The organism is Streptomyces sp. NPDC040610, assembly GCF_055594065.1.
Genome location: NZ_JBVIXA010000005.1, coordinates 1 through 55,705 on the forward strand (window position 1 = coordinate 1; position 55,705 = coordinate 55,705).

Annotated in this window: 50 protein-coding genes and 1 tRNA gene (1 of these 51 cut by a window edge); 26 read left to right on the top strand and 25 right to left on the bottom strand. The window is 71.8% G+C overall.

Annotation, left to right across the window (positions count from 1 at the left end; all coding sequences use genetic code 11):
* Positions 1-183: 183 nt before the first annotated feature.
* The gene (locus ACZ6AA_RS18750) at positions 184-732 is read right to left on the bottom strand and encodes a DUF1062 domain-containing protein (protein WP_471458988.1); all 549 of its coding nucleotides are present in this window, start codon (positions 730-732) and stop codon (positions 184-186) included.
* A 307-nt stretch (positions 733-1,039) separates the two neighbouring features.
* Between ACZ6AA_RS18750 and ACZ6AA_RS18755 the strand changes: the two genes are divergently transcribed.
* The 3 genes from ACZ6AA_RS18755 (at position 1,040) to ACZ6AA_RS18765 (ending at position 2,752) form a co-directional block, all read left to right on the top strand.
* Positions 1,040-1,624 carry a helix-turn-helix domain-containing protein gene (locus tag ACZ6AA_RS18755; RefSeq protein ID WP_468457509.1) on the top strand — a complete coding sequence of 195 codons (585 nt, stop codon included), beginning with the start codon at positions 1,040-1,042 and terminating at the stop codon, positions 1,622-1,624.
* 37 nt (positions 1,625-1,661) lie between these two features.
* Positions 1,662-2,270, top strand: coding sequence for a hypothetical protein (locus ACZ6AA_RS18760; protein ID WP_471458990.1), 609 nt, complete (start codon positions 1,662-1,664; stop codon positions 2,268-2,270).
* Between the two features lie 149 nt (positions 2,271-2,419).
* The gene (locus ACZ6AA_RS18765) at positions 2,420-2,752 is read left to right on the top strand and encodes a DUF2516 family protein (RefSeq protein ID WP_164328415.1); all 333 of its coding nucleotides are present in this window, start codon (positions 2,420-2,422) and stop codon (positions 2,750-2,752) included.
* 87 nt (positions 2,753-2,839) lie between these two features.
* Here the strand turns inward: ACZ6AA_RS18765 and ACZ6AA_RS18770 are convergent, their stop codons facing one another.
* The 3 genes from ACZ6AA_RS18770 to ACZ6AA_RS18780 all read right to left on the bottom strand — a co-directional run bounded on the left by ACZ6AA_RS18770 (position 2,840) and on the right by ACZ6AA_RS18780 (position 6,862).
* On the bottom strand, positions 2,840-4,222 hold the full coding sequence (locus ACZ6AA_RS18770) for a PP2C family protein-serine/threonine phosphatase (RefSeq protein ID WP_471459434.1): 1,383 nt from the start codon (positions 4,220-4,222) through the stop codon (positions 2,840-2,842).
* A 546-nt stretch (positions 4,223-4,768) separates the two neighbouring features.
* Positions 4,769-5,830 (bottom strand): C40 family peptidase, encoded by a 1,062-nt coding sequence (locus ACZ6AA_RS18775; RefSeq protein WP_468457505.1) that lies wholly within the window; start codon positions 5,828-5,830, stop codon positions 4,769-4,771.
* A gap of 225 nt (positions 5,831-6,055) precedes the next feature.
* Positions 6,056-6,862 carry a class I SAM-dependent methyltransferase gene (locus ACZ6AA_RS18780; protein ID WP_471458992.1) on the bottom strand — a complete coding sequence of 269 codons (807 nt, stop codon included), beginning with the start codon at positions 6,860-6,862 and terminating at the stop codon, positions 6,056-6,058.
* A gap of 174 nt (positions 6,863-7,036) precedes the next feature.
* Between ACZ6AA_RS18780 and mshA the strand changes: the two genes are divergently transcribed.
* The 3 genes from mshA (at position 7,037) to ACZ6AA_RS18795 (ending at position 11,013) form a co-directional block, all read left to right on the top strand.
* Positions 7,037-8,386 (top strand): D-inositol-3-phosphate glycosyltransferase, encoded by a 1,350-nt coding sequence (gene mshA / locus ACZ6AA_RS18785; protein WP_471459436.1) that lies wholly within the window; start codon positions 7,037-7,039, stop codon positions 8,384-8,386.
* A complete protein-coding gene (locus ACZ6AA_RS18790) occupies positions 8,379-8,879 on the top strand; it encodes a type III secretion system chaperone family protein (protein ID WP_471458994.1) in 501 nt (166 codons plus the stop codon). Before mshA ends, ACZ6AA_RS18790 begins: the two co-directional genes overlap by 8 nt.
* A gap of 442 nt (positions 8,880-9,321) precedes the next feature.
* On the top strand, positions 9,322-11,013 hold the full coding sequence (locus ACZ6AA_RS18795; RefSeq protein WP_471458996.1) for a glycosyl hydrolase family 28-related protein: 1,692 nt from the start codon (positions 9,322-9,324) through the stop codon (positions 11,011-11,013).
* Between the two features lie 8 nt (positions 11,014-11,021).
* On the opposite strand, the gene ACZ6AA_RS18800 is transcribed toward ACZ6AA_RS18795, so the two are convergent.
* The 3 genes from ACZ6AA_RS18800 to ACZ6AA_RS18810 form a co-directional block, all read right to left on the bottom strand.
* Positions 11,022-11,222 carry a hypothetical protein gene (locus ACZ6AA_RS18800; protein ID WP_385715145.1) on the bottom strand — a complete coding sequence of 67 codons (201 nt, stop codon included), beginning with the start codon at positions 11,220-11,222 and terminating at the stop codon, positions 11,022-11,024.
* A gap of 65 nt (positions 11,223-11,287) precedes the next feature.
* The gene (locus tag ACZ6AA_RS18805) at positions 11,288-11,536 is read right to left on the bottom strand and encodes a hypothetical protein (protein WP_016645027.1); all 249 of its coding nucleotides are present in this window, start codon (positions 11,534-11,536) and stop codon (positions 11,288-11,290) included.
* A 7-nt stretch (positions 11,537-11,543) separates the two neighbouring features.
* Positions 11,544-12,917 (bottom strand): MDR family MFS transporter, encoded by a 1,374-nt coding sequence (locus ACZ6AA_RS18810; RefSeq protein WP_468457497.1) that lies wholly within the window; start codon positions 12,915-12,917, stop codon positions 11,544-11,546.
* Positions 12,918-13,070: 153 nt separating this feature from the next.
* Between ACZ6AA_RS18810 and ACZ6AA_RS18815 the strand changes: the two genes are divergently transcribed.
* Positions 13,071-13,832, top strand: coding sequence for a phosphoglyceromutase (locus ACZ6AA_RS18815; protein ID WP_030362183.1), 762 nt, complete (start codon positions 13,071-13,073; stop codon positions 13,830-13,832).
* A 292-nt stretch (positions 13,833-14,124) separates the two neighbouring features.
* Entirely contained in the window at positions 14,125-15,249 is a 1,125-nt protein-coding gene (locus ACZ6AA_RS18820) for a PLL family lectin (RefSeq protein ID WP_471458999.1), read from the top strand.
* A 398-nt stretch (positions 15,250-15,647) separates the two neighbouring features.
* Here ACZ6AA_RS18820 and phoU read toward each other — a convergent pair whose 3' ends face one another.
* Complete coding sequence (gene phoU / locus ACZ6AA_RS18825) at positions 15,648-16,328, bottom strand: phosphate signaling complex protein PhoU (protein WP_468457493.1); 681 nt, start codon at positions 16,326-16,328, stop codon at positions 15,648-15,650.
* A gap of 349 nt (positions 16,329-16,677) precedes the next feature.
* Here phoU and phoR point away from each other — a divergent pair, with 349 nt between their 5' ends.
* Positions 16,678-17,991 carry a two-component system sensor histidine kinase PhoR gene (phoR, locus tag ACZ6AA_RS18830; RefSeq protein WP_468457491.1) on the top strand — a complete coding sequence of 438 codons (1,314 nt, stop codon included), beginning with the start codon at positions 16,678-16,680 and terminating at the stop codon, positions 17,989-17,991.
* Positions 17,988-18,668: a two-component system response regulator PhoP gene (gene phoP / locus ACZ6AA_RS18835; protein WP_030362171.1), complete on the top strand. Its 681-nt coding sequence runs from the start codon at positions 17,988-17,990 to the stop codon at positions 18,666-18,668. The genes phoR and phoP overlap by 4 nt, the downstream gene beginning before the upstream one ends.
* 168 nt (positions 18,669-18,836) lie before the next feature.
* Here phoP and ACZ6AA_RS18840 read toward each other — a convergent pair whose 3' ends face one another.
* Positions 18,837-19,583 carry a copper chaperone PCu(A)C domain-containing protein gene (locus tag ACZ6AA_RS18840; RefSeq protein WP_471459002.1) on the bottom strand — a complete coding sequence of 249 codons (747 nt, stop codon included), beginning with the start codon at positions 19,581-19,583 and terminating at the stop codon, positions 18,837-18,839.
* 799 nt (positions 19,584-20,382) lie between these two features.
* On the opposite strand from ACZ6AA_RS18840, the gene ACZ6AA_RS18845 reads away from it, so the two are divergent.
* The 7 genes from ACZ6AA_RS18845 to ACZ6AA_RS18875 all read left to right on the top strand — a co-directional run bounded on the left by ACZ6AA_RS18845 (position 20,383) and on the right by ACZ6AA_RS18875 (position 27,417).
* Positions 20,383-20,865 carry a CarD family transcriptional regulator gene (locus ACZ6AA_RS18845; RefSeq protein ID WP_003953493.1) on the top strand — a complete coding sequence of 161 codons (483 nt, stop codon included), beginning with the start codon at positions 20,383-20,385 and terminating at the stop codon, positions 20,863-20,865.
* 370 nt (positions 20,866-21,235) lie between these two features.
* Positions 21,236-21,985 carry a 2-C-methyl-D-erythritol 4-phosphate cytidylyltransferase gene (ispD, locus tag ACZ6AA_RS18850; RefSeq protein ID WP_471459004.1) on the top strand — a complete coding sequence of 250 codons (750 nt, stop codon included), beginning with the start codon at positions 21,236-21,238 and terminating at the stop codon, positions 21,983-21,985.
* Positions 21,975-22,496 carry a 2-C-methyl-D-erythritol 2,4-cyclodiphosphate synthase gene (ispF, locus tag ACZ6AA_RS18855; protein ID WP_468457485.1) on the top strand — a complete coding sequence of 174 codons (522 nt, stop codon included), beginning with the start codon at positions 21,975-21,977 and terminating at the stop codon, positions 22,494-22,496. Before ispD ends, ispF begins: the two co-directional genes overlap by 11 nt.
* Positions 22,497-22,592: 96 nt before the next feature.
* Positions 22,593-22,997 carry a PPOX class F420-dependent oxidoreductase gene (locus tag ACZ6AA_RS18860; protein ID WP_468457483.1) on the top strand — a complete coding sequence of 135 codons (405 nt, stop codon included), beginning with the start codon at positions 22,593-22,595 and terminating at the stop codon, positions 22,995-22,997.
* 78 nt (positions 22,998-23,075) lie between these two features.
* A complete protein-coding gene (gene cysS, locus ACZ6AA_RS18865; protein ID WP_468481242.1) occupies positions 23,076-24,494 on the top strand; it encodes a cysteine--tRNA ligase in 1,419 nt (472 codons plus the stop codon).
* A 125-nt stretch (positions 24,495-24,619) separates the two neighbouring features.
* Complete coding sequence (gene rlmB / locus ACZ6AA_RS18870; protein WP_468457480.1) at positions 24,620-25,561, top strand: 23S rRNA (guanosine(2251)-2'-O)-methyltransferase RlmB; 942 nt, start codon at positions 24,620-24,622, stop codon at positions 25,559-25,561.
* A 119-nt stretch (positions 25,562-25,680) separates the two neighbouring features.
* Positions 25,681-27,417: a DoxX family protein gene (locus ACZ6AA_RS18875; protein WP_468481243.1), complete on the top strand. Its 1,737-nt coding sequence runs from the start codon at positions 25,681-25,683 to the stop codon at positions 27,415-27,417.
* A gap of 122 nt (positions 27,418-27,539) precedes the next feature.
* Here the strand turns inward: ACZ6AA_RS18875 and ACZ6AA_RS18880 are convergent, their stop codons facing one another.
* From ACZ6AA_RS18880 to ACZ6AA_RS18890, 3 genes are all read right to left on the bottom strand, one after another.
* The gene (locus ACZ6AA_RS18880) at positions 27,540-28,274 is read right to left on the bottom strand and encodes a nucleotidyltransferase family protein (protein ID WP_468457476.1); all 735 of its coding nucleotides are present in this window, start codon (positions 28,272-28,274) and stop codon (positions 27,540-27,542) included.
* Positions 28,275-28,379: 105 nt separating this feature from the next.
* Positions 28,380-28,838, bottom strand: coding sequence for a hypothetical protein (locus tag ACZ6AA_RS18885; protein WP_468457474.1), 459 nt, complete (start codon positions 28,836-28,838; stop codon positions 28,380-28,382).
* A 279-nt stretch (positions 28,839-29,117) separates the two neighbouring features.
* Positions 29,118-30,254, bottom strand: coding sequence for an ABC transporter ATP-binding protein (locus ACZ6AA_RS18890; protein WP_468457472.1), 1,137 nt, complete (start codon positions 30,252-30,254; stop codon positions 29,118-29,120).
* A 208-nt stretch (positions 30,255-30,462) separates the two neighbouring features.
* Here ACZ6AA_RS18890 and ACZ6AA_RS18895 point away from each other — a divergent pair.
* Positions 30,463-30,536 (top strand) — tRNA-Thr (locus ACZ6AA_RS18895).
* 73 nt (positions 30,537-30,609) lie between these two features.
* Here ACZ6AA_RS18895 and ACZ6AA_RS18900 read toward each other — a convergent pair.
* The gene (locus ACZ6AA_RS18900) at positions 30,610-33,873 is read right to left on the bottom strand and encodes a Tat pathway signal protein (protein ID WP_471459009.1); all 3,264 of its coding nucleotides are present in this window, start codon (positions 33,871-33,873) and stop codon (positions 30,610-30,612) included.
* A 100-nt stretch (positions 33,874-33,973) separates the two neighbouring features.
* A complete protein-coding gene (locus ACZ6AA_RS18905; RefSeq protein ID WP_468457469.1) occupies positions 33,974-35,374 on the bottom strand; it encodes an NAD(P)/FAD-dependent oxidoreductase in 1,401 nt (466 codons plus the stop codon).
* A gap of 90 nt (positions 35,375-35,464) precedes the next feature.
* On the opposite strand from ACZ6AA_RS18905, the gene ACZ6AA_RS18910 reads away from it, so the two are divergent.
* From ACZ6AA_RS18910 to ACZ6AA_RS18920, 3 genes are all read left to right on the top strand, one after another.
* Positions 35,465-36,310: a DsbA family protein gene (locus ACZ6AA_RS18910; protein WP_471459011.1), complete on the top strand. Its 846-nt coding sequence runs from the start codon at positions 35,465-35,467 to the stop codon at positions 36,308-36,310.
* Positions 36,311-36,421: 111 nt separating this feature from the next.
* Positions 36,422-37,324: an aminoglycoside phosphotransferase family protein gene (locus ACZ6AA_RS18915; protein WP_468457465.1), complete on the top strand. Its 903-nt coding sequence runs from the start codon at positions 36,422-36,424 to the stop codon at positions 37,322-37,324.
* A 142-nt stretch (positions 37,325-37,466) separates the two neighbouring features.
* Entirely contained in the window at positions 37,467-37,940 is a 474-nt protein-coding gene (locus ACZ6AA_RS18920) for a GNAT family N-acetyltransferase (RefSeq protein ID WP_468457463.1), read from the top strand.
* A 59-nt stretch (positions 37,941-37,999) separates the two neighbouring features.
* Here ACZ6AA_RS18920 and ACZ6AA_RS18925 read toward each other — a convergent pair whose 3' ends face one another.
* The 6 genes from ACZ6AA_RS18925 to ACZ6AA_RS18950 all read right to left on the bottom strand — a co-directional run bounded on the left by ACZ6AA_RS18925 (position 38,000) and on the right by ACZ6AA_RS18950 (position 45,231).
* Positions 38,000-39,433, bottom strand: a complete 1,434-nt coding sequence (locus tag ACZ6AA_RS18925; RefSeq protein WP_468457461.1) for a GNAT family N-acetyltransferase — start codon at positions 39,431-39,433, stop codon at positions 38,000-38,002.
* Positions 39,434-39,547: 114 nt separating this feature from the next.
* The gene (locus tag ACZ6AA_RS18930; protein WP_471459014.1) at positions 39,548-40,600 is read right to left on the bottom strand and encodes a zinc-binding dehydrogenase; all 1,053 of its coding nucleotides are present in this window, start codon (positions 40,598-40,600) and stop codon (positions 39,548-39,550) included.
* 159 nt (positions 40,601-40,759) lie between these two features.
* Positions 40,760-42,013: an NAD(P)-binding protein gene (locus ACZ6AA_RS18935; protein WP_468457457.1), complete on the bottom strand. Its 1,254-nt coding sequence runs from the start codon at positions 42,011-42,013 to the stop codon at positions 40,760-40,762.
* A 247-nt stretch (positions 42,014-42,260) separates the two neighbouring features.
* Positions 42,261-42,761 carry a hypothetical protein gene (locus ACZ6AA_RS18940; protein ID WP_471459016.1) on the bottom strand — a complete coding sequence of 167 codons (501 nt, stop codon included), beginning with the start codon at positions 42,759-42,761 and terminating at the stop codon, positions 42,261-42,263.
* Positions 42,762-42,926: 165 nt separating this feature from the next.
* Positions 42,927-43,652 carry a response regulator gene (locus ACZ6AA_RS18945; protein ID WP_471459018.1) on the bottom strand — a complete coding sequence of 242 codons (726 nt, stop codon included), beginning with the start codon at positions 43,650-43,652 and terminating at the stop codon, positions 42,927-42,929.
* Positions 43,642-45,231 carry a sensor histidine kinase gene (locus ACZ6AA_RS18950; protein WP_471459438.1) on the bottom strand — a complete coding sequence of 530 codons (1,590 nt, stop codon included), beginning with the start codon at positions 45,229-45,231 and terminating at the stop codon, positions 43,642-43,644. The genes ACZ6AA_RS18945 and ACZ6AA_RS18950 overlap by 11 nt, the downstream gene beginning before the upstream one ends.
* A gap of 562 nt (positions 45,232-45,793) precedes the next feature.
* On the opposite strand from ACZ6AA_RS18950, the gene ACZ6AA_RS18955 reads away from it, so the two are divergent.
* Both ACZ6AA_RS18955 and ACZ6AA_RS18960 read left to right on the top strand, forming a co-directional pair.
* Entirely contained in the window at positions 45,794-46,351 is a 558-nt protein-coding gene (locus tag ACZ6AA_RS18955; protein WP_468457548.1) for a GlcG/HbpS family heme-binding protein, read from the top strand.
* Between the two features lie 81 nt (positions 46,352-46,432).
* Positions 46,433-47,896, top strand: coding sequence for a M1 family metallopeptidase (locus ACZ6AA_RS18960; RefSeq protein ID WP_468481250.1), 1,464 nt, complete (start codon positions 46,433-46,435; stop codon positions 47,894-47,896).
* Between the two features lie 88 nt (positions 47,897-47,984).
* Here the strand turns inward: ACZ6AA_RS18960 and ACZ6AA_RS18965 are convergent, their stop codons facing one another.
* From ACZ6AA_RS18965 to ACZ6AA_RS18980, 4 genes are all read right to left on the bottom strand, one after another.
* The gene (locus ACZ6AA_RS18965; protein ID WP_471459020.1) at positions 47,985-48,509 is read right to left on the bottom strand and encodes a GNAT family N-acetyltransferase; all 525 of its coding nucleotides are present in this window, start codon (positions 48,507-48,509) and stop codon (positions 47,985-47,987) included.
* 175 nt (positions 48,510-48,684) lie between these two features.
* Positions 48,685-49,770 carry a hypothetical protein gene (locus tag ACZ6AA_RS18970; RefSeq protein ID WP_471459021.1) on the bottom strand — a complete coding sequence of 362 codons (1,086 nt, stop codon included), beginning with the start codon at positions 49,768-49,770 and terminating at the stop codon, positions 48,685-48,687.
* Positions 49,767-50,402 (bottom strand): PadR family transcriptional regulator, encoded by a 636-nt coding sequence (locus ACZ6AA_RS18975; protein ID WP_471459023.1) that lies wholly within the window; start codon positions 50,400-50,402, stop codon positions 49,767-49,769. Before ACZ6AA_RS18975 ends, ACZ6AA_RS18970 begins: the two co-directional genes overlap by 4 nt.
* A 188-nt stretch (positions 50,403-50,590) precedes the next feature.
* On the bottom strand, positions 50,591-51,166 hold the full coding sequence (locus ACZ6AA_RS18980) for a TerD family protein (protein ID WP_030363500.1): 576 nt from the start codon (positions 51,164-51,166) through the stop codon (positions 50,591-50,593).
* Positions 51,167-51,418: 252 nt separating this feature from the next.
* On the opposite strand from ACZ6AA_RS18980, the gene arfB reads away from it, so the two are divergent.
* Positions 51,419-51,862, top strand: coding sequence for an alternative ribosome rescue aminoacyl-tRNA hydrolase ArfB (arfB, locus tag ACZ6AA_RS18985; RefSeq protein WP_468457546.1), 444 nt, complete (start codon positions 51,419-51,421; stop codon positions 51,860-51,862).
* A 98-nt stretch (positions 51,863-51,960) separates the two neighbouring features.
* On the opposite strand, the gene ACZ6AA_RS18990 is transcribed toward arfB, so the two are convergent.
* Complete coding sequence (locus tag ACZ6AA_RS18990; RefSeq protein WP_030363498.1) at positions 51,961-52,479, bottom strand: flavin reductase family protein; 519 nt, start codon at positions 52,477-52,479, stop codon at positions 51,961-51,963.
* 579 nt (positions 52,480-53,058) lie between these two features.
* Between ACZ6AA_RS18990 and cdgB the strand changes: the two genes are divergently transcribed.
* Both cdgB and ACZ6AA_RS19000 read left to right on the top strand, forming a co-directional pair.
* A complete protein-coding gene (gene cdgB, locus ACZ6AA_RS18995) occupies positions 53,059-54,735 on the top strand; it encodes a diguanylate cyclase CdgB (protein WP_468457443.1) in 1,677 nt (558 codons plus the stop codon).
* 238 nt (positions 54,736-54,973) lie between these two features.
* Positions 54,974-55,705 carry the 5' portion of a carbohydrate-binding protein gene (locus ACZ6AA_RS19000; protein ID WP_468457441.1) on the top strand. It continues 306 nt past the right edge of the window, so only the first 732 of its 1,038 coding nucleotides appear in the window; its start codon is at positions 54,974-54,976; the stop codon falls past the right edge of the window.

Below are 55,705 nucleotides of genomic sequence, written 5' to 3' on the forward strand. Positions count from 1 at the left end.
TTTGGGAGAGAAGAACGACCAGGGGATGTTTCTGCCGCGTGCCCGGGGTTCCAACCCCATCACCGACCCCGCCGCAAACGGAAAATACCATCTCCCCCCCCCCCCCCCCCCCCCCCCCTTTCTCCCCCCCCCCCCCCCCCCCCCCCCCCCCCCCCCCCCCCCCCCCCCGGCCCCGAGGCGAACTCAGCGCTTGAGCGTGAACGTGAAGTCGTCGGAGACCCTGCCGCCCAGCTGGACGGCCGACACGGCCTTCCCCTCCTCGACCAGCCTCTCGACCTCGGCCCGGGCGAGACCGCACCCTTCAGCGATCAGCCGCACCGGCCGCACGGGTATCCGCGCAGCGAACCGGACCGAGACGTCGACGACCTCCCGGTCCAGGTGGTCCGATCCACCGGTGTCGAGGCGCCAGGCGCCGTCCCAGTCGAGGGCGACGCGATTGCGGCGCCGCAGCACCGGATCCTGGAGCAGTTCGGCCGCGAGGCCGGGGTCGTTGCCGTGCATCCGGTCGAGCAGCTCGGGCCGCACGGAGCGCACCCGCACCCGCTCAAGGACCGTGAGCTTCGCGGTCTCCCCGCAGCCTGCGCAGAGCACGAGCAGCCAGGCGTCGATGAGCTTGTGGTGCGCGTTGACGCGGAACTTCCCGTCGGCCCGGAAGCGCCCGGACGCGCACGTGTGGCAACGGCGGAGGACAAGTGGCAGGCAGGTGGGCATGACCACCCAGCGATTGAGCACAGAAGTACACCGATCTCAGTGAGAAATCCGCAGCAAAAAGGAGCGCGGCGCACAGACGCGACGCGCGACAGATCAGCTCTCGGGAGGTCTCACACGGTGTACAACGGCACGTCCTGACTCAGGCGACTTGGTCGGGCAGCACGGTAGGGGCGCACGGCCGCGCAGTTCCAGTGGTTTTCCCGACCGGACGGGCATCCGCGCCGCACGGTCGGCCGTACGTACTCCCGGCGGCCCGGTCGCGTGACGTGGCGCACTTTTGCAAGCGGTGTGCTTGCAATAGTTAGCGGGGTGGGTGCAGTATCGGAGCATGGCATCGCTCAACGTCGGCAATCTCGGGGAGTATCTGCGCGAACAGCGGCGCACCGCGCAGCTGTCGCTCAGGCAGCTCGCCGATGCCGCCGGGGTGTCCAATCCGTATCTGAGCCAGATCGAGCGCGGGCTGCGCAAGCCGAGCGCCGAGGTTCTGCAGCAGGTCGCCAAGGCGCTCAGGATCTCCGCCGAGACGTTGTACGTCCGGGCCGGGATCCTCGACGAGAAGGAGCGGGACGAGCTGGAGACGCGCGCCGTCATCCTCGCCGACCCGTCCATCAACGAGCGGCAGAAGCAGGTGCTGCTGCAGATCTACGAGTCGTTCCGCAAGGAGAACGGCTTCGCGACCTCCGCGTACGCGGACGGCAGCGCCGAGGAGGCGTCGTACGACGACGTCCGCGGCGCGAGCCCGGACACCGACGCTGACGGCTCCCGCACGGCCGACGGCAGTGATGCAGCACCCGCAGGCAAGCAACCCTCGGGGAAGCGGTCTTCGAGGAGCAAGAAGGCTTCCAGCAGTGACGAGTCCCCGGACAGCAGTGAGAAGTCCGCGGACGGTCGTGGGAAGCCCTCGGACCAGTAGTTCCCGAGCTGAAGCGAATCCGGGAGGACCATTCGCCATGCCCATCACCGACGACGTGCGCAAGACCATCACCGACCCCAAGCCCCTCTACTTCGTGGCCGGCAGCGCCGAACTGGCGTACCAGCAGGCCAAGAAGGTGCCCGGCCTGATCGAGCAGCTCGCCGCCGAGGCCCCGGCGCGGATCGACGCCGTCCGCAGGACCGACCCCAAGGAAGTCCAGGACAAGGCCGCCGCCCGCGCCAAGGAGGCGCGTGAGGTCATCCAGACCCGGGTCGGCGGGCTCATCAGCAACCTCGACACCGACCTGAAGAAGATCGGCGAGGGCGCCCAGGACCTCGCGCTGCGCGGCGTCGGCGTCGCCTTCGAGTACGTCGTCCAGGCGCGCGAGAAGTACGACCAGGTCGCCGAGCACGGCGAGCAGACCGTGCGCGCCTGGCGCGGCGAGGCCGCCGAGGAGCTCACCGAGCTGGCCGACGCCGTCGAGCCGGACCCCGAGGAGGCCGAGCAGTCGGCGCAGGCCGAGAGCGCGAGCGAGAACGGGGCCCAGGGCTCCGCCCGCAAGAGCACCGCGGCCAAGAAGACCGCCGCGGACAAGCCCGCCGCCAAGAAGACGACGGCGAAGAAGACCACGCCGCCCGCCAAGTAGGACGTCCGTCGACTGACGGGGCGTCGACTCGTCGGCGCCGCACCGGGCCGGGCACTCTCGGAGTGTCCGGCCCGTTGTTCGGGTAGCGGGTACGGTGACTGCGTACTTCGGGTAGGGACTCGCCGAGACTGGTGGTGGACGTTGTGCTGATGCAGGGGTTCTCGAACCTCATGTGGCTGCTGTCGCTGGCCCTGATCGCGTTCAGCGGTTTCGCGCTGCTCGACGCGGCGATCCGACGTGAGGACGCCTATCGCGCGGCGGACAAGAAGACCAAGCCCTTCTGGCTGATCATCCTCGGGCTCGCCTTCGTGGTGAACCTGATCTTCAACATCCTGTCGTTCCTGCCCATCATCGGCCTCATCGCGACCATCGTGTACATGGTCGACGTGCGGCCCGCGCTGCGGCAGATCACCGGCGGGGGCGGCGGCCGCCGAGGCTCCAGCAGCGACGGTCCGTACGGTCCGTACAACGGCGGACGCTGAGGGCCGCCTCGCGCCCCGAAGGGGCGCGGGGAACTGCGCGAACAGCCCCCACCGGCCCGCAGGATCGGAGCGCGCATCCCCAAGCGTTCAGCGAGCCCGGTCCAGGAGCAGTACCGCCACGTCATCCGTCAGGTCGCCACCATTGAGGTCCCTGACCTCGTTCACGGCAGCCTCCAGAAGCGCGTCGCCACGCAGGCCCGCGGCCATCTTGCGGCGCACCATCTCCACCATGCCGTCCTGCCCGAGCCGCTGGTTGCCCTCGCCGATCCGGCCCTCGATCAGGCCGTCCGTGTACAGCATCAGGCTCCAGCTGCCGCCGAGCTCCACCTGGCGGCGCGGCCAGCGGGCGCGCGGCAGCAGGCCGAGCGCGGGGCCCCCGTTGTCGTACGGAAGCAGCTCCGCGGGGCGCCCCGGGCGCGCTATCAGCGGTGACGGGTGCCCGGCCAGGCACAGTCCGGCCCGGCGGCCGTCCGGCGCGATGTCCACCGTGCACAGCGTCGCGAAGATCTCCTCGTCGGCCCGCTCGTGCTCCAGGACCCGCTGGAGCGTGGACAGCAGCTCGTCGCCGCACAGGCCCGCGAAGGTCAGCGCCCGCCAGGCGATGCGCAGCTCCACGCCGAGCGCCGCCTCGTCGGGGCCGTGGCCGCAGACGTCGCCGATCATCACGTGCACCGAGCCGTCGGGCATCCGCACCGTGTCGTAGAAGTCGCCGCCGAGCAGCGCGCGGGAGCGGCCCGGGCGGTAGTGGGCGGCGAAGCGCAGCGGGGAGCCGTCGAGGAGCGGGGTCGGCAGCAGGCCGCGCTCCAGGCGGGCGTTCTCCTGCGCGCGCAGCCGGGACTCGGTGAGCTGGCGCTGGGCCGCGTCGGCGCGCTTGCGCTCCACCGCGTACCGGATGGCGCGGCTGAGCAGGCGGCCGTCCAGCTCCTCGCGCAGCAGATAGTCCTGCGCGCCGACGCCCACGGCCTGCGCGCCGATCTCGGCGTCGCCGGACGCGGTGAGCGCGAGGACGGCGTGGCGCGGGGCGAGGCGCAGGACGTGCTTGAGCACGGCCAGCTCGTCGGGGGCGCCGTCGGTGTCGGCTGCGGTGTCGCGGTCCTTGCCGTTGGGGGGCTCGGGGCTGGGGGAGGTGCTGTGGTTGCCGGGGCTGTTGAGGCTGCTGGGGCTGCCGGAGCCGCCAGGGCTGCTGGAGCCGCGAGGACCACTGGGGCCACCGGAGCCGCCGGTGCCGGAGACACCAGAGCTGCCGGAGCCGCCCGCGGTGGCGCGGCCGGGCAGGGCCAGGTCCAGCAGGATGCAGTGCACGTCGTCCGTGAGCAGCCGCTCGGCCTCGGTGAGGTTGCGGGCGGTGCGGATGCGGATCGGTTTGCCCGCGGCGTCCAGGAGCTCGGGCACGCTCAGGGAGCCTGCCGGGTCCTCCTCGATCACCAGCAGGGTGAGCCCGGTGCCGTTGCCCACGGGGTCGCTGACCATGGGGTCGCTCCCTATGGGGTCGTCGTGCGCGAGGCCGTCGCGTACGGATGTGTCGCGTACGGGGGCGTCGCGAACCGGGTCGGTGCCCGTCTGGTGGGCGGTGGGGCCGGTGCCGTCGGTCGTCGGCGCCGCGTGTGCCTGACCGCCTTCCGCGGCCGGGATCGTCCTCTGCCGCGGTATGGGTACGGGCATCGTCTACATCCTTCCCTCCCCCCGAGGGCATGGCGGGGCGACGGTCGCACGCCCCACCAGACGGGGACCATAGCGTCACCCGGGGCGTGTGTGGAATGCCGTGCGGCACGCGGCCGAAGGCATATGCCGCATCCCGGACCGCATTTGGGCACGAACCCGGTCCGCCTGGGATGACGAACGTCACGCCGGGAGGGTTGAGCGGGGCGCGGGGCCGTGCGGTGGGTCACAGTGCGCGGCCCGCCCGGCTCACCCCCGCCGGTCCTGGCGGCTCACCCCGCCGGTCTCAGCGGTTCGCCCCGCCGCTCCCGGCGGCCCGCACGGACCACCCGGCCCACCCGGCCCGCCGCACCCGTCCTACTTGTCCGGCCGCACGACCCCGAGTATCTCCATCGACCCCGCCCCCGCGAGCGTCACGCTGCGCCCGGGCCGGGGCGCGTGCACGATCGCGCCGTCGCCCACGTACAGCCCGACGTGGCTCGCGTCCTTGTGGTAGATGATCAGGTCGCCGGGCCGCATGTTCTTCACGTCCACGCGCGGCAGCCGCTTCCACTGCTCCTGCGAGGTGCGCGGGATGCCCTTGCCCGCGGCCGCCCAGGCCTGGGACGTGAGTCCCGAGCAGTCGAAGGACTTCGGGCCCTCCGCGCCCCATACGTAGGGCTTGCCGATCTGCGCCGTGGCGAACGCGATCGCCTTCTTGCCGGGGGAGGTCGCCTTGCCGTTGGCGTCCTTGAGTATGCCGGTGTCCACCCAGGCCGACTGCTGTCTCAGCGCGGCCTCCTCCTCCAGCTTCCGCAGCCGCTCGCGCTCCTTCTTCTCCAGGCGCGACTCCAGCTTCTCGGCGGTGGCGATCTTCTTCTTGATCTTCTTCTTCGCCTCCGCCTTGGCCTTGCGGCCCGCCTCAAGCTTCTTCCACTGCGCGGAGGCGTCCTTGGCGTACGTCTTCAAGTCCGCCTGGGTGCGGCTCATTTCCGTGAGCATGGCCTTCGTCGCGTGCTGGCCCCGGCGCAGCCGTCCGGCGCCGTCCAGGAAGCGGCTCGGGTTGTCGCTGAGCATCAGCCGGGCCTCGTCCGGGACGCCGCCGCCCCGGTACTGCGCGCGGGCCGCGGCGCCCGCGCGGGCCTTCAGCCTGTCCAGCTTCGCCTGGCCCTTGTCGATGGATCTGGCCAGGCGGACGATCTCCTCCGACTGCTTCTCGGCCTTCTCCTCCGCGGCGTTGTACGCGTCCGTGGCCGTGCCCGCCTCGCGGTAGAGCCGCTCGATCTCCTTGCGGACCTTCTCCAGGGAGCCGTTCGACGGGGGAGTGGGCTCCGCCGGGCTCGCGAACGCCGTGCCGGGCGCGGCGAGGACCGCGGCCGCGCACGCGCAGACCAGTGCCACGGCTGTCGTCGAGTGCCTCTTGCCGGTCACGCCCGCCACCCCCAAAGCTGATTTACCGTCAGTAACTTCCCGGTGTTCCCGGGATGGTGCCACGCCGGTGCCGAATGCGACAGAGTCGCGCGACAACTCCGAACTCCCACCCGTCACATGTGACGAACCGCACGCGAAGATCGTTCCCCGCAGGTCAGGGGGTATGCGTGGCGCAATTCCGGCACGTGGGCCCGGGGGTGGCGCCCGCGCCGGGCCCGCCGCCGACCGCCGGGTTCAGCCCCGTCCCGGCGCCAACGCCCCCCACGCCACCGTCACTTCCCCCTGCCGCCACCGCGAACTCCGGTCGAGGACCGGCCAGTCCGCCGTCAGGTCCCGCACCGCCCGCAGCCACCGCTGTCGCGCCCCGTACGCCGCGTACGGCGCGGCCGCGGCCCACGCCCGGTCGAAGTCGCGCAGGAACGCGTGCACCGGCTCCCCCGGCACATTGCGGTGGATCAGCGCCTTCGGCAGCCGCTCGGCGAGGTCGGACGGGCGGTCGAGGGAGGCGAGCCGGGCCGCGAAGGTCACCGTGCGCGGGCCCTCGGGGCCGAGCGCGACCCACACGTGCCGCCGCCCGATCTCGTCGCAGGTGCCCTCGACGAGGAGGCCGTCCGGGGCGAGCCGCGCGCACAGGCGCTCCCACACGGCGGCGACCGCGTCCTCGTCGTACTGGCGCAGCACGTTGGCCGCGCGGATCAGCAGCGGCCGTGCGGGCAGCGGCACCTCGAAGCCGCCGTGCCGGAAGGTGAGGCCCTCGCGCGCGTAGGGGCGGGCTGCCGCCACCCGCTCCGGGTCGATCTCGATGCCGACCACGCGCGCGTGCGGGGCGGCGGTGCGCAGCCGCAGCAGCAGCTCGACGGCGGTCCAGGGTGCGGCGCCGTAGCCGAGGTCGACGGCGACCGGGTCGTCCGCGCGGCGCAGTGCGGCGCCGTGGGTGGCGGCGATCCAGCGTTCCATGCGGCGCAGCCGGTTGGGGTTGGTGGTCCCGCGCGTCACGGTTCCCACAGGTCGGGAGGGCGGACGGGGGGTGCGGGGGGCCATGAGGGCAAGCGTAAGCAAGGGGCGCGGGGAGAGGGGCAAGGTAATGCTTTGGCAAAGAGGAAATGGAGTTGGGGCTTCCGGTGTTGCTCCTCCAGGAGGCCCGCACCCGGCCTCCGCCTCGTCGTGCCCGCCGTCAAGGCACTGCCCGCCGTCAAGGCCAAGGAGGACCGCCACGTGAGCCACTACGTGACCAGGCTCGGGCGTCGCTCCCCAACCCCGTCCTACGCCAGGATCCGGCTGCCGGGCTCGTCCCGCCGCCCCCGCCGGGTGGCCATGCTCAGCGTGCACACCTCGCCGCTGCACCAGCCAGGCACCGGCGACGCGGGCGGCATGAACGTCTACATCGTGGAGCTGGCCAAGCGCCTGGCCGCGATCAACATCGAGGTCGAGATCTTCACCCGCGCCACCACCGGCGCCCTGCCGCCCACCGTCGAACTGGCGCCCGGCGTGCTCGTGCGCCACGTCGACGCGGGCCCCTACGAAGGCCTCGCCAAGGAGGAGCTGCCCGCCCAGCTGTGCGCCTTCACGCACGGCGTGATGCAGGCCTGGGCGGGCCACCGGCCCGGCCACTACGACCTGGTCCACTCCCACTACTGGCTCAGCGGCCACGTCGGCTGGCTGGCCGCCGAGCGCTGGGGCACCCCCCTGGTGCACGCCATGCACACCATGGCCAAGGTCAAGAACGCCGCGCTCGCCGAGGGCGACACCCCGGAGCCCACCGCCCGCGTCATCGGCGAGACCCAGATCGTGCGCGCCGCCGACCGGCTCATCGCCAACACCTCCGAAGAGGCCGACGAGCTCGTACGCCACTACGAAGCCGACCCCGGCAAGGTCGCCGTCGTCCACCCCGGCGTGAACCTGGACCGCTTCCGCCCCGCCGACGGACGCGCCGCCGCCCGCCACCGCCTCGGCCTCCCGCAGGACGCCCTGATCCCCCTCTTCGCGGGCCGCATCCAGCCCCTGAAGGCCCCCGACGTGCTGCTGCGCGCCGTCGGCGTCCTCCTGGAGGAGCGGCCCGAGCTGCGCTCGCGGATCGTCGTGCCCGTCGTCGGCGGGCCCAGCGGGAGCGGTCTGGCCAAGCCGGAGGGCCTGCAGAAGCTGGCCGCCCGGCTCGGGATCGCGGATGTCGTACGGTTCCAGCCGCCCGTCGGGCAGGAGCAGCTCGCGGACTGGTTCCGGGCCGCGTCCGTGCTCGTGATGCCCTCCTACAGCGAGTCCTTCGGGCTCGTGGCCATCGAGGCGCAGGCCGCGGGGACGCCGGTGCTCGCTGCCGCGGTGGGCGGGCTGCCCGTCGCCGTGCGCGAGGGCGTCACCGGGTTCCTCGTGTCCGGGCACGAACCCGCCCACTACGCGCGCGTGCTGCGCGAGTTCGCCGACTCTCCACAGCTTGTGGACCGCATGGGCGCGGCGGCCGCGCGGCACGCCGAGTCCTTCGGGTGGGGGACCGCCGCGTCCGCCACGGCCGACGTCTACACCGCCGCCGTGCACGATCATCGGCGTCACGTACGCTCGCACCATGGGTGACGTTGCCGGCGAGGCGCCTGACACGGTGGTCGAGCGGGTCCTCGACGAGGCCGAGCTGGAGTGGGAATCCCCCGAGCCGGGGGCGTACGTGGTCAAGCTGCCCGGCACGCGCAAGCTCTCCACGACCCTCTCGCTGCGCGTGGGCAAGCACTCGCTGTCCCTCAACGCCTTCGTGATCCGTCGTCCCGACGAGAACCACGAAGGCGTGCACCGGTGGCTCCTTGAGCGCAACCTCCGCCTGTACGGCGTCAGTTACGCCATCGACTCCCTGGGGGACGTCTACGTCGCCGGCAAGCTGCCGCTCGCCGCCGTCACCCCCGACGAGCTCGACCGTCTCCTCGGCTCCGTCCTCGAAGCGGCCGACGGCTCTTTCAACACCCTCCTGGAGCTGGGGTTCGCGACGGCGATCCGCAAGGAGTACGAGTGGCGCGTCGCGCGCGGGGAATCCACGCGTAATCTGGACGCGTTCACCCACTTGACCCGGCCGCGGTAGCCCGCGGGGGCTCGCCGTCGGCGTCTGCGGGCGCGTGGTCCCCGCCGCTCCGCGGCGGATCTCTCCCACCCGCCCGCCCGTTTCTGCCTCACAGCAGGGTGGACGCCGCCCGTGGGGGCCGTTCGCCGTTGGCGGCTGCGGGCTGCGGGCTGCGGGCTGCGGGCTGCGGGCTGCGGGCTCTGTCCACGCTGTGCCTGCAGGGCAATGGGGGGCACCTTCCCGTCCGGCCTCAACCGCTGTGGGCAATCGTCCCGCAGGGCGATAGGGGTCTCCCCTGCGCGAGCGAAGTCGAGAGCTTGGGGAAGGGCGGGCACAGCCCCGGCCGATGGTGCCCATAACGTCGGCAGCGCGAAGTCTTCCCCGGCGGGCAACCGCATGGCATGCTCCCGCCCAACGTAAACGTGAACTTCGTTCACGTACATATACGGGAGGCGGGCCGGACATGGGAGACCTCAGCAGACGCGGCATCCTCGGCGGAGCCGTCGCCGTCGCGGCCGCCGCGGCCACGGGCGGCGCAGCCACGGCGGTCACGGGAGCCCCGGCCGTCCCGGTGGCCCCGGCCGCCCCGGCGGGCGGAACCGCCGCCCTCTGGCGGGAGTTCAGTCAGGCCCCCTACACCCACCCCCAGATCCCCTACGTGGGACGAGCCGGAGCCCGCCGGGGCGCGCGGCGTCTGCGGCGGCCCGAGCGCGTGTTCCACGCTCACCGATACGGCGCCAGGCCCGACGCCCAGTCGAACGCGGCGCCCGCCATCAACCGTGCCCTCGCCGCCGCCGGAAGGGCCGGCGGGGGCACGGTCCAGCTCGCCCCGGGCACGTACCGGATCGACGACATCATCCGCATCGGGGACGACGACGTCGTCCTGCGGGGCGCGGGCAGCGGCCGCACGAAGCTGGTCGCCACCAAGAACCTGACCGACCTCGTCGGCCCCTACGGCAGCCGCTACGGCGGCGACAAGTCCAGCTGGTCCTGGGCCGGAGGCCTGATCTGGCTGTGCCCGCGCGACCGCCTGGAGAGCCTCACGACGGCCATCGGGGCCAAGGACTGGCCGTTCGAGGGCTGGACCGGCAACAAGCGCGACGAGTGGCGCACCCTCACCACGCTCGCCCCCGCCGCCCGCGGCTCCTGGTCCGTCCGCGTCGCCGACACCTCCCGGCTGCGCCGCGGCAGCCTCGTCCTGCTGCGCCTCGCCGACGACGCGGAGCACACGCTCCTGGAGCACATGGCGGGCGGCGGCCCGGGCCCGCGGGCGTACACCTGGGACGACAAGACGAAGCTGACGTCGTACGTGCCCTACGAGTGGCCCGTCAGGATCGCCCAGGTCAAGGGGCACACCGTCACCTTCGAGCGGCCCCTGCCGCTGGACGTCCGACCGGAATGGGACCCCCGCCTCACCACGCATGTCCCCGCGCTCACCGGCTCCGGAGTCGAGGGCCTCACCCTGGAGGCGGTGCCGACCCCGCAGTCCCCGCACCTGCTCGACAAGGGCCACAACGGCGTCACCTTCCAGTGCGCGTACGACTGTTGGGCCGACGACGTCCACGTGCGCCACGTGGACAACGGGTTCGGCCTGGTCGCCGCCTCCGCCTGCACGCTGCGCCGCACCTCCGTGGGCGGCCGCGGCGCGCACCACCCGTACTTCTGCCGCGAGGGCTCGCACGACAACCTGATCGAGGAGTTCCGGATCGAGCGGCGCACCGTGCCCGCGCCCGCCGGGACCCAGCTGCACGGCATCAACGTGGAGGGGCTCTCCTCGTACAACGTCTGGTCCCGGGGCGTCATGGAGATGGGGACCTTCGACACGCATCGGGGCATGCCGTTCGCCAACGTGCGCACCGAGATCACCGTCGAGAACGACGGGCGGCACGGCGGCGACGCCAGCGCGGGGCCCCTCTACGGAGCGCGGTTCGCCCACTGGAACGTCACCGTCACCAACCAGCGCGCCGGACTGGTCAAAATTGACGGCATCGCTCCGTACAGTGCCACGGTCGGCATCTCCCTGGTCCGCGAGTTCGACCAGATCGACGTACCGGACTTCTCCGGAGACCTCAATTCCCGTATCGAGGCGTACGGCTCACCGGGTTCCGTCCGGCCGCGCAACCTGTACGAGGCCCAGCGCACCCTGGGGGAGTGAGGCCGGGCTCAGCCGAAGGGGACCAGGCGGACCACGGTGACCGTGAGGACCGAACCCGACACGTAGTAGAGGACGATCGCGCCGCCGACCGTCGCCTCACGGCGGTCGCGCTCGGCGGCGTCCGTGGAGACGGCCGTCGAACCGTGCCCGTAGGGGTCGCGGCCGAGCGTGCGCTCCATCGCCGTCCGGAAGGCGTCCGCGTCGTTCATCTTGGCGAGGGTGTCGTCGGCGGGCGGCGCGTAGGTGATGCGGTACCTGCGGCTCCGGTGACGGCTCACGCGATGCTCCGCCTCTCTGCCTCGTCGGCGGCGAGCCGGTCGAGCAGGGCCTCGGCCTCGGGGTCGGGAACGGCCTGGAGCATCCAGTGCCGCATCACGGAGTGGATCTCGTCGACCCCGGCCTCGTTGATGGCCCGGTCGAACTCCGCGCGCCGGTCCTCGGGCAGGGCGGCGCGGATGTCCGGGATGGTGTTGGGGACGTCGACCTCCTCGCCGCCGATGAAGGTCTTCAGTGGTTCGGCCATGGTCGGGTCACTCTCCCTGGGGTCCCTGGGTGGGCCCTGCGCTGATCTCACGGTAGCGGCGGTCGGCGGCACCTTCGGGCGCCGGGACCAGGGGCGCGGCGGCCTCGGGCGCCGCGCCCTGTGCGCCCTGCGCGGGCGTGGGCGCCGGAACGTCGTGCCCCGCCACCCCGTCCTCCGGTCCCGCGGGAAGCCCCCGCATCAGACCCCAGTACCCGAGCGCCGCCGCCGTACCCACGAGCGCACAGCCGCCCCACAGCCACTCCGCCCCCAGCCGGTCGATCAGGAAGCCGGACATCAGCGGCGCCACGAGCCCCGCCACGGCCCACGACATCGTGTACATGCCCTGGTAGCGGCCGCGCCCGTGCGTCGGCGAGAGCCGCACGACCAGGCCCGTCTGGGTGGGCGCGTTGATGATCTCGGCGAGCGTCCACACCATCACCGTCAGCGCGAACACCCCGACCGAACCGGCGAACGCGGTGAGCCCGAAGCCGTACCCCGCCACGAGCGAGGACAGTACGAGGAGGCGCTGCGGGTCGCGGTGCTCGATGAACCGCGTCACCGGGATCTGCAGCACGACGATCATGACGCCGTTCACGGCTATGGCCAGGCCGTAGTCGCTCGGCGAGAAGCCCGCCTCGCCCATCGCCACCGGCAGGCCAAGGGCCCCCTGCTGGAAGATCAGCGCGACCAGGAAGGACAGGCCGACCACACCCATGAACCGCCCGTCCCGCAGGACCGTGCCGAGCCCGACCTCGCCCTCGGCCGCCGTGGTCGCCGCGCTGCGCTCCGGCCGGGACTCCGGCAGCTTCACGAACACCAGGACCGCGCACACCAGCGTCATCGCGCCCTCGACGAGGAAGCCCGCGCGGTAGCTGTACGAGGCGATGAAGCCCGCGCCCGCCGTGGAGACCGCGAACCCCAGGTTGATCGCCCAGTAGTTGAGCGAGAAGGCCCGCACCCGGTCCTCGGGCCGCACGATGTCGGCCAGCATCGCCTGCACGGCCGGACGCGAGGCGTTGCTCGCCATGCCGACCAGGAACGCGACGCCCGCGATCGCCACCGGGTGCGTCATGAACCCGAGCAGCGCCACCGACGCGGCCGTCGACACCTGCGCGATCAGCAGCGTGGGCCGCCGCCCGAGCCGGTCGGTCATGACGCCCGCGCCGAGCGAGGAGATGACACCGCCGAGCCCGTGCAGGGCGGCGACGAGGCCCGCGTACGTGGCCGAGTAGCCTTGCTCCACGGTCAGATACAGCGCCATGAAGGTGGCCACGAAGCCGCCCAGGCGGTTCACCAGGGTGCTGGTCCACAGCCACCAGAAGGCGGGTGGAAGTCCGGAGACGGACTCCTTGACGGCACGTCTCATGGCGACGAATGGCATGGATCCCCCGGGGTGGCACTGACGCTGCGTGTAAGTGGCGAAAACGGCAAGCACAACTTACGACCCACGGGAACCTCCCCGCCACTCGTTTGACGGCAACCGTCAATCGCTCCCGGGGGCGACCCCTCCGGCGGTTCGATTACGCTCAGAGGCATGGCCGACGCACCGTACAAGCTGATCCTCCTCCGCCACGGCGAGAGCGAATGGAACGCGAAGAACCTGTTCACCGGCTGGGTGGACGTCAACCTGAACGAGAAGGGCGAGAAGGAGGCGGTCCGCGGCGGTGAGCTGCTCAAGGACGCCGGCCTGCTCCCCGACGTGGTCCACACGTCGCTCCAGAAGCGCGCGATCCGCACCGCGCAGCTCTCCCTGGAGGCCGCCGACCGCCACTGGATCCCCGTCCACCGCAGCTGGCGCCTGAACGAGCGCCACTACGGCGCCCTCCAGGGCAAGGACAAGGCGCAGACCCTCGCCGAGTTCGGCGAGGAGCAGTTCATGCTGTGGCGCCGCTCCTACGACACCCCGCCGCCCGCCCTCGAGGACGGCACGGAGTTCTCCCAGTCCGCGGACCCGCGCTACTCCTCCATCCCCCCGGAGCTGCGCCCCCGCACGGAGTGCCTGAAGGACGTCGTCGTCCGCATGCTCCCGTACTGGTACGACGGCATCGTCCCGGACCTCCTCGCCGGCCGCACGGTCCTCGTCGCCGCCCACGGCAACAGCCTGCGTGCCCTCGTCAAGCACCTCGACGGCATCTCCGACGCCGACATCGCGGGCCTGAACATCCCCACCGGCATCCCGCTCTCCTACGAGCTGGACGCCGACTTCAAGCCCCTGAACCCCGGCGGCACCTACCTCGACCCGGACGCGGCGAAGGCGGCCATCGAGGCGGTCAAGAACCAGGGCAAGAAGAAGTAGCCCTCCTGATCATGCCCCTGGGCTGCGCGTTCGGCGCGGCTCGGGGGCATTTTCACGGCCTGGGCCCTGCTTGTCCGGATCGGTGCCTCGGAGCATCGCCTTCCGTGCCGGGGTGCTGACAGGCGGTGGGTCGCGCTGTCAGAGTCTTGGCGCGCAGCACCTTCGCGGGGTTCCGGCCGGACCCGTCCCTGTTGTTACCCGGTGACCGCCTTCTGCGGTGCCGGGCTCCCGGAGCACGACTCAGCATGCCCCGTCGGCGCGTTGCCGGGCCGGGGGCAGAGAGGGAAGCTCGATGGGCTCATGGCAGTGGAACGATCAGCAGAGGCCCACCAGCACGGTCGGTGTCAGGGCCACCCTGGGCGCGGTCACCATGAAGGACGACCCGCAGGCAGCACAGCGGCCGTACGTCTTCGTGCGCGGTCTGGACTCCCGGCTCCACGTCAACTGGTGGGACGGCAAGGCCTGGCACTGGAGCGACCAGGGCACGCCCAGCGGGCGCAGGGTCGTCGAGAGGGTCGGCGCCGTCACGGTTCAGGACAATCCGACCGCGATGCAGCGGCCGTACGCGTTCGTCATCGGCGATGACTCGAAGCTGTACGTGAACTGGTGGGACGGCTCCAAGTGGCAGTGGAGCGACCAGGGCACACCCGGCAACCGCCTGATCCGCGAAGGCGTCGGAGTCGTCAGCGTCCAGGACAACGCGAACGCGGCCCAGCGCCCGTACGCCTTCGTGATCACCGATGACTTCCGGCTGTGGGTCAACTGGTGGGACGGCTCCAAGTGGAACTGGAGCGACCAGGGCGCACCGCCGAGCCGCACCATCTCGCGCCCCCTCGGGGTCACCACCATGCGGGACAACCCGAACGCCTTCACGCGCCCGTACGCCTTCGTCATCACCGACGACTCCCGGGTCTGGGTCAACTGGTGGGACGGGTCGAAGTGGAACTGGAGCGATCAAGGGGCCCCGTCGGGGCAGCCGGTGAAGAAGGGCGCCGGCGTCGTCAGCGTCCAGAACGACCCGAACGCGGTGGAGCGGCCGTACGCCTTCGTCCAGGGGTACGACTCGAAGCTGTACGTGAACTGGTGGGACGGCTCCAAGTGGAACTGGGCGGCCCAGGGCGCACCCAGCGGGCGGCTCATCCTCGACTCCGTCGGCGCCGTCACCATGAAGGACAACCCGAACGCCTTCACCCGCCCCTACGTCTTCGTCATCGGAGACGACTCCAAGCTGTACGTGAACTGGTGGGACGGCACCAAGTGGAACTGGGCGGCCCAGGGCACCCCCACCGGCCACGTCGTCGAGCGCCCCGGTGAAGCCGTCACCGTCCAGGACAACCCCAACGCGACGCAGCGCCCCTACGCGTTCGTCATCACCGACGACTCCGCCCTCGGCGTCAATTGGTGGTCCCTGCCGTAAGGCACGGCCCTCAGGCGGGCCCTGGACGGACGCGGGGCCCCACCCCGGCGTGCGACCCGGGGGCGCGTGGCAGGGGGCGGACGGCGGGCGGCAGCATGAGGCGAACGGCCACGCGCGCGTGCGCCGTTGACGCGCCCCGGAGCCCCGGGCGTGCAATGGAGGGGCAGGCAGTACGTCTTCGCAGTACGCCTTCGAGGTTTCGAGGTTTCGAGGAGGAGACACATGGCCGAGTCCCCCAAGACCGACACCTGTGCCGACGGTTGTCAGTGCGGTCCTGGCTGTAGCTGTGGCTGCCAGTCCGGCGGCGCGTGCCAGTGCGGCGGCGGTTGCGGCTGACGCAGCGCGAAAGGGGTGGGCGCACAGGCTCTCGCGCCCACCCCGGTGCCCACCGGCAGGTGCTACGCGCCCTCGACGGGCACCGAGCCCGGCTGGATCTCGTCCGCGTGCTCACCCGTCACCAGGTACACGACGCGCTTGGCGACGGACACCGCGTGGTCCGCGAAGCGCTCGTAGTAGCGGCCGAGGAGCGTCACGTCGACGGCCGTCTCGATGCCGTGCTTCCAGCGGTCGTCCATCAGGTGCTGGAACAGCGTGCGGTGCAGCAGGTCCATCTCGTCGTCGTCCTGCTCCAGCTGCAGCGCCAGGTCGACGTCCTTGGTGATGATGACCTCCGCCGCCTTCGCCATCAGGCGCTGCGCGAGCTGGCCCATCTCCAGGATCGTCGCGTGCAGGTCGCGCGGCACCGCCGACTCCGGATAGCGCAGCCGGGCCAGCTTGGCCACGTGCTGGGCCAGGTCGCCGGAGCGCTCCAGGTCGGCGCTCATCCGCAGCGAGGTGACGACGATCCGCAGGTCGGTGGCGACCGGCTGCTGCCGCGCCAGCAGGGCTATCGCGCGCGCCTCCAGCTCGTGCTGGAGGTCGTCGACCTTCTGGTCGGCGGCGATCACGCTCTCGGCCAGCTTCAGATCGGCGTCGAGCATGGCCGTGGTGGCGCGCCCGATCGCCGACCCGACAAGACGGGCCATTTCGACCAGGCCCTCGCCGATCGAGTCAAGTTCCTCGTGGTACGCGTCACGCATGTGGCTGTCCCTCTCTCGTACGTCACAGGGGCTCACCCCCACGCTCCCACGGTGGCGGCCCGACGCGTCCGTTTAAGTCATCTCAAATGAATCAACCCTGTCGCCAAGGTGAACTATGGGCGACGGAGTCCCGCCGCCCGCCCGATGCGCCACACTGCACCAGGGGCCCCGTGAGGCGACCCGCGCTCCACCCCCGGATCGCGTGCCGCACACCGGAATCCGCCGGTCCAACGGGTCGCCCCGCCGAAATGAACCACTGCCGTCCCCACAGTGAACTCTGAGCGACGAGTGTTCGAGCGGCCACCCGGATGGCTGTGGCCGGTACTCCGACCGCGCATAACCTGGAGGCATGGACGTGAACGCGGCGGTCGCCGCAGCGGCAGCGATCGCCGGGGTGTGCACCGGTGTCATCGCCATGCTGGCGTTTCGCTGGAGCGAACGCGACCAGAAGAGGCCCACCCGGACATCCCTGCACACGGACGCGGTCCTGCCCCCCGGCGTCGACACGGTCCTCTCCGTGCTGCGCTCCTCCGCGGTCGTCCTCGACGAGGCGGACAGCGTGGTCAAGGCGAGCTCCGCGGCGTACGCCCTCGGACTGGTGCGCGGCGGCAAACTCGCCGTGGAGCCGATGCTGCAGATGGCCAGGGACACCCGGCGCGACGGCGAGATACGACAGGTCGAGCTGGACCTGCCGCGCCGGGGCACGGGCCGGGGGGACGCGCTCGCGGTCTCCGCGCGGGTGGCGCCCCTGGGCTCCCGCCTGGTCCTGCTGCTCGTCGAGGACCTCACGGAGGCCCGCCGCATCGAGGCGGTGCGCCGCGACTTCGTGGCGAATGTCAGCCATGAGCTCAAGACGCCGGTGGGGGCGCTCTCGCTGCTCTCCGAAGCCGTCATGGACGCCGCCGACGACCCCGAGGCCGTCGAGCGCTTCGCGGGCCGGATGCAGAACGAGGCGACCCGCCTGACCAACCTCGTGCAGGAGCTCATCGACCTCTCCCGGGTGCAGAACGACGACCCCCTGGAGGACGCCGAGCCGGTGCGCGTCGACGAGCTGGTGGCCGAGGCCATCGACCGCTGCCGGCACCAGGCGGGCACCAAGCAGATCACCATGGCCGCGACCGTCGGGAGCGCCGCCGCGCCCTCCGCCGAGAGCGGCACCGGAAGCCGGACGGCGGTCTCCGACCTGCACGTCTGGGGCAACCGCGGCCAGCTCGCCGCGGCTCTCGGCAACCTCGTCGAGAACGCCGTGAACTACTCCCCGGCCCGCACCCGGGTCGGCATAGCGGCCCGCCGGGTCACCGCACCGGGCGGCGACCACATCGAGGTCGCGGTCACCGACCAGGGCATCGGGATCTCCGACAAGGACAAGGAGCGCATCTTCGAGCGCTTCTACCGCGTCGACCCGGCCCGCTCGCGCGCCACCGGCGGCACCGGTCTCGGTCTCGCCATCGTCAAACACGTGGCCGCCTCGCACGGCGGGGAGGTCACCGTGTGGAGCTCGGAGGGACAGGGCTCCACCTTCACCCTGCGCCTGCCCGAGGCGGGCGCGACGCGCGACCGCGGCGCCGGGCACGGCCTGCCGAACGGCGCGCACCAGGGCGCCAGGCCCGACGACACAACCGCATACGAACCCATTCCTGCCGCCCCGGAGGTCCTTCCGTGACCCGAGTGCTCGTCGTCGAGGACGAGGAATCCTTCAGCGACGCCCTGTCGTACATGCTCCGCAAGGAGGGCTTCGAGGTCGCGATCGCGGCCACCGGACCCGACGGACTCGACGAATTCGAGCGCAACGGCGCCGACCTCGTCCTGCTCGACCTGATGCTGCCGGGCCTGCCCGGCACCGAGGTCTGCCGTCAGCTGCGCAGCCGCTCGAACGTGCCGGTGATCATGGTCACCGCCAAGGACAGCGAGATCGACAAGGTCGTCGGCCTGGAAATAGGAGCCGATGACTACGTCACCAAGCCCTTCTCGTCCCGCGAACTGGTGGCCCGCATCCGCGCGGTCCTGCGCCGCCGCGGCGAGCCCGAGGAGGTCGCCCCGCAGGCCCTGGAGGCGGGCCCGGTCCGCATGGACGTCGACCGCCACGTGGTCACCGTCTCCGGCTCCAAGGTCGACCTGCCCCTGAAGGAGTTCGACCTCCTGGAGATGCTGCTGCGCAACGCGGGCCGCGTCCTGACCCGCATGCAGCTCATCGACCGCGTCTGGGGCGCCGACTACGTGGGCGACACCAAGACCCTCGACGTGCACGTCAAGCGCCTGCGCGCCAAGATCGAGCCCGACCCGGGCGCACCGCGCTACCTGGTGACGGTCCGCGGCCTGGGCTACAAGTTCGAGCCGTAGACAGCGGCCACGCGCGCGTGCGTCCCGACGACGGCCACGCGCGCGTGACGGGGCGGAACAGAGCGAAACGGAAGGGCGGGAACCCCTCGGGGTTCCCGCCCTTCCGCGTGCTCTTCTCAAGCCGTCCCGCGTACGCGACCTCGGCGCGAGGCCGCGTACGGGAGTACGTCAGTGCTGGGCGGCGCCGTCGTGCTCGGCCTCGCCGGACGGCGTGGTGCCCGTGCCCTGCGCGGCTTCGCCGCCCTCGGCGCCGTCAGCGCCCTCGGCGTCCCCGGACGGCGTGCCCGACGGGTTGCCGGAGGGCGACCCCGAGGGCTTGCCCGACGGCTTCCCGGACGGCTTGCCGGAGGCGTCGCCCGAGGGCTTGGCGTCCGGGGCCTTCGGGAGCTCGCTCGGGCCCCACTTCTTGAAGTAGCTCTCGGCGGGCACGACGAACGTCTTCAGCTTCACGTCGCCGGTCTTGCTGAAGGCGAAGGTGACCGGCTGCGCGTTGCCGTCCTGGACGGACTCGCGGCTGCTGGGCAGGACCGCGGCGGCGTTGTCCTTGCCGCCGATGACGATCGAGCCGCCGGCCGGGATGGTCAGACCGCCGCCCTTGCCCTTCTTCTCGCCCTTGGCGGGGCTCAGCTCGGCCGTCTTGCCGGTGCCGTCGACCTTCACCGATTCGAGGGTCTGGGCGGTGCGGCCGTTGTTGAAGACCGTCGCGGAGACGATGGCGGGGCCCGTCGACTCCCGGTCGGGCTGCGTGATGATCATGGCGTTCTGGATCTTGATGTCGCCGACGGCGGTCGCCGCGTTGTCCGGCTTGATCTCGATCGTCTGGGCGTTGTTTCCGGCACCGCAGGCGGTGAGCGTGGCGAGCGAGAACGCGAGGGCGGTGGCGGCGATGGCGCCGCGTCGAAGGCTGCGGCTCACGGCGGCGGCAACTCCTAAACGTGGGCGGTACGGAGGGGGCGGGCGGCCTTGACGCCGTCCTGGCGGGCGACCGTAAAGCCGCCCTAAGGGTGTGTCAGCGGGCTTAGGTTACCGAGCCGTTCCCGCGCCACCGCACCCGACCCGCCCCTCGGAGCCGCGAGCCTCCCCGTGCCCCCGTCCGGCGCTCGCGCCGCACCCCGCTCCATGGCCTCCCCATGGCCTCCCCATGACCTCGCTCCGGCCTCCCGCGACCTCCCGTGCCCCACCCGTTCCCTGGCCCGTTCCGTATTCGTAAATCCGCGGTCGGCGGTGTTCCGGCGATTTTCGGATAAGGAAATGCGGAGGGGGCCGGGAAATTGATCAGTGGATGACGCACGGGACCTGCCACCGGGTGGATCGGAGCGCGCTTCCGGCGCACCGGCGCTCGTGCTTCTTGATCAATTCCGGATTCGCGCCGGACCCGCCTCCGGGGTCGTCGCGAACTGATCCCGAACGCGTCCCTGGCGTCGTCTCGTACATGTCACCGCGTGCCGAACGGAGTAGCGGAAGTTCACCTACGGGAACCTGGCAAACCGGGACGTTCGTCCCCTTGCGGCGCTCTCCCGGGGCGCGTAACGGGGGTGTTTCCCTGTCCCCGGACAGCCGCTCCCACCTGCGAATACCCCCTTCCGCAGCCCCCGCGCAGCACGTTCCTGTTGCTGTTGTCAAGCCCCGAGATATGCCCTGACCTGCGAAAACGCCATTCAGAAGACGCCGTATCCGTGTTACCCTGGATAGCCACGGAAGGGGTACCTGTCACATGACGTTCAAGGTTGGCGACACCGTGGTCTATCCCCATCACGGGGCCGCGCTGATCGAGGCCATCGAAACTCGCCAGATCAAAGGCGTGGACAAGACCTACTTGGTGCTGAAGGTCGCCCAGGGCGACTTGACGGTACGTGTGCCAGCGGACAATGCGGAGTTCGTCGGTGTGCGTGATGTGGTCGGCCAGGACGGCCTCGACCGGGTCTTCGAAGTACTGCGCGCGCCGTACGCAGAAGAGCCCACGAACTGGTCGCGTCGTTACAAGGCAAATCTTGAGAAGCTTGCCTCCGGCGATGTCATCAAGGTCGCGGAAGTCGTCCGTGACCTGTGGCGTCGGGAGCGTGAGCGCGGACTGTCCGCCGGTGAGAAGCGCATGCTCGCCAAGGCCCGTCAGATCCTGGTGAGCGAGCTGGCCCTCGCGGAGAACACGAACGAGGACAAGGCCGAGGCCCTGCTCGACGAGGTCCTCGCGTCCTGAAGTCCTGACCGACGCAGCGCGACGCCACACCACCTGGCGTGCGTCCCGGGACGAACAAGACAGCGCACATTGCCGCGGTGCCCGCCGACTCCTGAAAGGTGTTGCCGGGCACTGCGGCATGTTCGTACCCGAAAGCGGGCAGCCTTCGGCCCCGGTACGCGCATGCGCGTACCGCCGGTCTTCACCGCCGGTTCGCGTGTACGGAAAGATCCCCCGGTACTTTGGCGTGCCGGGCTCGGGCAGCTGGCTCGACCAGATGTCACGGAAGGGTCCGGTCAAGGCGTCGCGCCCGGCACTCCCCCAACCTACGGTCGGGGGTACGCCCAGGCCATACCCATGTCGGCCGAGCACACAAACCTGAACGGAACCGATGTCTGACGCATCTTCTGTGGCGGGCCCCCGCACCGCCGCCGTCATCCCCGCCGCGGGCCGCGGCGTCCGGCTCGGCCCCGGCGCCCCCAAGGCCCTGCGCGCCCTGAACGGCACGCCCATGCTCATCCACGCCGTGCGCGCGATGGCCGCGTCCCGCGCCGTCTCGCTCGTCGTGGTCGTGGCCCCGCCGGACGGCGCCCCCGAGGTCAAGACCCTCCTTGCCGACCACGCCCTGCCCGAGCGGACCGACTTCCTCGTCGTGCCCGGCGGCGCCACCCGCCAGGAGTCCGTGAAGCTCGGCCTCGACGCCCTGCCGGACACCATCGACATCGTCCTCGTGCACGACGCGGCCCGCCCCCTGGTCCCCGTCGACACCGTCGACGGCGTCATCGAGGCCGTCCGCGACGGGGCGCCCGCCGTCGTCCCCGCGCTGCCGGTCGCCGACACCGTCAAGGAGGTCGAGCCCGGCCCGCCCGGCGAGCCCGAGCCCGTCCTCGCCACCCCCGAGCGCGCCCGGCTGCGGGCCGTGCAGACGCCCCAGGGCTTCGACCGCGCCACGCTGCTGCGCGCCCACGAGGCCGCCGTCGTCGGCGAGGGCGCCACGGACTGCGCGGGACTCGTGGAGCGGCTCGGCGAGCCCGTCGTGCTCGTGCCCGGCCACGAGGAGGCGTTCAAGGTGACCAGGCCCCTCGACCTCGTCCTCGCCGAGGCCGTACTCGCCCGCAGGAGGGCCAACGATGGCTTCTGAGCCGACCCCGGCGGTCCCGTCGCCGGTCCCGTACCCCCTGCCGCAGGTCGGCATCGGCACCGACATCCACGCCTTCGAAGAGGGCCGTGAGCTGTGGTGCGCCGGGCTGAAGTGGGAGGGGGAGGGGCCCGGGCTCGCCGGGCACTCCGACGCGGACGTCGTCGCGCACGCCGCGTGCAACGCGCTGTTCTCCGCCGCGGGCCTCGGCGACCTCGGCGCCCACTTCGGCACCGGGCGGCCCGAGTGGGCCGGGGCGTCGGGGCTCACCCTCCTCACGGAGGCCGCGCGGATCGTCCGCGAGGCCGGGTTCACCATCGGCAACGTCTCCGTTCAGGTGATCGGAGACCGGCCGAAGATCGGCAAGCGGCGCGAGGAGGCCCAGAAGGTCCTCTCGGACGCGGTCGGCGCCCCCGTCTCTGTGTCCGGCGCCACCACGGACGGCCTCGGCTTCCCCGGCCGCGGCGACGGGCTCGTCGGTATCGCGACGGCACTCGTGGTCCGTACGGGCTGAGAGCGGGCCGAAACCCGCCCCGCCCCATGGTGCGGACTCGCGCGATCCGATAGGGCTACGACTCGTCCAGCGATCAACCAGGCCGAGGAGTGAGCCATGTCCGCCGTACTGTCCGAAGATCTCAAGTCCCTGCTCGACACGCCCGTTTTCGTCACCGTCGCCACCATCCAGCCCGACGGCAGTCCCCAGCTTTCACCGGTCTGGGTGACGCGCGACGGCGACGACGTCCTCATCTCCACCACCCTCGGGCGGCGGAAGGAGAAGAACCTGCGCCGCGACCCGCGCGTGACGGTGCTTCTCCAGCCCTTCGACGCCCCTTACACGTACGCGGAGATCCGCGGCACCGCCCAGCTGACCACCGAGGGCGGCCAGGAGCTGATCGACGAACTGTCGCGGAAGTACACGGGCAAGGACTACGCCGACTTCAACCCGGCGGCCAAGGACGACGCGCAGCGCGTGGTCGTCCGCGTGACGCCCCGCAAGGTCGTCGGCCGCATCTGACGGACCCGAACGTCACGGTTCGTGCCCCGTGTCCCCAGTGTGCGCGGGGCACTGCCCGGCGCCCACTACCCTGGAGTGGTGACGATTCGCCTGTACGACACCAGCGCCCGGCAGATCCGTGACTTCAGCCCCCTCGTCGAAGGCTGTGTCTCGATCTACCTGTGTGGCGCCACGGTGCAGGCGGCCCCGCACATCGGACACATCCGGTCGGGCCTCAACTTCGACATCATGCGCCGCTGGTTCGCCCACCGCGGCTACGACGTGACGTTCATCCGCAACGTCACGGACATCGACGACAAGATCATCAAGAAGTCGGCCGAGCAGGGCCGCCCCTGGTGGTCCATCGGCTACGAGAACGAGCGCGCCTTCAACAGCGGCTACGACGTCCTCGGCTGCCTGCCGCCCACGTACGAGCCGCGCGCCACCGGCCACATCACCGAGATGATCGAGATGATGCGCGGCCTGATCGAGCGCGGGCACGCCTACGAGGCCGACGGCAACGTCTACTTCGACGTGCGGTCGTACGAGGGCTATCTGGAGCTGTCCAACCAGGAACTGGACAACCTCCTGCAGCCCGAGGGCGAGGGCGAGACCGGCAAGCGCGACCCGCGCGACTTCGCCATGTGGAAGGCCGCCAAGCCGGGGGAGCCCAGCTGGGAGACCCCCTGGGGCCGCGGTCGCCCCGGCTGGCACCTGGAGTGCTCGGCCATGGCCCACAAGTACCTGGGCACCGAGTTCGACGTCCACGGCGGCGGCATCGACCTGATCTTCCCGCACCACGAGAACGAGATCGCCCAGGCCAAGGCCTTCGGCGACGCCTTCGCGCGGTACTGGGTGCACAACGGCTGGGTCACCATGAGCGGCGAGAAGATGTCGAAGTCGCTCGGCAACTCCGTGCTCGTCTCCGAGATGGTCAAGCAGTGGCGCCCCATCGTCCTGCGCTACTACCTGGGCACCCCGCACTACCGCTCGATGATCGAGTACAGCGAGGAGGCCCTGCGCGAGGCCGAGTCCGCGTTCGCGCGCATCGAGGGCTTCGTGCAGCGCGTGGTGGAGAAGGCCGGGGGCGTGGTCGAGCCCGCCGCCGAGGTGCCGCCCGCGTTCGCCGAGGCGATGGACGACGACCTGGGCGTCCCGCAGGCCCTCGCGATCGTCCACACCACGGTCCGGCAGGGCAACTCCGCGCTCGCCGCCGACGACAAGGAAGCCGCCATCGCCCGCCTCGCCGAGGTGCGGGCCATGCTCGGCGTCCTCGGCCTCGACCCGCTCGACCCGCACTGGGCGGGCGGCGACGGCGACAGCGGTGAGACCGGTTCCATCAACCACATGCACGGCGTGGTCGACACCCTCGTACGCCTCGTACTGGAACAGCGCGAGGCCGCCCGCGGCCGCAAGGACTGGGCCACCGCCGACGCCATCCGCGACCAGCTCGGTCAGTCGGGCCTCGTCATCGAGGACAGCCCGTCGGGCCCCCGCTGGACGCTCGGTCCGCGCTAGCGCGGACCAGACGCTGATGTGCCGCCCGGGGACTCGGGCGGCACACTGCATATACGACGACTTCAGATGCGTCCGCGCGCAAGCAGCGCGGATACGCAGCCACGCAACACACAGACAGGTAGGTCATGGCCGCTAACAACCGCCGCATGTCCGGCAAGAAGGGCGCGCAGATCGGCAGCGGCGGAAAGCGGCGCCGGGCCCTGGAGGGCAAGGGGCCCACGCCGCCCGCCGAGATGCGCAAGGGACACGTCAAGCAGCGCGCCGCCAACGCCAAGGCGCGCCGCACCACCGGCAAGCCGGCGCCGCGCGGCCGGGGCGGCAAGTCGGCGTCCGAGCTGGTCGTCGGCCGCAACCCCGTCTACGAGGCGCTGCGCGAGGGCGTGCCCGCCACCACGCTGTACGTCCAGCAGTTCATCGACAACGACGAGCGCGTCCGCGAGGCCCTCCAGCTCGCCGCCGAGCGCGGCGACATCCACCTGATGGAGGCCCCGCGCCCCGAGCTGGACCGGATGACGAACGGCCTCAACCACCAGGGCCTGGTGCTCCAGGTGCCGCCGTACGAGTACGCGCACCCCGAGGACCTGGTCGCGGCCGCCCACGACGACGGCGAGGACCCGCTGATCGTCGCCCTGGACGGCGTCACCGACCCGCGCAACCTCGGCGCGGTCGTCCGCTCCGTCTCCGCCTTCGGCGGGCACGGCGTCGTGGTGCCCGAGCGCCGGGCCGCCGGGATGACGGCGGGAGCCTGGAAGACGTCGGCGGGCACCGCCGCGCGCACGCCGGTCGCGCGCGCCACCAACCTCACGCGCGCCCTGGAGGCGTACAAGAAGGCGGGCATCGCCGTGGTCGGCCTCGCCGCCGACGGCGAGCACGAGATCGGTGACCTGCAGGCCCTGGAGGGCCCGGTCGTCATCGTCGTGGGCAGCGAGGGCAAGGGCCTGTCCCGGCTCGTCGGCGAGACCTGCGACTTCCGGGTGCGCATCCCGATGCCCGGCGGCGCGGAGTCGCTGAACGCCGGTGTGGCCGCGGGTGTCGTGCTGTACGAGGCGGCGCGCCGACGCCAGTGAGGGCGGGCGGGGCGGGGGCGGCCGAGCCGTCCGTGCCCCGCCGGATCACGGCTGCTTGACGGGGTCCGGACATTTGCCGTGGGTCAAGGCAGTGTCCAAACCACACATCACTCGGTTAGATGAGTGTGGACACCAGAACACCCCGCACACCCACGGGGGGACGCTCGTCAGGGTTCGACGACACTCCCGCGCTGAGCATGGTGAAGGTGCCCTGCGACCCGGCGCAGGTCATCGTCAATCACGCGAGCTTCCGCGTGCAGCTCCGGACCTCCGGGCGGACCCAATCGCCGCGTATCGCACGCGACTTGAACACCACGGACGACACCGTGCGGATCCCCGCCGCCGGGGCCGCGCCGGCCCGCAGGCGCGCGCCCGTCGTGTGGAGCGGCAAGTCCGCGCCGGGCGACCTCGACGCGAGCGGACTGCTTCAGGCCGTTCGTGCGAGCGGTGTGCGCCGTTCGGCCGAAGGGGGCGGCCGCGACACCTTCGACGACGGCGGCTCCACCCAGGTCATCCCGCGCGTCGACCTCGACGATCCGTATGCCGACCCGGCCGAGACCGCGGCCTTCACCCCGCCCCGCGACCCGGCCGAGACCGCCGCCTTCACGCCGCCCCGCGACCCCGGCGACGGCACCAGGCTGCTCCCGCAGATGCGGCTGCCCGGCAGCGCCGACGACGAGCACCGCGAGGCCGAGGCCGCGCGCTACGACGACGACGGCTACGACCGGGACGGCGGACACGACGGGGAAGCAGCCACCGGGCGGCGCGGCAACTCCGGCACGGCGGCCGCCCAGCGGCACGCCTACTTCCCCGGCCGCCGCCTGAACCTGGGCGTCGTGCTGCTCCCGCTGCGCGTCTTCCTCGGCTTCATCTCCATCTACGCGGGCATGGGCAAGCTCTGCGACCCCGTCTACTTCGACGGCGGCGAGCGCGGCTCCATGGTGAAGTGGCTGAACTCGCTGCACCCGTGGGCGCTCGCCGAGCCGCTGCGGGACTGGGCGCTCCAGCACCCCGTGGGCGCCGGTCTCGTCATCGCCTTCCTGCAGGTCATCGTCGGTGTGCTGACCGTGCTCGGCCTCTGGCAGCGGCTCGCCGCCTCCATCGGGGTGCTGCTCTCGGCGGCGCTCCTGGTGACGGTGAGCTGGAAGACCGTCCCGGCGTACGACGCGCCCGACATCATCTACCTGGCTGCCTGGTCCCCGCTGATCATCGCGGGCGCGCCCGTCTACTCGGTCGACGGCCGCCTCGCCAACGAGGCCTGGCGCACGCTCGGGCCGCGCGCGGAGCTGTGGGAGCTGCGGCGCCGGGTGCTGCGGCGTGGCGCGCTCATCGGGACCGTCGTCGTCGGCCTCACGCTGCTCGTCGGCTCGCTGCTCGGCGGCGCCGTGCGGGACGCGGACCGCGTCACCGTGCCCGGCCCCGGTGAGGCCCCGCGCAACGAACTGCCCGGCTCCCCGCTGCCGGAGAACTCCGACGGCGAACGCAAGCTGCGCCGCGACAAGCAGAGCCCGTCGGCGACCGCCGACGGCGCGCCCACGCAGGGCAGTTCGGCCAGCCCCACCCGGGGCGCCGAGGGCACCCCGGGCGCGGCCCCCGAGACCGGCGGCGCGAGCCAGGGCCGGCCGACCGCCACGCAGGGCACCGGTGGCCAGGCGCCGTCGTCGCAGCAGCAGGCGCCCACGCAGGATGAGCCGCCCGCGGCCACCAGCGGCCCGGCGGCCACCACCGGCGGCACGGGCGGCGCCAACACCGGCACCGGCGGCACCACGGGCGGCGGCTCCGGCGGCTCCACCGGCGGTGGCGGCACCACGGGCGGCGGCGCGAAGCCGGGCCTGCTCGGCGGTGTCCTCGGCTGAGGCGCCCGCCTCCGGTACGTCCCCGATACGTCGATGGGGCCCCGCACACAGCACGTGTGCGGGGCCCCATCGACGTTCCCTCGACGTCCCATCGACGTTCGCGCGACGAACTCAGGGCGCGGTCAGGGCTTCTGGGCCGCCAGCTCCTTGGCCGCCTCGGTGAGGTCCTTGGCGGTGTCGATGGCGCGCCAGTACGCGCCCTGCGGCAGCGGGAAACCGGCCAGGCGCTTCTCCCGGGCCAGGCGCGGGAACGTGGTGCGCTCGTGGTCGCCGCGGTCGGGCAGCAGGCCGGTGAAGGCCGCCGAGAAGACGTACACGCCCGCGTTGATGAGGTACGGCGACGGCGGGGCCTCGATGAAGTCCGTGATGTGGCCGAACTGGTCCGTCTCCACGACGCCCCAGGGGATGCGGGGGCGGGCCAGGGCGAGAGTGGCGGTGGCGTCGCGCTCGGCGTGGAAGGCCGCCATGTCGCGCAGCGAGAAGCGGGTCCAGATGTCGCCGTTGGTCGCGTACCAGGGCCGGTCGGCGTGCGGCAGGTGCGCGGCGGCGTACTTGAGGCCGCCGCCGCGGCCGAGCGGCTCCTTCTCGACGACCGTGGTGACCTTCAGCGGCAGGTCCGCGGACTCCAGCCACTCCTGGAGCACCTCGGCGAGGTGGCCGCAGGAGACGACCGCGTCCGTGACGCCCTCGGCGGCGAGCCAGGCCAGCTGGTGGCCGATGATCGGGGTCCCCGTGCCGGGGATCTCGACCATGGGCTTGGGCCGGTCGTCGGTGTACGGGCGAAGGCGTGAGCCCTGGCCGCCGGCCAGGACGACGGCCTGCGTGGGCCGTGCGGGGTGGTGGGCACCGGTGGTCATGACGGAACCCTACGCGGCGTACCGCGCAGGGCTCTGTGCCGCCTCGGCCCCTGAGAGGCCCCTACCGGCCCTTATCGGGGCCGTGCGGGGCCGCCACGGGGGCGCTCAGCCGTTCTGGTGCGCGGCGACGCCCGTGGCGAAGGACGTGTCGCAGACCGGGCGCGCGAAGGACTGGGCGCGGCTCGGGCCGTACGCCCGGACGGCGGCGCGGCCGAGTGCGCGGGCGATGGACACGCAGTGCTTGGCGAGCGAGGGGTGCCGGTCGACCTCCTGCTGAAGCTGCGTGAGGGCGACGCCGGGGTTCTTCTCCTGGAGTTCGAGGAGGAGCCGGTGGCGCAGGACGTCCTGCGGGGCACGGGACTTGGCCGGTACGGACAGGTCGCCCGCCGAGGCGGTGAGGACCGAGTCCGAGGAACTGCCGGACCAGTTGACCCGGGTGACCGCGAGCGTGCCGGACAGCACCAGGACGACGGGCAGGACGAGGGCGAGCGTGCGCCCGATGCGGCGGCCGGGGCCGCGGTGGCCCCGGCGCGACTTCTGGGTGTGGTTGGCGGAGTGCGTCACGCGAGTGAGAGTAGCGGTAGGTGATGATTTGGCGACATTTAGTCACCCGGTCGAGCTACGGGGGCAGGTGTCTTTCTGCTCGCGCGTTGACGCACAAGGATCGAAATGACCGTTGTGCCGGGGTATTTGTCGACAACCCCTGACGGGGGCGGGGGCGGGGGGTGTGCGGCGTACGGCGGCCGGGTACGGCGAACGGCCGCCGCCGCGCGGCGCGGGACCGCCGGGCACGGCGAAGGGCCCCGCACTCCGGTGCGGGGCCCTTCGCCGAGTGGCTGGCAGTCAGTCGCTGAGCCGCTCGCCCGTCGACGTCGAGAAGACGTGGGTCTCGCCCGGGCGGGGCACGACGTGCAACTGGGCGCCCTTTTCCGGCACCTGGCGGCCGTTCACGCGGACCACGAGGTCCTTCGGCTCGCCGCCGACCTCGGCGGTGCCGTAGACGTACCCGTCGGCGCCGAGCTCCTCGACGACGTTCACGGACACGGCGAGGCCGGCCGGGGCGTCCGCGGACTCCTTGGAGAGGGTCTTCGCGGCGCCGCCGTTCTGCTCGACGATGTCGAAGTGCTCCGGGCGGACGCCGACGGTGACCGTGCGGTCGCCCTTGTCGGCGGCGGCGGACAGCGCCTCGCGGTTCACCGGGACCACGGAGTTGCCGAACTTCACGCCGCCGTCGGTGATCGGGACCTCGACGAGGTTCATCGCCGGGGAGCCGATGAAGCCCGCGACGAAGAGGTTCGCCGGGCGGTCGTACATGTTGCGCGGCGAGTCCACCTGCTGGAGCAGGCCGTCCTTGAGCACGGCGACCCGGTCGCCCATCGTCATGGCCTCGACCTGGTCGTGCGTGACGTACACCGTGGTGATGCCGAGGCGGCGCTGGAGCGAGGCGATCTGCGTACGCGTCGACACACGGAGCTTGGCGTCGAGGTTGGACAGCGGCTCGTCCATGAGGAAGACCTGCGGCTCGCGGACGATGGCGCGGCCCATCGCGACGCGCTGGCGCTGACCGCCGGAGAGGGCCTTGGGCTTGCGGTCCAGGTACTCCGTGAGGTCGAGGATCTTCGCGGCCTCCTCGACCTTCTGCCGGATGGTGGCCTTGTCGACGCCCGCGATCTTCAGGGCGAAGCCCATGTTCGCGGCGACCGACATGTGCGGGTACAGCGCGTAGTTCTGGAACACCATGGCGATGTCCCGGTCCTTCGGCGGCAGGTGCGTGACGTCGCGCTCACCGATGCGGATGGCGCCGGCGTTCACGTCCTCGAGGCCCGCGAGCATGCGCAGGGACGTGGACTTGCCGCAGCCGGACGGGCCGACCAGGACGAGGAACTCGCCGTCCTCGATCTCGATCTCGAGAGAGTCGACGGCGGGCTTGGTGGAACCCGGGTAGATCCGGGTCGCCTTGTCGAACGAAACAGTGGCCATGGTGAGGGCCCCCTTCACCGGCAGGAACGTGCCGGACGATCCGAGTAAAGGATGGGTCTAGTCCACGTGGGTGAACTGTCCGTGACCGTACCCCGCAGGTCGTTGGTCTGTCAGTAGCCGGAAGGTCACGACCTTCGCGGAAATTTTCGAGAGGACCCCCGGCCGTGTCGGACCCGTTGGTTACACTGCACGGGCACGTCACTGCACTGCCTCCTTAGCTCAGCTGGTCAGAGCGCCGCTCTTGTAAAGCGAAGGTCGTCGGTTCGAATCCGACAGGGGGCTCCGGCATGCGAAGGCCCAGGCCACCGAAGAGGTGACCTGGGCCTTCGCGCGTTCCGGGACCGCCCGTCGCCCGCTAGCGGGCCACGGTCCCGGTCGGCTTGCTCGTCGCCGAGCCGTCGCGGTGGCCGGTGCGGTGGGCCGTCACCTTGACCGTGATCTTCTTGCCGCGCTGGGCGGACTTCACGGACAGCGAGGACTTGGTCGCGCCGCTGATCGCCGTCCCGTTCGCGTACCACTGGTAGGAGTACGAGCCCGGGGCGGGCGACCAGGTGCCCTGCGCGGCCTTGAGGACCTTGCCGACGCGGGCGGTGCCGGTGATCGACGGGGCCTTCGTGGCCTTGGGCGCGGCGCCCTTGGCGACCGTGACCGCCGAGGAGGTCGCGGTGGCGTCCGGGCGTCCCGCCTTGCGCGCGGTGACGGTGACGGTGAGCTTCTTGCCCAGGTGCGCGGCCGGGATCTTGTACGTCGACGCCGTGGCGCCCGCGATGGCCGTGCCGTTCGCCTTCCACTGGTAGGCGTACGAGGAGGGGGCGCCCGTCCAGGTCCCGGTGGTCGCGGTGAGCTTGGAGCCGACGGCGGGGGTGCCCGTCACCTTGGGGGCGGTGGTGTTGCGCGGCTCCGGTTCGGTGACGGTGAAGGTGCCGCTGGAGAACTCCGTGCCGCCGGTGTGGACGCTCACGCTCCAGGTCCCTGCGGGGACGTCCGTCAGGTCGAGCGTCGCCTTCAGGGTGCGGTGGTCGGCCGACACCGAGGTCGTCTTCGCGGTGAGCTTCTTGCCCGGCTGGGAGAGGCGGACCGTGAAGTCGGGGTGGAGGGCGGTGCCCGTCACCGTGAGCGTGTGCTTGGTGCCGCCGGCCGCCGTCTTGGGGGTCACGTCGGTGACGGTGACCTTCTCACCGCCGCAGGGACCGCGCGTGCACTTCATCGTGGCGCGGTACGAGGTGCTCGACGCCTTCTCCGGGAGGCCGAGGAGGAGGACGGAGGGCTTGCGCGGCGTCGAGGACGATTCCGTCACGCCGCAGTCGTAACCCTCGCCGTCGTCGCCCGAGAACCAGCTGCAGCCGTTCTTCCACTCGCTGTTGTAGAGCGCGGGGACGGCCGTGTGCGTGGCTCCGGTGGTGTCGGTGATCTCGGACTCGAAGTGGTCGCCGCCGGCGGTGGGCAGGACCGCGCACACCGCGGTGCGGGACTCGTCGAGCTTGCCGGTGACCGGGCCGTACCCGTACGCCACGGACGGGACCTTGGCGCACTCGGGCGCGGGGCCGTCGGCCGTCGCGACGCGCAGGGCGTCGAGGCGGTACTCAGGCGCCGCCTTGCGGCTCGTCGGCACCTGGACGAGGACCTGGTGGGTGCTGCCGCCGGTGACGGCGCAGGCGCGGTTGCGGTCGGAGCACTCCGGCCCGCCGTCGCCGCCGAGGACGCTGATGTTGGCGGTGCCCAGGGCGTCCCGGACATCGACGTGCAGGACGTCCGTCGCCTCAGGGGTGGTGACCTGGTGGCAGCGCAGGGAGCCGGGGGCGCCGTACGCGCCCTTCACGGAGGGGCCGCCGACCTTGGTGGCGGGGGTCTTCGCGCAGCCCGCGGACGAGGCCGTCGACGTCACGTCGCGGCGCGTGAGGGTGTAGTCGGCGGCCTGGTCGCGGCCGGTGACCAGGACGGTGTGGGCCTTGCCCGGCGTGAGGTCGCAGACGGTCCAGCCGTTGGTGGTGGCGTAGACGTCGCAGACGCGCTTGCCCGTGGAGTCGAGGACGGAGAACCCGGCGCGGACGTCGCCGGAGGTGTTGACGAGCTGCAGCACCTCGGCCGACGTGTGGTCGTCCGCCGGGATCGTCAGGCAGCGCGAGAACGTGCCGTCGCCCGTGGCGAACGCGGCCTCGGCGCCGTCGGCCGCGAAGCTGCCCGCGGGCAGGACGGGGCAGTCGCCCGCCGCGTCCGTGCGGTGCACGGCGACCGCGTACGGGCCGGTGCGGGGGCTGCCGTCCGCGTGGACGAGCGCGCGGTAGGGCGCGTCGCCGCTGAGCGCGCAGTTGCCCGCGGCGAGCTTCTCCGCGTCGCACTGCTCGGTTCCGGCGCTGTCGACGACCTCCACGTCGGCGTCGACCCCGGAGCCGCCGAGCGGGGTGAGGGCCGCGACCCTGGCGCCCTTGGGCGCGGTGAGCCGCAGGCAGTCGTACTGTCCGGCCGTGCTCAACTCGCCCCGGTGCAGGCCGGGTTCCGTCGTCACGCAGCCGCTGTCGGAGGCCCGGTCGAGGACAACCATGTCGCTCGGGGTGGAGCGGAAGGGGGACTCCTTGTCGAGGACGGCCGTGTAGGTGCCCGCGGAGGGCAGTCGGCAGGGCTCGTCGGAGCCGCGGCAGAGGGTCTTGCCGGAGCGGTCGTACACGCGGACGGGGACGCGGTCGGTGCCGTCCTCCTTGGCGACGGAGTCGACCAGATACCTGCCCGCCTTGTCCGTGGTGACGGTGGAGCAGGGCGTCGTGGTGAAGTCCCGTGCGGTCAGCGGGCCGTACGGCCGGACCGGGACGGACGGGCACCCCTGGGGGTCGTTGAGCCGCCGCGCGTCGACCGCGTACTGGGCGGGGAAGCCGCCCTCCACCTCGGTGACGTGGGACAGGACGCGGTAGGGGCCCTTGCCGGGCAGGACGCAGCTGTCCTCGCCGTCCTCGGGGTCGCGTGGACAGATCCGGGCGCCGGTGCTGTCGGTGATCCAGGCGAGGGTGTCGCCGTAGACCTTGGTGCCGTGGGTGAGCCGGACGCGGTCACCGGGTTCGGCGTCGAAGGGCTGGCAGTCGACCTGCACACGACCGGAGGACTTCCGGGAGACGGCCGGCTGGTCCCAGCCGGTGCCGACGGACGCGGCACAGCCGCGGGTACCGCCCAGCGGCACGACGGTGAGGGCCGTCTTCGCGTCCTCGAAGCCGTCGTTGACGACCTGCACGGTGTAGGCGCCCGCCGCGGGCAGGTCGCAGACGCGGTCGGAGCAGTCGATCCTGGTGTCACCGCGGTACACCTGGCGGTACGCCTCGTTGCCGCTGGCGTCGAGCGGGATCTGGTGGAGACCGGCCTCGGTCGCGGTGAAGGTGAAGCAGGCCGTCCCGTCGGGCGCGACCACCGCCTTGCCGACCGCGTCGCCCGGGTCGCCGAACGGGGCGAGGGCCAGCGGCGCGCACTCCGGCTCGGCGGCCCGCGCGGTCGCCGTCGGCAGCACCGCGGGGACGCACAGGGACAACAGGGCGGTCAGGGCGAGCAGCAGGGCGAAGGGCACCGCGGGTCGCGCCGTGGCGGAGTCGGGTCTCGCGGCGGGAACGGGTCTCGCGGAGGTGTGTGGTCGTGGCATGAAAGCCCCCCCCCGGGCTGAACGAACAAGAACGAGTGATCGTGACACAAGGGTGTGACGGCCACCCCGGGGGGAGGGGGAGAAGAGGGGCCCGCTGACCTCAGTGGCGCCCGGCCACCCGCTCCGCCAGTCGGGCAAGGCGGGACGAGGCCGCGCTGTGGGAGCTGTCCTCGCGGCGGTCCGCGGCCCGGAACGTGGCGTACATCCCGTGCACCCCCAGCCACCGCAGCGGCTCCGGCTCCCACTTGCGGACGCGGTGGTTCACCCAGGGCAGGGCGGTCAGGTCGGTGGGGCCCGCCTGGCCCGAGTCGCTCTGGACGAGGTCGCGGAGGGTGCGGGCGGCGAGGTTGGCGGTGGCCACGCCGGAGCCCACGTAGCCGCCCGCCCAGCCGAGGCCGGTGGCGCGGTCCAGGGTGACGGTGGCGCACCAGTCGCGGGGTACGCCGAGGACGCCCGACCAGGCGTGGTCGATGCGGACGCCGGTGAGCTGGGGGAAGAAGCGGACCAGGATCTCGCGCAGGGCGTCGACGGTGGCGGGCTGCGTACGGCCGTCGTTGTCCGTCCTTGAACCGAAGTGGTACGGCACGCCTCGGCCGCCGAGGGCGATGCGGTCGTCGGCGGTCCGCTGCGCGTACATGTACGCGTGCGCCATGTCGCCGAGCGTCTCGCGGCCCTCCCAGCCGATGGTCTCCCAGACGTCGGCGGGCAGCGGGGCGGTGGCGATCATCGAGGAGTTCATCGGCAGCCAGGTGCGCCGCTGGCCCTTGAGCGACGCGGTGAAGCCCTCCGTGCAGCGCAGGACGTAGGGCGCACGGACCGTGCCGTACGGGGTGACCGCGTGCTTCGGCTTGATCTCCGTGACCGGCGTCGACTCGTGGATGGTGACGCCGAGCGCCTCGACGGCCGCCGCGAGGCCCTTCACCAGCTTCACCGGGTGCAGCCGGGCGCCGTGTGGCGTCCAGGACGAGCCGACGGCCCCCGAGACCCGGATCCGCTCGGCGGTCTCGCGGGCGCCGTGCAGCGCCCGGTCGTTCTCCCCGTACGCGAGTTCCGCCTCGTGGAAGGCGCGCAGCCGGGCCAGTTGGGCGGGTGTGTACGCGACTTCGAGGACGCCGCCGTGGTGGACGTCGGCGTCGATCTTCTCCTCGGCGGCGACGCGGATCACCTCGTCGACGGTGGCGTTCATGGCCTGCTGGAGGCGGACGGCGGCGTCGTGGCCGTGCAGGCGGGCGTAGCGGTCGCGGCCCGCGATGCCGTTGTAGAGCCAGCCGCCGTTGCGGCCCGAGGCGCCGTAGCCGCAGAACCGCTGCTCCAGGACCGTGACGCGCAGGAAGGGCGCGGCCTTCTTCAGGTAGTACGCCGTCCACAGTCCCGTGTAGCCGCCGCCGACCACGCACACGTCGGCCGTGGCGTCGCCGGTGAGGGGTTCGCGGGCCGTGGGCAGGCCGTCGTCCGCGTACCAGAAGGAGATGCCGCCGTTCACGGTGTTCGTGCTGCTCATGGGGCGGGACGTTACTGCTCGTATGGGCCGCTGGGCAGGGGTCGGATAGATTTTCGGGCCACTGGTTCTGACGTTTTGGGAGGGCTGTTCATGGCCGTACGGGCCGTACGCAAGGCCGGGCGCGTGGCCGCCTCGGTGACCGCCGTCGCGCTGCTCGGTGCCGCCGTCACCGCGTGCGACTCCGACGACGGCGGGGACGACTGGATGGGGGTGGGCAAGAAGTCGCCGTCCGCATCGGCCTCTTCGTCGGCTTCGGCTTCGGACGGCGAGTCGTCGGCGGGGCCGTCCGACGGGGCTTCTGACGGGCCGTCCTCCTCCTCGTCGCAGGAGGTCGTCCCGGAGGCCAAGGTTCCGCCCGTCTCCGTCGAGCGGCTCGCCAAGGTGCCCACCGCCGTGAAGGGCGGCGTGATCATCGTCGGCAAGCCCGGCGCCAAGCACACCGTCAAGGTGTACGAGGACCCGCGCTGCCCGTTCTGCAAGAAGTTCGAGGAGGGCGGCGCGCAGGCCCTCGTGGGGCCGCTGGCCGACGGTGACGTGAAGGTCGAGTACACGATCGCCTCCTTCCTCGACCGGAACCTGGGCGGCAGCGGCTCGGTGAACGCCGCGAACGCCCTGCGGGCCGCCGTCGAGGCGGGCAAGTTCCCGCAGTTCCACTCCGCCGTCTTCGTCAACCAGCCCGAGGAGAGCGAGGACGCGTTCACGCCCGCCTTCCTCCTGAAGATCGCCGACAAGGTGGGCCTGCGCGACGCCGCCTTCACGAAGGCGGTCACCAACGGCACGTACAAGAGCTGGGTCGGCACCGCGATGAGCGCCTTCACGGAGGACGGGGTCACGGGGACGCCGACGGTCGTCGTGGACGGCGAGAAGGCGGCGAGTGACGCGCTGTACACCGAGGCGGGGTTCGGGAAGGTGCTGAAGGACGCGGGGATTTCTTGAGGCGAGTGAGGCATGTGAGGCACGTGAGGCGCCCGGGGCCGGAATGCGGTGCGTTCTGTGTCCGGAATAAATCGCATGTGGTGATTCCGGTGCGTCGGTAATGTCGCCCGCGTGATCGATATCAAGGTCCCTGACGAGCTGATCGAGTCGCAGTACGAGTACGCGGGCGAGGCGGGCCGTGCCTTTATCGCCGCTCTGCCCGCACGGGTCGCGGAGTTCGTCGACCGCTGGGAGCTGAAGGTCGTCGGCGAGTCCATGTACGGCATGGCGGCGCTCGTGCTGCCCGTGCTCCGGGCCGACGGCAGCGACGCCGTGGTGAAGTTCCAGGTCCTCGACGAGGAGACGGAGGGCGAGCCGGTCGCGCTGCGCGTGTGGAACGGCGACGGCGCGGTGCGGCTGCTCGACTACGACGACGCGACCGGCACCATGCTGCTGGAACGCGCCCGCGACGGCCAGGAGCTCTCGGAGTACGCCGAGACCGGCCCCGCCGAGACCCGCAAGGCCGTCGTCATCCTCGCCGAACTCCTCGCCCGCCTCACCGCCGTGCCCGCCCCGCCCGGCATGCGCACCCTCGGCGACATCGCGGGCCAGATGCTGGAGGACACCCCGGCCGCGCTGAAGGCCATCCGCGACCCGGGCGAGCGGGCCCTGATCGCGCGCTGCGCGGACGCCGTGCGCGAGGTCGTGGGCGAGCCCGGCGACCGGATGCTGCACTGGGACCTGCACTTCGACAACGTCCTCGCCTCCGACCGCGAGCCGTGGCTCGCCATCGACCCCAAGCCGCTCGCCGGTGACCCCGGGTTCGACCTGTGGCCCGCCCTCGACAACCTCTTCGAGGCGGACGAGGTGTGCTGGCGGTTCGACGCCATGACGGAGATCCTCGGCCTGGACCGGGAGCGGGCCAGGGCGTGGACGATGGGGCGGGTGCTGCAGAACGCGCTCTGGGACATCGAGGACGGGCGGCCGCTGCCGGCGGATCATCTGGAGGTGGCTCGGCGACTGTTGGGGCGCTGAGGTCGGTGGTCCTCGGCCGCGGGCCTTTCGGTACGGATCGGTCGGCGGCTCGTCAGCTCCCTGCGCTCCCTGGACTCCCCGCACTTCTCGGGTGGCGGAAACGCGGTTGACCCCGCGCCGCGGCCTGTGGCTTGCTGCGCGCATGATTCGTACCGCCACGCCCGATGACATCCCGCTCATCCACACCCTCGTCCGTGAGCTCGCCGAGTACGAGAAGGAGCCGCACGAGGCGCGCGCCACCGAGGAACAGCTGCGCGAGGCGCTGTTCGGCGAGCGGCCCGCCGCGTACGCGCACATCGCTGTGGACGACGCGACGGGGCAGCCCGTCGGCTTCTCCCTGTGGTTCCTGAACTTCTCCACGTGGCGCGGGGTGCACGGCATCTACCTGGAGGACCTGTTCGTGCGCCCCGAGGCGCGCGGCGGCGGCCACGGGAAGGCGCTGCTGCGGGAGCTGGCCCGGATCTGCGTCGAGCGGGGGTACGGACGACTTGAGTGGTCCGTTCTGAATTGGAATGCGCCGTCGATCGCGTTCTACGAGGCGATGGGGGCGCGGCCGCAGGACGAGTGGACGGTGTATCGGCTGACGGACGGTGCGTTGACCGCACTCGGTTCGTAGCGTGCGGTTTCCGGAAGGTCCGGCTCTTGGAGCCCGGCCTTCCGGAACCCGGCCGACTGTTAGAACTCGTCCGCTGTGTGCGGGAGGTGGGCCGTGCGAAGAGCCGCGTCCAGGGCGGCCGCCGAGCCCGGGGTGTGCTCCGTGGCCAGGCCCGCACGGACGGCCGCCGTGATCCGCGTGCCGCCCAGGTAGGCGGCGCCCAGGTCGCGGACCTCCACGCTGAGGTCGGCGGGGGCGTTGGTGGGCTCGTACGTGGCCTTGTACGTCTCCGTGCCCGTGCCCTCGTACGTGGCTTCCTGCGGCGACACCGTCAGGCGGAAGCGGCCGTCGTTCGCCGGGACTTGGGTGTCCGTGACCTCCAGGACGAGGGCGGCGGGCGCGGCCCAGTCGCGGGCGAGGAGCGCGGCGCGCACGTCGACCAGCCGCAGCCACAGGGCAGGGAAGTGACCCGTCACCCGGACCTGGTCGCGGTCCGCGGCGAACAGGAGCAGGGGGTCGTCCACGGGGCGGCCCCAGGCGCGGATCACGCCCGTGAGGTCGATGTTCGCGAGGTAGCGCCAGAGGGTGGCGGCGGCCTGCGGGGTGTCGGCCTCCAGCTCGTCGAGGCGGATCAGGCCGGGGGCGTCGTCGCGGGTCTTGGTGCGGTAGACGGCGTAGCCCTTGATGGCTTCGGGGGTGGGGGATTGGGGGGTGCCCGGCTGCGGGGCGGGGGGCTGTGCGCCGTCGGTCTGCGGGGCGGTGGTCCGCGTGGCGTCGGCCTGCGTGGCGTCGGCCTGCGTGGCGTCGGGCCGGGCGCCGAGCACCACCACCCGCGGCGGCGACAGCTCGTCGTCCTCCTCGTCCTCCGTGACCAGCCACTCCTCGCTCCACCACGCCTCACTGCGGGCGATGCGGCCGCCGCGGTCGGCGCGGGTGCGGTCGTAGTACGCGCCGAGCAGGGCCGGGGCGTCCGCCGGGTCGACGAGGCGCAGGGGGCCGTCGTCCGGGCTGACGCGCAGGGCCAGCGGGCGCTCGGAGTTGATCTCGACGGTGTTGCCGTGGGTGGCCGGGCCGAAGCCGAACCGGCCGTAGATCGCGTCCTCGGAGGCCCAGAGCGCGGCCACCGGGCGGCCCTCCTCCTGGCACATCTCGTACAGCTTCGCGATCATCCCGGAGAGCACGCCGCGACGGCGGTGCGTCGGCGCCACGGAGACGAACGTCAGGCCGGGGCAGGGGAGTTCGCCGCCCGGCACCGACACCGTGAACCGGAACGCGGCCATCAGTCCGACCAGGGCGTCCCCGTCGTACGCGCCGATGCGGTCGCAGCCGAGCAGCAGGTCGTGGTGGTGTTTGCGCTTCTCCTCCTCCGGCGTGTCATGGAAGACGAGGTACGCCAGGTCGAGGGCGCGGTCGATGTCGGTCTCGGGGAGGGGGCGGATGGTGAGGGGGGTGGTGGGGTGGGGTGCGGGGGTGGGGGTGGCGGAGGTGTGGGCGGCGGGGCGTGCGGAGTCCATATAACGGACGGTAGTTCCCGTTTGTCGTACGAGCACCTTGTTTTCGCCACCGGGTGGGGGTGGGGGTGGGGCCCGATGGGTGGGGCGGGGCCGGGCGCCGCCCCGGCCCACCCGCTACGGGATCAGCACCACCTTGCCCGACGTCCCCCGGGACTCCAGCGCCCGGTGCGCCGCAGCCGCCTCCCGCAACGGGAACCGCTGCACCGCCGGTGTGAAGTACCCCCCGGCGTACGCCCCCAGCGCCGCCAGCTCGAGCACCCGCACCGGATTCTCCCCGCCCGCCCTCTCCATCATCGCCGCCCCCAACGGGTTGACCTGCGTGATCCTCCGCTCCGCGAGCTCGTCCGCCCCGAGCGTCACCGGCCCCTCCTTCCCCGACCACCCGAACGTCACATGCGTCCCACCCGCCCCCAGCAACTCCACGGCCGCCCGCCCCACGGCCCCACCCACCCCGTCGAACACGACGGTCACCGCGCGCCCGTCTCGCCCGCGCCCGCCTGCCCCACTCCCGGTGCCCCCGCGCCCGCCGTCGCCGAGCCCCTTGAGGTACCCCCGCACCTCGTCCGGCCACCCCGCGTCGGTGTAATCCACCGCCAGATCCGCGCCGTTGTCCCGCACCCGCGCCACCTTCGCGGGCCCGCCTGCCAGGCCCACCACCGTCGCCCCGGCATGCTTCGCGTACTGCACCAGCAGCGTCCCGATCCCGCCCGCCGCCGCCGGAATCAGCACCACCGACTCCTCGTCCAACTCCACGAACTGCAGGATCCCCATCGTCGTACGCCCCGTCCCGATCAACGCCACCGCCTCCGCGAAGTCCAGGTCATCGGGGAGTTCGTGCAGCCTGGCCGCGTCGGTCACGGTCAACTCGGCGTACCCGCCGGGCGCGAAGCCGATGTGCGTGACCACGCGCTTGCCGAGCCAGTCCGCGGGCACGCCCGCCCCGACGGACTCGACCGTTCCGGCGACCTCGCGGCCCGGGACCGTGGGCAGCGCGGGCAACTCCGGCATCGGCCCCTTGTCGCCCGCGCGGATCGCCGTGTCGACGAGGTGGACTCCCGCCGCGGCGACGGCGATACGCACCTGGCCCGCCGTCGGCCGGGGGTCCTCGACCGTCTCGTACGTGAGGTTCTCGGCGGGGCCGAAGGTGTGGAGGCGGACGGCGCGCATGAGGTCTCCTTGCGGGGGTGGCGTCGGGGTGCGTCCGGGCCGCTGAGGGCCGCCCGGACTGCTGACCTTCGCCACTCTTCAACCTCAAGCGGGCTTGAGGTCAACCCGCTCAGGTGGATCTGAGCCCGACCTGCTCGGGCAGGCTTGGGGCCGACCCGCTCACGCGGACTTGAGGTCGACCCAGGGCGTGTCGTCGCCCGGCCGCCCTCCACCGGCCATCCCCCTCCTCCTGGCCAGCGCCAGCGTCACCGACTCGATCGCGCTGTTGAACGACACCTCCGCCAGCAGGCCGGGCGCCGCCACCTGATCCCCCGCGAGATACACGTCCCCGCCCCGGTCCACCGCCGGCCGGTCGCGCCACGTGGTGCCGGGGCGGTCGAGTGCCCCGGTGCGGCCGTTCGCCACGCTCGCCCGCCGCCATGTCACGCGCTCACGCCAGTCCCGGAAACCGAGGTCCAGCAGGTCCTCGGCGCGGGCGACACCGTCCGCCTTGGACTCCTTCGGGCCGAGCGGGATCTGCGCCTGGATGAGCTGCTCACCGGCGGGCGCGAGCGTGCGGTCCTGCGTGGTGAACCGCTCCACCCACCCCGTCCCATCCAGATCGGACACCGCGAACAGATCCCCGCGGCGGCTCCTGACCGCCACATCCACCAGCGTCGTGCGCCCGCTCTCCCAACGCAGCGTGTCGTCCTTCAGCAGCCCTCGCGCCGCGTCCAGCGACGTTGCCACGACGACCGGGCCCCGATCCGTGAGCTCGCCGACGTCGTCCACCCGCGCCAACGTCTCCACCCGCACCCCCAGGTTCCACGCCAGGCCCGCCATCCGGTCGATGACCGCACCCCAGCCACCCACCGGATAGTGCGCCTCCGGCGGAAACTTCGCGGCCCGCCGCAGCCTCGTGTGCACGAACCGCGCCGACAGCGAACCAGGGTCGTGGTGGAACAACGCCACCGCCGAGTAGTGCGCCGCCGCCCGCGCGCCCTCCTCACCCACCTGCGCGCCCGCCCACGTCGCGAAGTCCACATCCACCGGCGCCTGTTCCGGCGACCGACGCAACAACTTCAGCATCGCGAACGGCGGCGTACGACGCAGCGCCCCATGGTGGCGGAGCCGCAGCCGCGTCCCCTCGATCGGCGGGATCGGCGCGAGGTCCCCGATCAGCCCCCGCTGCTTCAACCACGTCCAGTGCGGCCCACCGCTGTACAGCGCATGCGGCCCTTCATTCGTCTTGTACGCCCCCTCGGCCGTCCGGGCCCTGCCTCCCAGCGTGTGGTGCGCCTCGTGCAACGTGACACGTACACCGGCCTCCGCAGCCGTGATGGCGGCGGTAAGCCCGGCGAACCCACCACCGACCACGGTGATCTGGGTCTGGGAACGGCCTGGGGAGTGGGGAGCACGGGTGGCGCGGGCCATGGGCGGCCTCCGTTTCAGTCAACCCTCACGGGCACGAGAACGCGTTCACCCCTACGACGCACACCCCCACCCCGAATGTGACATCCCCCCACCGGACCCCGCCCAGGACCCCGCCCCGGACCCGTCCTGGACTCGTCCGGGACCTCACCCCGGACCTCACCCCGGACCCCGTCCCGGTCCCCGCCGGACCTGGCCCACGGCCGCGTCCCACCCTGCCGACCGGACGTCGACCCACCAGCGGAAGACGTCAGCCCACCCGCGGGAACCGTGCCTGCAACGTCCAGATCACCGGATTCGCCCCCAGCTCCTCATGCATGTCGATGAGGTCGGCCAACAAGTCGTGCAGGAAATCCCGCGCCTCCTTCCGCAACTCCCCGTGCGAGAACGTGAGCGGCTCCTCCTCCGCCCTCATCCAGTCCGCCTCGATGTCCACCCACCCGAACCGCCGCTCGAACAGCATCCGGTCCGTCGACTCCGTGAAGTCCAGCTCCGCGAACTGCGACCTCGACGCCCGGCTCCCCAGCGGATCCCGGTCCAACTGCTCCACGATGTCGCACAGCGCCCAAGCGAAGTCGAGCACCGGCACCCACCCCCACGCCGTACCCACCTCCCGGTCCGCCTTGGTATCCGCCAGATACACATCCCCGCAGAACAGGTCGTGCCGCAGCGCGTGAACATCCGCCACGCGGTAGTCCATCTGCGGCGGGTCCGGAAAACGGCGAGAAAGGGCGTAACCAATATCGAGCACGCGCCCGATGGTGCCACGCTCCCCACCCTCGGCACGCCCCGCACCACCTCCAGACGCCCCCGCATCACCTCGCGGTGGACCCGCATCGCCTCCAGACGTCTCCGCATCACCTCGGGGTGCCCTTGCCTCACCTCGGGGTGACCTCGGGCCCGCCGTGGGGTGCTCTCAGGGAAGCAACCGCCGCTCCTTGGCCACCGCCACCGCCCCCGCCCGCGTATCCACCCCCAACTTGTCGTAGATCCGCCCCAGGTGCGTCTTCACCGTCGCCTCACTGATGAACAGCGTCCTCGCGATCTCCCGATTCCCCTTCCCCTGCGCGAGCTGCTTGAGAATGTCCAGCTCCCGGGCCGTGAGCGTGGGCCGCGGCTCCCGCATCTGCGCCATCACCCGGGACGCCACGGGCGGCGACAGCGCCGTACGCCCCTGCGCCGCCGCATGGATCGCCGCGAACAACTCCTCGGGCCGCTCGGCCTTCAGCAGATACCCCGTCGCCCCCGCCTCAATGGCCCGCGTGATGTCAGCATCGGTGTCATACGTGGTGAGAACCAGCACCCGCGGCGCCCCACCACCCCCCTCCCCGCTGTCACCACCGCCACCACTGTCGCCGTTGCTGTCACCACCGCCACCGCCACCGCCACCACGCTCCCCGGCCGCGATGCGCCGTGTCGCCTCCACACCATCGATCCCCGGGCCCAGCTGCAGATCCATCAGCACCACGTCCGGCGCCAACTTGGCCGCCAGCGCCACCGCCTCCTCACCTGTCCCGGCCTCACCGATCACCTCGATCCCCGACGCACTGGCCAACAGCGCCAGCAACCCGGCACGCACCACCACATGGTCGTCACACACCAACAGCCGCACCGGCTCGCTCGTGGGCGTACTACTGCTCATGGGCACTCCCGGATGACGGCGGATCGGAGGGCGGCGGCGCCGCGGGCGGCGGGCTTGGGGACGGAGATGACGGCGCGGAAGGGGCGGAAGGGTCCGACGGCGTGGACCGGGACGGCGGTGCGGACTGGGACGGCGGCGTGGACCGGGACGGTGGCGGGGGCGAGGGCGAGGCGCTGGGCGGAAGCGTCGGTGTGGACGGAGTTGCGGGCGAGGCCCCCGGCGTGGGCGAAGGTGTCGCCGCAGGCGTGCCCGTGCCTGTGCCTGTGGCCGAAGACGCGGTCAAGGGGATCGAGACCGACAGAACCGTCCCCTCGCCCGGCGCCGACTCAACCGTCAGCGTCCCCCCGAGCTGCCGAGCCCGTGCCCGTATCGCAGGCAGCCCATGACCCCGCCTGGCCCGAGCACCCGGCTCACGCGAACCGAGCCCTCGCCGACCACCCGAGGACGCGCCCTCTCGTGCGTCGTCCCCCACCTCGGACACCTGCTCGCCCTGCCCGCCGACGAACCCCGCGTCGTCCCCCGCGACCACGAACCCCTTCCCGTTGTCCGCGATGTCGAGGACCACCTGGTCGTCCAGGTACGTCAGCGTCAACGCGGCCGCGCTCGCGTCCGCGTGCTCGCGTACGTTCGCAAGGGCACCTTGCGCAATCCGGAGCAGCGCCGACTGGGCTCTCCCGGGCAGGGGGACGGGTTTGCCCTCGGCGTGGAACCGGATGGCCAGCTCCGCTTCCGATTCGCGTGCGGCCAGGGTGCTCAGGGCCGACGGCAGGGCTGCGCCGTCGTCGGAACCGGCGTCCGCGAGGTCTGCGGGCGCCAGGTCGTGGACGAATCTGCGGGCTTCTGCCAGTCCGCGCTCGGTGATGGCTGCCGCTGTCCGGATGTGGGTGCGGGCTGTCGTCGGGTCGGTGTCCCACACGCGCTCGGCGGCCTGCAGCAGCATCTGCTGGCTGGACATGCCCTGGGCCAGGGTGTCGTGGATCTCCATGGAGAGGCGTTGGCGCTCGGCGAGGGTGCCCTCGCGTCTTTCGGTGGCGGCCAGCTCACGTCGGGTGCGGATCAGGTCGTCGATCAAGGCGCGCTGCTGCGCTGTCTGCCGCTGCATGTGGATGAACATGGCGGTGGCCACGGCTGCGACGGCGGGTGGTGCGAAGGCCAGGTTGGGGTCGAAACTGCCGGCGAGTCTCAGCTGCGCGGCGACGACGAGAGCGGTGAGGGCTGTGACCAGGGCGAGTGCCGCTCGCGTCGGGAGCGTGCGCAGTCCCGTATAGAACAGGGGCACCGCGCACCACGCGAAGCTCGGCGCGAGGACGACAAGGACCACCCACGCGCCGACCACTGAGCCCAGCCAGAACGGGCGTCGGGCGCTGGGCCCGGCGCCGGGTGCGGGTCCGAGGAGATAGAGGACGGCGAGGGCGACGGACAGGGCGACGACGCCTGGGGTGCGGGGCTCACCCGGGTGGCGGAGGAGGAAGCGCGTGAGGGAGGCGGCGAGGAGAAGGAAGAACGCCGTGTGCATGACGGGGCCGAGCCAGCGCGACTCAGGGTCCGCCGGGTGGAGGCCGGACGTCTGTTGATCCATGGCGGGGGCGCCGCCCTCGTCCTGGCGCACCCGGCGCAGGCCGTCCTTGCCTTGATCCATGGCGCTGAGGCCGTCCGGGTGCTGTTCGACAGCGCCGAGGCCGTCTGTGTGCCGTTCCACGCTGGCCTCCTTCTCGGCCGCCGCTCGCGTTTGACCGCACGGGCCTGGTCCCGTGCGCCCGATCCCATGTACCTGGTCCCGCGTGCTCGACCCTGCGCATCCGATCTTGTCCATCTGATCTTGTGCGCCTGGTCCCGTGCGCTCGGTCCGACGCGCCTGACTCGCTCGCACGCTTGACCTCACACGATGACGCGCACGACCGCACGCGCCTGATCGCACACGCCTGAACTGGGAAGACATCCCCATTCTGGCTCGTGGCGCCGAGGGGCCGGATCAACCGATCGGTTGACATGGCCGTCAGCCGAATCGGGCGCGGCAGGCAGCCGTAGTGCCGACGGGGAGAGGCGGTCAGCGGCCGGACGATGGATTGCGAGGCGGGGATCGACTCGCCGCCCACTCTCAACATCCCTCATTCGCACAGGAGTCAACGGACATGAAGTCGATGAAGCAGCTCTCGCCGCGCACGCGAATCCTCACCTCTGCCGCGGCCCTGGCCACGGTCGCCGCCGCGACGTTCGGCACGGTCTCGGCCACGGCCGGTACGCCGGACGCCGCCGCCAAGGCCGCCGTGACCGCCGACGCCGGCAACCGCTACCTCACCAGCTCCACGCACCTCAACGTGGCCGCCGCGACCAAGGCCGCGGAGGCCGCCCTGGACGCCGCGAAGAAGGAGAACCAGCGCGTGACGGTCGCCGTGGTCGACCGCAACGGCAACACCATCGTCACGCTGCGCGGCGACGGCGCCGGCCCGCAGTCGTACGAGTCCGCCGAGCGCAAGGCCTACACGGCCGTGTCGTGGAACGCCCCCACCTCCGAGCTCGCCAAGCGCCTCACCCAGACGCCGAACCTGAAGGACATCCCCGGCACGCTCTTCCTCGCGGGCGGCGCCCCGGTCACCGCCAAGGGAGCCCCGGTCGCGGGCATAGGCGTGGCGGGCGCGCCCAGCGGTGACCTGGACGAGAAGTTCGCGAAGGCGGGAGTGGCGGCGCTCAACCGCTGACTGCTCCAGCCCGAGCTGACGCCGCTCAGCTGACGCCCCTGGCATGAGGTCTCGCGGGGCGGTGGCCATAGGATCACCGAGGTGAACTACCGAGCCACCGCCCCCCTGACCAAGGGGCCCCGCGCCCGCCGTATCGCCCCCGCAGCCCTGGCCGCCCTGACGCTGACCGCCCTCACCGCCTGCTCCGGCGGCGGGGTCGACGGAACCCCCGGCGCCGCGGGTGTGCGCGACCCGTTCTTCCCAAAGCTCGGCAACGGGGGATACGACGTGGCGCACTACGGCCTGACTCTCGGCTACGACCCGGAGAATCGCCATCTCACCGGCACGGCGGAAATCACAGCCCGTGCCACCAAGAAGCTCAGCGCCTTCAACCTCGACCTCAAGGGCCTGGACGTCAAGGAGGTCACCGTCGAGGGCAAGGAAGCCCGCTTCAACCGCGCCGGTGACGAGCTGACCGTGCGCCCGCGTGACGACCTTGACCGGGGCGAGACGTTCCGCGCGACCGTTCGCTACTCCGGGACGCCGCAGACGATCACCGATGCGGACGAATCCAAGGAGGGCTGGCTGAAGGGGGAGGAGAGCGCGCTCGCGGTCGGCGAGCCCGCCGGTTCGATGGCATGGTTCCCGAGCAACAACCACCCGAGCGACAAGGCCGCATACGACATAAAGATCACCGTGCCCAAGGGGCTGAAGGCGATCTCCAACGGCGAGTTGACGCACGAGACCACGACGAACGGCCGCACCACGTTCGCCTGGCACAACGCCGAGCCCATGGCGACCTACTTGGCGACTGTGGCGATCGGTAAGTACGACACCGAGAAGTCGATGACGGCCGAGTCGAACTCCGGCATCCCGGTGTTCACGGCGATCGATCCGACACTGCCGGACGACAAGTACAAGAAGGCCAAGAAGGTCCTCTCGAAGATCCCCGAGATCATGGACTGGGCGGAGCTGAACTTCGGCACCTACCCCTTCTCCTCGACCGGAGCGATCGTCGACGACCGGGTGAACCTGGGCTATGCCCTGGAGACCCAGACCAAGCCGGTGTTCCCCCTGTCCGAGGTCGACACGTCGACGCTTGTCCACGAACTGGCCCACCAATGGTTCGGCAACTCGGTCACGCCGAAGACATGGCAGGACATGTGGCTGAACGAAGGCCTCGCCAGCTACGCGGAGTGGTTGTGGGAGGAGGACAACGGAGAGGACAGTGCGCAGGACATCTTCGACGCGCTGTATGAGGAAGGGGACGACGAAGCCCTCTGGGACTTCCCACCGGCGAGGCAGCCGGACGCCGCGAGCATCTCGGATGAACCGGTGTACGACCGGGGAGCGATGGTGATCCACAAGATTCGCGAGACGGTCGGCGACGACACGTTCTACGACATCATCCAGGGCTGGGCGAAGACGTACCGCCATGCGAACGCGAACACCAAGGACTTCACGACCTACGTCGAGAAGCACGCGGGGGACGATGAAGCCCGCGAGGAACTGAAGAAGGTGTGGGCGGACTGGCTCTACGGGGACGGGAAGCCGGACAACCCGTAGGCCCATCAGGCGCCGATCCATAGGGCGCCGATCCATAGGGCAGAGGCCACAGAGTGTGACCCCACTTGAGCCACCCTGCGCCCCGCGCTTACAGCGGCTTGCGCAATACGGCGCAGGGGCGGCCGAGTTGGGTGTCCTCGCGGTGGTCGAGGAGTTCGTAGCCGAGGGCGGTCCAGAAGGCGAGGGCCTTCGGGTTGTTGTCGAGGACGGCGAGGCGTACGGCGGTACGACCCGCGGTGCGGAAGCGGTTCTCGGTGGCGGTGGCCAACCGGCGGCCAAGGCCCGTGCGTTGGACTCGGGCGTCCACCAGGAGGAGGCCGATCCAGGGGTCGGGGTCGGCCGGGTCGGGGTGGTGGTCGAGGGTGACGACGACGCCGATGAGCCGGCCCTCGGAACGGCCGAGGAGCACTTCGGCGCCGGGTTGGGAGAGTTCGTCGGCGAGTGCGGTGGCGACCTGTTCGGTGCTGATGTGGTGCGCGTCCGGGAAGTCTCCGCTGAGTGCGAAGAACTCGTGGTTGGAGGCGTAGAGGGCGGTGAGTTCCGTGAGGAGGGGGCCGGGCAGGTCGCCGGGGGAGGTTCCGTCGGCGGCGGAGGCGAGCGGTTCGAGGATCATGCGGCGCAGGCTAGCCGCCCGTTAGGGGACGGGGCGGCAGCCCGGGACGGCGGGGCCACGGGGAGCGAGGAGAGGGGCGCGTCCAGGGTGATGCGTCGAGGCCGGGGCTGGGACGGGGAGTCGAAAGCCGGGGCTAGGACGGGGATAGGTCCGGGCCGGGAATCGAGCGCCGAGGCTAGGGCCGGGCGTCTGGGGACGGGGAGTTGCCGGGGTCCGGGGTGGTGGGGGTGGGGCGTTTGGTGGAGCGGCGCCATTCGCCGAGGAGGGACCAGAGGGTCGCGCCGAGGGCGCCCGTGTTGGCGGCGAGCCAGAATGGGGAGGGGTCGGGGTCGGTCAGGTTGCCGATGAGCAGGATGGTGAGGCAGATGGCGAGGAAGCAGGAACCGTAGAACTGGCGGCGGGCGACGCGCTGGTTGCGGCGGGGGCCTTCGGAGAGGCGGAGGGCGTAGACCTCGACGTCGCCGAAGACGTCGGCGGCGGGCTCGGCGCCGGGGGTGGAGGCGAGGTGGTGGCGGGCCTCGCGTATGTGGTCGCGGGCCTCGGCGGACGCCATGGCGTGGCGGCCGCGCAGGAGGCCGTCGAGGCGGGCGAACCAGGCGTCGTCATCGCTGCAAGGGGCAGGGGCGAACCAGCGGTCGATGGCGGTGTCGGGGAGCTTCGCGGCCGCGGTGATGAGGGCGAGGCAGGCGAGCATCAGGACGGGTGCGGGTACGGCGAAGAGTTGGCCCGTGGGGACGAAGGGGATGGCACCGACCAGCGCGCAGACGGTTCCGGCTGCGGCGGCTGCGAAGTACCAGGAGCCGCGGACGCGGCCGGCGATGCGGGCCGCGAGGGCTGCGGAGGCCAGCGTGGAACCGAGGACGACTGCTGCGGTGATGGTGAAGGAGGGCCAGCCGATGCCGACCCAGAGGCCGTCGCGGAACCACTCGAAGCCGCAGAAGAGGAGTCCGCCGATACCGAGGGTGACGAAGGAGCTCGAGACGCGTTCGCCGGGGGTGAGGCCGTGGGTGTCGATGCGGGCGCGGTGTTCTTCGGGGATGCGTTCGTCGGCGACGGACTGGGCGTAGGCGTCGGGGTCGCCGAGGAGGTCGAGGGCGGTGCGGCCTTCCTCGTGGACGAGTTGGTGGGCCTCGGCGAGGGCGTCGGCGGCGAGGCCGGCGGGGGCGTCGTGGTCGAGGACGAGGCGTAGCTCGACGGAGGCGGCCCAGGCCTCGTCCTCCTTGCGCTCCCAAGTGAGCTTCGGCTGGCGGTCCTTGGTCATGTCGGCTCCCCCGGTTCCGCTGCGTGAAGTGTGGGCCGTGCCGTGCCGGGTTCGCCGGGTTCGGCGGATGTGTCAGGTGCACCGAATGAGCTGGGTGCGCCGGATGTCCCGGGTGACCTGGGTGCACCGGGCGCACGGGGTGAGTTGGGTGCGTCGGTTCCGGTGAGGGTGGCGACGGAGTGGGTGAAGGAGGCCCAGGCGGTGCGGTCGTGGTGCAGGCGGGATCGGCCCGCGTCGGTGATGCGGTAGTACTTGCGGCCGGGGCCGCCCTCGCCGGCGCCCCACTCGATCTCGACGGAGCCGTCCTCTTCGAGGCGGGTGAGGGCCGGGTAGAGGGTGGCGGCCTTGACGCCGGGGATGCCTGCGGTGGCGAGGTGGTTGAGGAGGGCGTAGCCGTAGCTCTGCTTCTCGGTGTCGAGGATGGCCAGGAGGCAGAGGGGCAGGGCGGCCCGGGTCCAGGCGGTGTTGACGGCGCCGGTGCGCGCGGCGTCGGACCCTGTGGGGCCGGTCCCCGGAGCGCCGGTCCCTGCGGCGCCGGTCCTCGCAGTCTCGGACCCTGCGGTGCCGGTGCCGGTGCCGGTGCCGGTGCCGGAGGCCGAGCCCGTGGTGGTTGCGCGTGGTGCTTCTGGCATGGCGGGGTCCCCCCTTCTCTCTCCGGTCACGTCTGCTCGACTAGTTGGGAATTGAGAATAGTTGGGGGGAGGGGTTAGTGCCAGTCGGGGTGTGGGGGAGGGGTGAGGCGGGTGGGGGCATGGCGAAGGGCCCCGGCCTGGTGGGGTCGGGGCCCTTGCTTGGTGCTGGTCCGCCAGGCGGTGGAACCTCAGACGTTGACGCCGAAGTCCTGCGCGATGCCGACGAGGCCGGAGGCGTAGCCCTGGCCGACGGCGCGGAACTTCCACTCGGCGCCGCTGCGGTACAGCTCGCCGAAGACCATGGCGGTCTCGGTGGCGGCGTCCTCGGAGAGGTCGTAGCGGGCGATCTCGGTGCCGCCGGCCTGGTTCACGATGCGGATGAACGCGTTGCGGACCTGGCCGAAGTTCTGCGAGCGGTTCTCGGCGTCGTAGATCGAGACCGGGAAGACGATCTTCTCGACGTCGGCGGGGAGGCCCGCGAGGTTGACGTTGATCTGCTCGTCGTCGCCTTCGCCCTGGCCGGTGACGTTGTCGCCGGTGTGGACGATGGTCTGGTCCGGGGTCGCCTTGTTGTTGAAGAAGACGAAGTGGGCGTCGGAGTAGACCTTGCCCTGGGGGTTCACCGCGATGGCGGAGGCGTCCAGGTCGAAGTCGGTGCCCGTGGTGGTGCGGACGTCCCAGCCGAGGCCGACCGTGACGGCGGTCAGGCCAGGTGCCTCCTTGGTGAGCGAGACGTTGCCGCCCTTGGACAGGCTTACAGCCATTGTTGGGAGTCCCTTCCTAGTTGCGTGAGTACAACCGTGTAGTACGTGCGTACTTTGCGGGCTTCGTGCTGGGACGAAGCTACCGACACCCCTATGAACGCCGAGGGGGGTATCGAAGGTTCCATATGCCGAGGACTGTCTTTACTTTCTTTACTCGTTCGATGCGGCTCCGTCCTCGATGCGGCCTTCGGGCGGGGGCGGGCGGGGACGGGCGGGAAAAACGGGTGACGTGGGGTGTTCGTACGCGGGACGATGGAGCACATGTCCGGTCATCGCGCTCACGTCATCCGTGGTTCCGTCTCGCTGCCCGAGGCCGAGCTGATGTGGCGTTTCTCGCGGTCGTCAGGGCCCGGCGGGCAGCACGTCAACACCAGCGACTCGCAGGTCGAGCTGCGCTTCGACCTCGCGCGCACGGAGGCGCTGCCCGAGGTGTGGAAGCAGCGGGCGCTGGAGCGGCTGGAGTCGCGGCTCGTGGACGGCGTCATCAGCGTACGGGCGAGTGAGCACCGGTCGCAGTGGCGGAACAGGGAGATGGCGGCCACCCGCCTCGCCTCCCTGCTCGCGGAGGCCACCGCTCCGCCGCCCAAGCCGCGCCGTGCCACGCGCATCCCGCGCGGGATCAACGAGCGGCGGCTGCGGGAGAAGAAGCGGCGCGGGGAGACGAAGCAGGGGCGGTCGGGGAAGGGCTGGGGGTAGCTCCGGGTTCGGGGTAGCCCCGGGTTCAGGGTTCGGGGTTCGGGGTTCGGATCCAGGCCGTCCGGGGTCAGGTCCGGGACGGGTGGCCGCGCGGGCGGCTAGCCCAGCTGGCGGTAGCGGCCCTTGAAGTACAGGAGTGGGCCCCCGTCCGCGCTCGGCAGCTCCGCCGTCAGTACGCGGCCGATGACCAGGGTGTGATCGCCCGCCGTCACGGTCTGTTCCGTGCGGCATTCAAGGGTCGCGAGGGCGCCGCCGACCAGGGGGGCGCCGGTGATGTCGCCGCGTACGTAGGGGATGTCCTCGAAGAGGAGCCGGTCGCTGATGCGGCCCTTCATGGCGAAGCGGCCCGCGATGTGCCGCTGGCTCTCGGTCAGGACCGACACCGCCCACAGCGGCTGTTCCGCGAGCAGGTCGTCCATGCGGGAGCCCTCGCGCAGGCTGACCATGACCAGGGGCGGGTCCAGGGACACGGAGAGGAAGGCCGTCGCCGTCATGCCGACGTCCTCGCCGCCCGGGGCCGTCGGGTCGTCCGGGTCCAGCGGGGGCTCTTGGGCCGTCACCAGGACCACGCCCGCGGCCAGGCGGGACATGGCGGCGCGGAACTCGTCGTTGCTCACCCCCACAGGATGAGGGGTGGACGGGGTCGGGGTCTGGGTCGTGAAGGTCAGATCGGCAGCCACGTTGTTGACGCTAGTCGTGGATTCGGGAGCTTCGCATCGGACCCCGGGCCGAGGAGGGACCTAGGGCGAGACCTAGGACTTCCGGGGACGGCGGGCTCCGTGGGGGCGTAGGGTTCGCGGCTCAGTGGTGCAGTGCCGTGGCCCCCTGGCCAAGGCTTGTGCAACACCCTCCACATAGCTCAAATTTGGCTCAACTCCAGGGCTCAAATCGGACCTCCCACCTGTGACTTGAGTCACAGGGCCCATATTTTGTTGACCCTGTGTACCGAGTGGGCAGCTCGCTGTGATTCAGTGACGGTGGCAATCGGACAGGCACGGAACAGGCACGTACAGGCACAGACGCTGGGGCGCCACAGCGCGACGGGGCGCGAGGGAACGCACGGCGGAGAGTCAGCGAGCCAGAGCTAGAGATTCAGAGTTTCAGAGTCAGAGCTAGAGATTCAGAGTTTCAGAGTTACGGACACTGAGGACGCTGCGGATCCTGGAGTTGCTGTCGAGGTCTCGGGGAGAGCGAGCATGGAGACCGAGTCGGAGCCGTACGTCCGTCTTGCGACCCTGCGGCAGCTGCATCAGGTGGTTGCGGACCTCAACACGGCCCGCAGCCTCGCGGACACGCTGCAGACCGTCGCCGACGGCGTGGTCAACGGCCTTGGCTATGAGCTGGCGTGCGTCAATCTCGTACGCCCGGACGGCGATCTCGTCGTCGCCGCGTTCGCGGGCAACCCGGCCGCCGAGGCCCTGATCACCGGCCGCGTCGGCTCCCGGGAGTCCTGGGAGCGCCGTCTGGCCATGGGCGAGGCCTGGGGGGCGCTGCGCTTCATCCCGTACACGGAGGGCTGGGTCCTCGACGAGGACGATGTGCCGCAGTGGTACACCGAAGGCCCCGAGCCGCGCTTCGAGGACGAGTGGCACCCCTCGGACCGGCTCTTCGCGCCCATGTACGCGACCGGGTCGTCCGGCGGCGAGCTGATCGGCGTGATCTCCGTGGACCGGCCGCGCAACGGACGGCGCCCGGGCGCGTGGGGGCGCGAGGCGCTCCAGATGTACGCCTTCCAGGCGGCCATCGCCATCAGCAACGCCCGGCTGCGCGCCAACATGCAGCGCGCCCTGGTCCGCCTGGAGCGCGAGCAGCAGGCGCTGCGGGCCAGCGAGGAGAGCTTCCGGCAGGCCTTCGAGTACGCGCCCAGCGGCATGGCCATCGCCGAGATGGGCGGCGACCAGCACGGGCGGATCCTGCGCACGAACGACGCGCTGTGCCGGCTGCTCGGCCGCCCCGCGTCCGCGATGCGCCGCTACTCCTTCTCCGACCTGGTGCACCCCGAGGACATCGGGACGCTGCTGCGCACATCGGCCGAGGGCGGGCGGGCCGAGCTGCGGTTCGCGCGGCGCGACGGCACGTATGTGTGGGTGTCGCTGCGGAACTCGGTGGTCGCGGACGCCGCGGACGGGCCCCGGTTTCTGCTCACCCACGTCGAGGACATCGAGGAGCGCAAGCGCCGTGAGCTGCAGCTCGCGCACCGCGCCTCGCACGACTCCCTGACCGGCCTGCCGAACTCCGCCGAGCTGCGCGCCCGCCTCAGCTCCCGGCTCTGTCGCAGGCCGCACGCGGGTCAGCCGTCCACGGTGGACTCGCTGGACGCGGCGTACGACAACAGCGGGCTGTACGCGTCGGGGCACGCCATCGGGCACGGGCACGGGCCCTCCGGGGGCGCGCACGCGGGGGCGCACGGCGACGGCTTCGACCACCACGTCCATACAGTCGCCCCGCCCGACGAGACCGCACCGGACGACGGCACCAAGGGCCTCGCCGTCCTCTTCTGCGACCTCGACGGCTTCAAGTCGATCAACGACCGCTTCGGGCACCACACCGGTGACGCCGTCCTGATCGAGGTCGCCCGCCGTCTGACCAGCGGTGTCCGGGACGGGGACACGGTGGCGCGGCTCGGCGGCGACGAGTTCGTGGTGCTCGCCGACGGGCTCGGCCGGGCCGACGCGCAGGACCTCGCGGTGCGGCTGCGGAACGCGATCATCCCGCCGATCAGGGTGGACGGGCGCGCGGTGCGCGTCGGCGCCAGCTTCGGCATCGGATGGGCACATTGCGGGATGTCCGCGGACGAAGTGCTGCACTCCGCCGACCAGCGGATGTATGTGGAGAAAAGGTCGCGGGCCAAGCAGCACCGGCGGGCCGGGTGAGCGCGCGCACGCGAGCGCGCCGCCTGTGCGCCGTGCGCGCGGTAGGGGCCTGAACTCCCGTACGCGGTAACGGATGCGGTGTGCGGAGCGCCCCGGCGTGGACGCCCCGGCGGGTGCGACCGACGGTGTTCCGGCCGATGTCCCCGCCCATGTCCTGGAAGAAGTCAACGTCAACTCGGGCGGTCACCCGGAGCGGGTAGGCTCGCCCGCATCCGCGATGCGAGGGAGTGACCTGCGAATGACGCCCGGCAATAACGGCGAGCACACGCCGCGCGCGCCAGAGGGCGATGACGACCCGTTCGGCTACCTGTACGCAGACGGCCAGGCGGCCGGTGCGACACCGCCCTCGGGCGGCGGGTACGGCTACCCGGGGCCGCGGTCCTCGTACAACCACGTACGCGCGGTCGGAGAGCGCCAGTACGGGCAGCAGGCCCAGGGCCAGCCTCCCGCCCCCGGCCAGGCCCCGGCGTACGGTCAGCAGCCCGCGTACGGCCAGCAGGCCCCGCAGCAGGCCTACGGGCAGCCCAACGCCCACTACGCGGCGCCCGAGGCGCAGCCCGGCGTCACCGCGCCCATGCGGCAGGCCGGCGGGCCCGGAGCGCCCGGCTCGTACGCGCCCGCCGGTGGCGGTGGTCGTGGCCGCGGGCCCAACACCAAGGGGCTGCTGGTCGGCGCCATCGCCGTCGTCGCCGTCGTGGCCGTCGGCATCGGTGCCGCGATGGTCTTCGGCGGGGGTGACGACGGCGGCGAGGACGACGCGAAGAAGCCGGGGTCGAAGGTCAGCCAGTCCGAGACCGACGCGCCGAGCCCCTCCGCGTCCAAGGACGACGACAAGGACGACGCCGAGCTGCCCGAGTCCGACGCCAAGGCCCTCAAGCTGGAGGGCGGCACCACCACCGCCTCCGACATCAAGGGGGCGCAGTCCGCGGGTGGCGTGTACGTCGCCGGGCTCAACAAGCCCGGTGCGCAG

Bases quoted from the DNA above. Each gene is read 5' to 3' on its own strand.
- phoR (WP_468457491.1), top strand. From the start codon at position 16,678: ATGGACGTGAACGCGGCGGTCGCCGCAGCGGCAGCGATCGCCGGGGTG.
- ACZ6AA_RS18890 (WP_468457472.1), bottom strand. From the start codon at position 30,254: ATGGCCACTGTTTCGTTCGACAAGGCGACCCGGATCTACCCGGGTTCC.
- ispD (WP_471459004.1), top strand. From the start codon at position 21,236: ATGTCTGACGCATCTTCTGTGGCGGGCCCCCGCACCGCCGCCGTCATC.
- ACZ6AA_RS18955 (WP_468457548.1), top strand. From the start codon at position 45,794: ATGAAGCAGCTCTCGCCGCGCACGCGAATCCTCACCTCTGCCGCGGCC.
- ACZ6AA_RS18930 (WP_471459014.1), bottom strand. From the start codon at position 40,600: ATGCGCGCCGTCCGCCTCCACACCTTCGGCCCCGCCGAGAACCTCACG.
- ACZ6AA_RS18815 (WP_030362183.1), top strand. From the start codon at position 13,071: ATGGCCGACGCACCGTACAAGCTGATCCTCCTCCGCCACGGCGAGAGC.
- ACZ6AA_RS18820 (WP_471458999.1), top strand. From the start codon at position 14,125: ATGGGCTCATGGCAGTGGAACGATCAGCAGAGGCCCACCAGCACGGTC.
- ACZ6AA_RS18765 (WP_164328415.1), top strand. From the start codon at position 2,420: ATGCAGGGGTTCTCGAACCTCATGTGGCTGCTGTCGCTGGCCCTGATC.
- ACZ6AA_RS18805 (WP_016645027.1), bottom strand. From the start codon at position 11,536: ATGGCCGAACCACTGAAGACCTTCATCGGCGGCGAGGAGGTCGACGTC.
- ACZ6AA_RS18810 (WP_468457497.1), bottom strand. From the start codon at position 12,917: ATGCCATTCGTCGCCATGAGACGTGCCGTCAAGGAGTCCGTCTCCGGA.
- ACZ6AA_RS18905 (WP_468457469.1), bottom strand. From the start codon at position 35,374: ATGAGCAGCACGAACACCGTGAACGGCGGCATCTCCTTCTGGTACGCG.
- rlmB (WP_468457480.1), top strand. From the start codon at position 24,620: ATGGCCGCTAACAACCGCCGCATGTCCGGCAAGAAGGGCGCGCAGATC.
- ACZ6AA_RS18970 (WP_471459021.1), bottom strand. From the start codon at position 49,770: ATGACCAAGGACCGCCAGCCGAAGCTCACTTGGGAGCGCAAGGAGGAC.
- ACZ6AA_RS18945 (WP_471459018.1), bottom strand. From the start codon at position 43,652: ATGAGCAGTAGTACGCCCACGAGCGAGCCGGTGCGGCTGTTGGTGTGT.
- cdgB (WP_468457443.1), top strand. From the start codon at position 53,059: ATGGAGACCGAGTCGGAGCCGTACGTCCGTCTTGCGACCCTGCGGCAG.
- ACZ6AA_RS18965 (WP_471459020.1), bottom strand. From the start codon at position 48,509: ATGATCCTCGAACCGCTCGCCTCCGCCGCCGACGGAACCTCCCCCGGC.
- ACZ6AA_RS18925 (WP_468457461.1), bottom strand. From the start codon at position 39,433: ATGGACTCCGCACGCCCCGCCGCCCACACCTCCGCCACCCCCACCCCC.
- ispF (WP_468457485.1), top strand. From the start codon at position 21,975: ATGGCTTCTGAGCCGACCCCGGCGGTCCCGTCGCCGGTCCCGTACCCC.
- ACZ6AA_RS18770 (WP_471459434.1), bottom strand. From the start codon at position 4,222: ATGGTCAGCGACCCCGTGGGCAACGGCACCGGGCTCACCCTGCTGGTG.
- ACZ6AA_RS18800 (WP_385715145.1), bottom strand. From the start codon at position 11,222: ATGAACGACGCGGACGCCTTCCGGACGGCGATGGAGCGCACGCTCGGC.
- ACZ6AA_RS18795 (WP_471458996.1), top strand. From the start codon at position 9,322: ATGGGAGACCTCAGCAGACGCGGCATCCTCGGCGGAGCCGTCGCCGTC.
- arfB (WP_468457546.1), top strand. From the start codon at position 51,419: ATGGAGCACATGTCCGGTCATCGCGCTCACGTCATCCGTGGTTCCGTC.
- ACZ6AA_RS18950 (WP_471459438.1), bottom strand. From the start codon at position 45,231: ATGGATCAACAGACGTCCGGCCTCCACCCGGCGGACCCTGAGTCGCGC.
- ACZ6AA_RS18845 (WP_003953493.1), top strand. From the start codon at position 20,383: ATGACGTTCAAGGTTGGCGACACCGTGGTCTATCCCCATCACGGGGCC.
- ACZ6AA_RS18920 (WP_468457463.1), top strand. From the start codon at position 37,467: ATGATTCGTACCGCCACGCCCGATGACATCCCGCTCATCCACACCCTC.
- ACZ6AA_RS18975 (WP_471459023.1), bottom strand. From the start codon at position 50,402: ATGCCAGAAGCACCACGCGCAACCACCACGGGCTCGGCCTCCGGCACC.
- ACZ6AA_RS18860 (WP_468457483.1), top strand. From the start codon at position 22,593: ATGTCCGCCGTACTGTCCGAAGATCTCAAGTCCCTGCTCGACACGCCC.
- ACZ6AA_RS18935 (WP_468457457.1), bottom strand. From the start codon at position 42,013: ATGGCCCGCGCCACCCGTGCTCCCCACTCCCCAGGCCGTTCCCAGACC.
- ACZ6AA_RS18755 (WP_468457509.1), top strand. From the start codon at position 1,040: ATGGCATCGCTCAACGTCGGCAATCTCGGGGAGTATCTGCGCGAACAG.
- ACZ6AA_RS18910 (WP_471459011.1), top strand. From the start codon at position 35,465: ATGGCCGTACGGGCCGTACGCAAGGCCGGGCGCGTGGCCGCCTCGGTG.
- ACZ6AA_RS18900 (WP_471459009.1), bottom strand. From the start codon at position 33,873: ATGCCACGACCACACACCTCCGCGAGACCCGTTCCCGCCGCGAGACCC.
- ACZ6AA_RS18875 (WP_468481243.1), top strand. From the start codon at position 25,681: ATGAGTGTGGACACCAGAACACCCCGCACACCCACGGGGGGACGCTCG.
- ACZ6AA_RS18780 (WP_471458992.1), bottom strand. From the start codon at position 6,862: ATGGCCCCCCGCACCCCCCGTCCGCCCTCCCGACCTGTGGGAACCGTG.
- ACZ6AA_RS18760 (WP_471458990.1), top strand. From the start codon at position 1,662: ATGCCCATCACCGACGACGTGCGCAAGACCATCACCGACCCCAAGCCC.
- ACZ6AA_RS18980 (WP_030363500.1), bottom strand. From the start codon at position 51,166: ATGGCTGTAAGCCTGTCCAAGGGCGGCAACGTCTCGCTCACCAAGGAG.
- ACZ6AA_RS18790 (WP_471458994.1), top strand. From the start codon at position 8,379: ATGGGTGACGTTGCCGGCGAGGCGCCTGACACGGTGGTCGAGCGGGTC.
- ACZ6AA_RS18880 (WP_468457476.1), bottom strand. From the start codon at position 28,274: ATGACCACCGGTGCCCACCACCCCGCACGGCCCACGCAGGCCGTCGTC.
- phoU (WP_468457493.1), bottom strand. From the start codon at position 16,328: ATGCGTGACGCGTACCACGAGGAACTTGACTCGATCGGCGAGGGCCTG.